The 56,891-nt window shown below is 64.4% G+C and carries 52 protein-coding genes (2 of these 52 cut by a window edge); 24 read left to right on the plus strand and 28 right to left on the minus strand.

Annotation, left to right across the window (positions count from 1 at the left end):
* The 3 genes from RBJ75_RS09255 to RBJ75_RS09265 form a co-directional block, all read right to left on the minus strand.
* Window positions 1-168 carry the 5' portion of a DMT family transporter gene (locus RBJ75_RS09255; RefSeq protein ID WP_044417532.1) on the minus strand. It extends 783 nt beyond the left edge of the window, so 168 of the gene's 951 nt are visible here — the first part of the coding sequence; its start codon is at window positions 166-168; the stop codon falls past the left edge of the window.
* Between the two features lie 170 nt (window positions 169-338).
* On the minus strand, window positions 339-1,202 hold the full coding sequence (locus RBJ75_RS09260; protein WP_044417530.1) for an aldo/keto reductase: 864 nt from the start codon (window positions 1,200-1,202) through the stop codon (window positions 339-341).
* Window positions 1,203-1,211: 9 nt separating this feature from the next.
* Window positions 1,212-2,123 (minus strand): intradiol ring-cleavage dioxygenase, encoded by a 912-nt coding sequence (locus tag RBJ75_RS09265; protein ID WP_044417528.1) that lies wholly within the window; start codon window positions 2,121-2,123, stop codon window positions 1,212-1,214.
* Between the two features lie 226 nt (window positions 2,124-2,349).
* Between RBJ75_RS09265 and RBJ75_RS09270 the strand changes: the two genes are divergently transcribed.
* Window positions 2,350-3,603, plus strand: a complete 1,254-nt coding sequence (locus tag RBJ75_RS09270; RefSeq protein ID WP_276156908.1) for a serine hydrolase domain-containing protein — start codon at window positions 2,350-2,352, stop codon at window positions 3,601-3,603.
* Between the two features lie 7 nt (window positions 3,604-3,610).
* Here RBJ75_RS09270 and RBJ75_RS09275 read toward each other — a convergent pair whose 3' ends face one another.
* The 11 genes from RBJ75_RS09275 to RBJ75_RS09325 form a co-directional block, all read right to left on the minus strand.
* Window positions 3,611-5,152 (minus strand): class I adenylate-forming enzyme family protein, encoded by a 1,542-nt coding sequence (locus RBJ75_RS09275; protein ID WP_044418893.1) that lies wholly within the window; start codon window positions 5,150-5,152, stop codon window positions 3,611-3,613.
* Window positions 5,153-5,374: 222 nt separating this feature from the next.
* Window positions 5,375-6,154: an enoyl-CoA hydratase/isomerase family protein gene (locus tag RBJ75_RS09280; RefSeq protein ID WP_044418636.1), complete on the minus strand. Its 780-nt coding sequence runs from the start codon at window positions 6,152-6,154 to the stop codon at window positions 5,375-5,377.
* Window positions 6,155-6,281: 127 nt separating this feature from the next.
* Window positions 6,282-8,261, minus strand: coding sequence for an acetyl/propionyl/methylcrotonyl-CoA carboxylase subunit alpha (locus RBJ75_RS09285; RefSeq protein WP_044418633.1), 1,980 nt, complete (start codon window positions 8,259-8,261; stop codon window positions 6,282-6,284).
* Window positions 8,258-9,880, minus strand: a complete 1,623-nt coding sequence (locus tag RBJ75_RS09290; protein ID WP_044418631.1) for an acyl-CoA carboxylase subunit beta — start codon at window positions 9,878-9,880, stop codon at window positions 8,258-8,260. The genes RBJ75_RS09285 and RBJ75_RS09290 overlap by 4 nt, the downstream gene beginning before the upstream one ends.
* A 228-nt stretch (window positions 9,881-10,108) precedes the next feature.
* Window positions 10,109-11,719 (minus strand): AMP-binding protein, encoded by a 1,611-nt coding sequence (locus RBJ75_RS09295; protein ID WP_044414944.1) that lies wholly within the window; start codon window positions 11,717-11,719, stop codon window positions 10,109-10,111.
* Window positions 11,720-11,910: 191 nt separating this feature from the next.
* Window positions 11,911-12,777, minus strand: coding sequence for a 3-keto-5-aminohexanoate cleavage protein (locus RBJ75_RS09300; protein WP_044414942.1), 867 nt, complete (start codon window positions 12,775-12,777; stop codon window positions 11,911-11,913).
* A gap of 180 nt (window positions 12,778-12,957) precedes the next feature.
* A complete protein-coding gene (locus tag RBJ75_RS09305) occupies window positions 12,958-13,782 on the minus strand; it encodes a helix-turn-helix domain-containing protein (protein WP_044414940.1) in 825 nt (274 codons plus the stop codon).
* 101 nt (window positions 13,783-13,883) lie between these two features.
* A complete protein-coding gene (locus RBJ75_RS09310; protein WP_044414938.1) occupies window positions 13,884-14,534 on the minus strand; it encodes a glutathione S-transferase family protein in 651 nt (216 codons plus the stop codon).
* Window positions 14,535-14,702: 168 nt separating this feature from the next.
* On the minus strand, window positions 14,703-15,863 hold the full coding sequence (locus tag RBJ75_RS09315; RefSeq protein ID WP_044414937.1) for an acyl-CoA dehydrogenase family protein: 1,161 nt from the start codon (window positions 15,861-15,863) through the stop codon (window positions 14,703-14,705).
* A 195-nt stretch (window positions 15,864-16,058) separates the two neighbouring features.
* Window positions 16,059-17,198: an acyl-CoA dehydrogenase family protein gene (locus RBJ75_RS09320; protein ID WP_044414935.1), complete on the minus strand. Its 1,140-nt coding sequence runs from the start codon at window positions 17,196-17,198 to the stop codon at window positions 16,059-16,061.
* Window positions 17,199-17,281: 83 nt separating this feature from the next.
* On the minus strand, window positions 17,282-17,596 hold the full coding sequence (locus tag RBJ75_RS09325; RefSeq protein ID WP_044414933.1) for a c-type cytochrome: 315 nt from the start codon (window positions 17,594-17,596) through the stop codon (window positions 17,282-17,284).
* 211 nt (window positions 17,597-17,807) lie between these two features.
* On the opposite strand from RBJ75_RS09325, the gene RBJ75_RS09330 reads away from it, so the two are divergent.
* Window positions 17,808-19,943 carry a hybrid sensor histidine kinase/response regulator gene (locus RBJ75_RS09330; RefSeq protein ID WP_044414931.1) on the plus strand — a complete coding sequence of 712 codons (2,136 nt, stop codon included), beginning with the start codon at window positions 17,808-17,810 and terminating at the stop codon, window positions 19,941-19,943.
* A 44-nt stretch (window positions 19,944-19,987) separates the two neighbouring features.
* Here the strand turns inward: RBJ75_RS09330 and RBJ75_RS09335 are convergent, their stop codons facing one another.
* Window positions 19,988-20,377 carry a hypothetical protein gene (locus tag RBJ75_RS09335; RefSeq protein ID WP_044414929.1) on the minus strand — a complete coding sequence of 130 codons (390 nt, stop codon included), beginning with the start codon at window positions 20,375-20,377 and terminating at the stop codon, window positions 19,988-19,990.
* Between the two features lie 228 nt (window positions 20,378-20,605).
* Window positions 20,606-21,859, minus strand: coding sequence for an Hsp70 family protein (locus RBJ75_RS09340; protein ID WP_044414927.1), 1,254 nt, complete (start codon window positions 21,857-21,859; stop codon window positions 20,606-20,608).
* Window positions 21,860-22,103: 244 nt separating this feature from the next.
* Here RBJ75_RS09340 and RBJ75_RS09345 point away from each other — a divergent pair, with 244 nt between their 5' ends.
* A complete protein-coding gene (locus RBJ75_RS09345) occupies window positions 22,104-24,452 on the plus strand; it encodes a Tex family protein (RefSeq protein ID WP_044414925.1) in 2,349 nt (782 codons plus the stop codon).
* 200 nt (window positions 24,453-24,652) lie between these two features.
* Here RBJ75_RS09345 and RBJ75_RS09350 read toward each other — a convergent pair whose 3' ends face one another.
* Together RBJ75_RS09350 and RBJ75_RS09355 are read right to left on the minus strand one after the other, a co-directional pair.
* Window positions 24,653-27,076 carry a TonB-dependent receptor gene (locus RBJ75_RS09350; protein ID WP_276156947.1) on the minus strand — a complete coding sequence of 808 codons (2,424 nt, stop codon included), beginning with the start codon at window positions 27,074-27,076 and terminating at the stop codon, window positions 24,653-24,655.
* Between the two features lie 140 nt (window positions 27,077-27,216).
* Window positions 27,217-28,587 carry a histidine kinase gene (locus RBJ75_RS09355; protein ID WP_276156946.1) on the minus strand — a complete coding sequence of 457 codons (1,371 nt, stop codon included), beginning with the start codon at window positions 28,585-28,587 and terminating at the stop codon, window positions 27,217-27,219.
* 202 nt (window positions 28,588-28,789) lie between these two features.
* Here RBJ75_RS09355 and RBJ75_RS09360 point away from each other — a divergent pair, with 202 nt between their 5' ends.
* Both RBJ75_RS09360 and fghA read left to right on the plus strand, forming a co-directional pair.
* Window positions 28,790-29,410, plus strand: a complete 621-nt coding sequence (locus tag RBJ75_RS09360; protein WP_044418876.1) for a response regulator transcription factor — start codon at window positions 28,790-28,792, stop codon at window positions 29,408-29,410.
* A 137-nt stretch (window positions 29,411-29,547) separates the two neighbouring features.
* Window positions 29,548-30,393 carry an S-formylglutathione hydrolase gene (fghA, locus tag RBJ75_RS09365; RefSeq protein ID WP_044417114.1) on the plus strand — a complete coding sequence of 282 codons (846 nt, stop codon included), beginning with the start codon at window positions 29,548-29,550 and terminating at the stop codon, window positions 30,391-30,393.
* A gap of 10 nt (window positions 30,394-30,403) precedes the next feature.
* On the opposite strand, the gene RBJ75_RS09370 is transcribed toward fghA, so the two are convergent.
* Window positions 30,404-30,916: a DUF3280 domain-containing protein gene (locus RBJ75_RS09370; RefSeq protein WP_044417121.1), complete on the minus strand. Its 513-nt coding sequence runs from the start codon at window positions 30,914-30,916 to the stop codon at window positions 30,404-30,406.
* A gap of 134 nt (window positions 30,917-31,050) precedes the next feature.
* Here RBJ75_RS09370 and RBJ75_RS09375 point away from each other — a divergent pair, with 134 nt between their 5' ends.
* The 5 genes from RBJ75_RS09375 to RBJ75_RS09395 all read left to right on the plus strand — a co-directional run bounded on the left by RBJ75_RS09375 (window position 31,051) and on the right by RBJ75_RS09395 (window position 35,707).
* Window positions 31,051-32,232 (plus strand): ABC transporter substrate-binding protein, encoded by a 1,182-nt coding sequence (locus tag RBJ75_RS09375; protein ID WP_044417112.1) that lies wholly within the window; start codon window positions 31,051-31,053, stop codon window positions 32,230-32,232.
* A 289-nt stretch (window positions 32,233-32,521) separates the two neighbouring features.
* Window positions 32,522-33,457: a YVTN family beta-propeller repeat protein gene (locus RBJ75_RS09380; protein WP_152647716.1), complete on the plus strand. Its 936-nt coding sequence runs from the start codon at window positions 32,522-32,524 to the stop codon at window positions 33,455-33,457.
* Entirely contained in the window at window positions 33,454-34,257 is an 804-nt protein-coding gene (locus RBJ75_RS09385; RefSeq protein ID WP_044411243.1) for an ATP-binding cassette domain-containing protein, read from the plus strand. The genes RBJ75_RS09380 and RBJ75_RS09385 overlap by 4 nt, the downstream gene beginning before the upstream one ends.
* Entirely contained in the window at window positions 34,254-35,099 is an 846-nt protein-coding gene (locus RBJ75_RS09390) for an ABC transporter permease (protein WP_044411240.1), read from the plus strand. Before RBJ75_RS09385 ends, RBJ75_RS09390 begins: the two co-directional genes overlap by 4 nt.
* On the plus strand, window positions 35,096-35,707 hold the full coding sequence (locus RBJ75_RS09395) for a hypothetical protein (protein WP_044411237.1): 612 nt from the start codon (window positions 35,096-35,098) through the stop codon (window positions 35,705-35,707). The genes RBJ75_RS09390 and RBJ75_RS09395 overlap by 4 nt, the downstream gene beginning before the upstream one ends.
* Window positions 35,708-35,727: 20 nt before the next feature.
* On the opposite strand, the gene RBJ75_RS09400 is transcribed toward RBJ75_RS09395, so the two are convergent.
* Both RBJ75_RS09400 and RBJ75_RS09405 read right to left on the minus strand, forming a co-directional pair.
* The gene (locus RBJ75_RS09400) at window positions 35,728-36,291 is read right to left on the minus strand and encodes a PQQ-dependent catabolism-associated CXXCW motif protein (RefSeq protein WP_276156945.1); all 564 of its coding nucleotides are present in this window, start codon (window positions 36,289-36,291) and stop codon (window positions 35,728-35,730) included.
* A complete protein-coding gene (locus tag RBJ75_RS09405; RefSeq protein ID WP_044405787.1) occupies window positions 36,288-37,172 on the minus strand; it encodes a substrate-binding domain-containing protein in 885 nt (294 codons plus the stop codon). The genes RBJ75_RS09400 and RBJ75_RS09405 overlap by 4 nt, the downstream gene beginning before the upstream one ends.
* 244 nt (window positions 37,173-37,416) lie before the next feature.
* Here RBJ75_RS09405 and RBJ75_RS09410 point away from each other — a divergent pair, with 244 nt between their 5' ends.
* Together RBJ75_RS09410 and RBJ75_RS09415 are read left to right on the plus strand one after the other, a co-directional pair.
* Window positions 37,417-38,340: a quinoprotein relay system zinc metallohydrolase 2 gene (locus RBJ75_RS09410; RefSeq protein WP_044405790.1), complete on the plus strand. Its 924-nt coding sequence runs from the start codon at window positions 37,417-37,419 to the stop codon at window positions 38,338-38,340.
* Window positions 38,341-38,395: 55 nt separating this feature from the next.
* Window positions 38,396-39,229: a quinoprotein dehydrogenase-associated SoxYZ-like carrier gene (locus tag RBJ75_RS09415; protein ID WP_080900867.1), complete on the plus strand. Its 834-nt coding sequence runs from the start codon at window positions 38,396-38,398 to the stop codon at window positions 39,227-39,229.
* 91 nt (window positions 39,230-39,320) lie between these two features.
* On the opposite strand, the gene RBJ75_RS09420 is transcribed toward RBJ75_RS09415, so the two are convergent.
* The gene (locus RBJ75_RS09420; protein ID WP_044405794.1) at window positions 39,321-39,656 is read right to left on the minus strand and encodes a hypothetical protein; all 336 of its coding nucleotides are present in this window, start codon (window positions 39,654-39,656) and stop codon (window positions 39,321-39,323) included.
* A gap of 137 nt (window positions 39,657-39,793) precedes the next feature.
* Here RBJ75_RS09420 and RBJ75_RS09425 point away from each other — a divergent pair, with 137 nt between their 5' ends.
* The 4 genes from RBJ75_RS09425 to RBJ75_RS09440 are packed head-to-tail and all read left to right on the plus strand — an operon-like array spanning window position 39,794 to window position 42,584.
* The gene (locus RBJ75_RS09425) at window positions 39,794-40,753 is read left to right on the plus strand and encodes an ABC transporter substrate-binding protein (RefSeq protein ID WP_276156589.1); all 960 of its coding nucleotides are present in this window, start codon (window positions 39,794-39,796) and stop codon (window positions 40,751-40,753) included.
* Between the two features lies 1 nt (window position 40,754).
* Complete coding sequence (locus RBJ75_RS09430; RefSeq protein ID WP_044409324.1) at window positions 40,755-41,492, plus strand: ABC transporter permease; 738 nt, start codon at window positions 40,755-40,757, stop codon at window positions 41,490-41,492.
* Window positions 41,482-42,192, plus strand: a complete 711-nt coding sequence (locus RBJ75_RS09435; protein WP_044409322.1) for an ABC transporter ATP-binding protein — start codon at window positions 41,482-41,484, stop codon at window positions 42,190-42,192. Before RBJ75_RS09430 ends, RBJ75_RS09435 begins: the two co-directional genes overlap by 11 nt.
* Window positions 42,193-42,230: 38 nt before the next feature.
* On the plus strand, window positions 42,231-42,584 hold the full coding sequence (locus tag RBJ75_RS09440) for a hypothetical protein (protein ID WP_044409319.1): 354 nt from the start codon (window positions 42,231-42,233) through the stop codon (window positions 42,582-42,584).
* A 16-nt stretch (window positions 42,585-42,600) separates the two neighbouring features.
* Here RBJ75_RS09440 and RBJ75_RS09445 read toward each other — a convergent pair whose 3' ends face one another.
* Window positions 42,601-42,831, minus strand: coding sequence for a hypothetical protein (locus RBJ75_RS09445; protein ID WP_044409310.1), 231 nt, complete (start codon window positions 42,829-42,831; stop codon window positions 42,601-42,603).
* A 108-nt stretch (window positions 42,832-42,939) separates the two neighbouring features.
* Window positions 42,940-43,341, minus strand: coding sequence for a hypothetical protein (locus RBJ75_RS09450; protein WP_234707379.1), 402 nt, complete (start codon window positions 43,339-43,341; stop codon window positions 42,940-42,942).
* Window positions 43,342-43,395: 54 nt separating this feature from the next.
* Between RBJ75_RS09450 and RBJ75_RS09455 the strand changes: the two genes are divergently transcribed.
* On the plus strand, window positions 43,396-43,794 hold the full coding sequence (locus tag RBJ75_RS09455) for a hypothetical protein (protein ID WP_234707378.1): 399 nt from the start codon (window positions 43,396-43,398) through the stop codon (window positions 43,792-43,794).
* Between the two features lie 191 nt (window positions 43,795-43,985).
* Here the strand turns inward: RBJ75_RS09455 and pqqA are convergent, their stop codons facing one another.
* Window positions 43,986-44,066: a pyrroloquinoline quinone precursor peptide PqqA gene (gene pqqA, locus RBJ75_RS09460; protein ID WP_080900978.1), complete on the minus strand. Its 81-nt coding sequence runs from the start codon at window positions 44,064-44,066 to the stop codon at window positions 43,986-43,988.
* A 269-nt stretch (window positions 44,067-44,335) separates the two neighbouring features.
* On the minus strand, window positions 44,336-45,304 hold the full coding sequence (locus tag RBJ75_RS09465) for a helix-turn-helix domain-containing protein (RefSeq protein WP_044409333.1): 969 nt from the start codon (window positions 45,302-45,304) through the stop codon (window positions 44,336-44,338).
* Window positions 45,305-45,715: 411 nt separating this feature from the next.
* On the opposite strand from RBJ75_RS09465, the gene xoxF5 reads away from it, so the two are divergent.
* The 7 genes from xoxF5 (at window position 45,716) to hypF (ending at window position 54,585) form a co-directional block, all read left to right on the plus strand.
* A complete protein-coding gene (gene xoxF5, locus RBJ75_RS09470; RefSeq protein ID WP_044409308.1) occupies window positions 45,716-47,521 on the plus strand; it encodes a lanthanide-dependent methanol dehydrogenase XoxF5 in 1,806 nt (601 codons plus the stop codon).
* Between the two features lie 124 nt (window positions 47,522-47,645).
* Window positions 47,646-48,125, plus strand: a complete 480-nt coding sequence (locus RBJ75_RS09475; RefSeq protein ID WP_152647675.1) for a c-type cytochrome, methanol metabolism-related — start codon at window positions 47,646-47,648, stop codon at window positions 48,123-48,125.
* A gap of 71 nt (window positions 48,126-48,196) precedes the next feature.
* Window positions 48,197-49,306, plus strand: coding sequence for an S-(hydroxymethyl)glutathione dehydrogenase/class III alcohol dehydrogenase (locus RBJ75_RS09480; RefSeq protein WP_044409307.1), 1,110 nt, complete (start codon window positions 48,197-48,199; stop codon window positions 49,304-49,306).
* 33 nt (window positions 49,307-49,339) lie between these two features.
* Entirely contained in the window at window positions 49,340-49,903 is a 564-nt protein-coding gene (gfa, locus tag RBJ75_RS09485) for an S-(hydroxymethyl)glutathione synthase (protein WP_044409306.1), read from the plus strand.
* A gap of 637 nt (window positions 49,904-50,540) precedes the next feature.
* The gene (locus tag RBJ75_RS09490; RefSeq protein WP_411194499.1) at window positions 50,541-51,632 is read left to right on the plus strand and encodes a HoxN/HupN/NixA family nickel/cobalt transporter; all 1,092 of its coding nucleotides are present in this window, start codon (window positions 50,541-50,543) and stop codon (window positions 51,630-51,632) included.
* Window positions 51,633-51,730: 98 nt separating this feature from the next.
* Window positions 51,731-52,249 carry a molybdopterin adenylyltransferase gene (gene mog / locus RBJ75_RS09495; RefSeq protein ID WP_044408143.1) on the plus strand — a complete coding sequence of 173 codons (519 nt, stop codon included), beginning with the start codon at window positions 51,731-51,733 and terminating at the stop codon, window positions 52,247-52,249.
* On the plus strand, window positions 52,246-54,585 hold the full coding sequence (hypF, locus tag RBJ75_RS09500; RefSeq protein WP_044408140.1) for a carbamoyltransferase HypF: 2,340 nt from the start codon (window positions 52,246-52,248) through the stop codon (window positions 54,583-54,585). Before mog ends, hypF begins: the two co-directional genes overlap by 4 nt.
* A 164-nt stretch (window positions 54,586-54,749) precedes the next feature.
* Here the strand turns inward: hypF and hypE are convergent, their stop codons facing one another.
* Together hypE and hypD are read right to left on the minus strand one after the other, a co-directional pair.
* Window positions 54,750-55,784, minus strand: a complete 1,035-nt coding sequence (gene hypE, locus RBJ75_RS09505) for a hydrogenase expression/formation protein HypE (protein ID WP_044410444.1) — start codon at window positions 55,782-55,784, stop codon at window positions 54,750-54,752.
* Window positions 55,781-56,891, minus strand: the 3' portion of a protein-coding gene (hypD, locus tag RBJ75_RS09510) for a hydrogenase formation protein HypD (protein ID WP_044410447.1). It continues 50 nt past the right edge of the window; only the last 1,111 of its 1,161 coding nucleotides appear in the window; the start codon falls outside the window, past its right edge; its stop codon occupies window positions 55,781-55,783. Before hypD ends, hypE begins: the two co-directional genes overlap by 4 nt.

Here is a 56,891-nt window from a genome sequence, read left to right on the forward strand (position 1 = left end):
GATTTCGAGCGCCGGCAGCGTCAGCGACAGATATTTCGCCAGCGTATCCGAACAGGCCAGGAACACGGTCGAACCTACGATCAGCGCGATGCCGCGCAGCGGGTGATCGGCATGGCGATGGGTCGGGCCGCGACCGGCGTCGGGCAGAGTTGGCGAAGTGGTGGTCAACGGTGTCTGCCGAAGCTGGGAATGAATGACATCGGCTCCCGAGAATCGGGAAAGCCAGCTCAAATACCCGCGGACCAAACGATGTTCACGACAGGGTCGCAAGTGCTGAATTCAGGATTGCGATATGCAGCATTGGCTGCGACCGCGTGACGCGCCAGACCGATGTTGCATCACAGCATCGGCAGGCTGTCCGGCTCCGGCCCCAGGGGAAAGGCCTGCGCGAGCGTCGCGATCTCGTCCAGGCCGAGGGACAAAGCGCCCGCCGCCGCATTGTCGGCGGCATGGTCCGGAGTCCCGGCTTTGGGGATCGCGAACAAGGACGGCTGCCGGGTCAGAAATGCCAGCGCCACCTGGCGCGGTGTGGCGCCATGCGCCTCCGCGATATTCTGCAACACCCGCCCATGCGCGCTGCGCGGACCCGGAAAATCGTCATGGCCGAACGGCGAATAGGCGGTGACCGCGACGCCATGGGCCTCGCACCACGGAATCACCGCGTGCTCGATGGCGCGTTCGCGCAAATGGTACAGCACCTGATTGCAGGCGATCCGGCCTGGCCCGGCGACCTTCAGCAATTCGGCGAGATCGGCGGCGTCGAAATTGCTGACGCCCCAGGACAGGATCTTGCCGACGCTGACCAACTCTTCGAACGCCGCCACGGTCTCGGCCAGCGGATATTGCCCGCGCCAATGCAGCAGATAGCAATCCAGACGGTCAGTGTTGAGCCGTTGCAGCGAGCGCTCGCAGGCGGCAAGCGTGCCGCGCCGCGAGGCGTTGCTGGGCAGCACCTTGGAGACCAGGAACACCTCGTCGCGGCGCCCGGCAATGGCCTGCGCCACTACTGGCTCGGCATCGCCATACATCTCAGCGGTGTCGATATGGCTGAGGCCGAGATCGAGCCCGCGGCGCAATGCAGCGATCGCGCTGGCGCGGTCGCCACGGTCGATATACCAGGTACCCTGCCCGATCGCGGCGATCTCCGAGCCGCCGGTGCCGAACGGCCGTTTAGCGCTCTGTGTCGCGTCGCGCTTTGTCACGGGCCTGTCCTACGCATCGACCGCATCCGCCAGCATCGGCTTCGGCGGGGCGCCCTGGCCCGGCTTCAGGCGGAAATCATAGCTCATCAAATGCCACGGCCCCGCGGCCGGCGCACCATCCGGCATGGTCGCGTCGTGACGCAGCTCGACGCGGGAAACCAATTCATCCTTGACCCCGAACACCACGTCGGAATCGAGATATTGGTCGCCCGCGATGAAGACATGGGTGATCAGCGGCTCATAGCCCGGGGCATCGACCAGAAAGTGAACATGCGCCGGCCGCATCGGATGTCGCCTGGTCTCCAGGATCAGCTCGCCGACCGGGCCATCGATCGGGATCGGATAGCTGCAGGGCAGAATGGTGCGGAAGAACAGCCGGCCGTCGGCATCGGTGACGAAGCGCGCCCGCAGCGACGGACCGTCCTGCTCGTAATCCGGCTTTTGCGAATCGTAAAAGCCGTCATCGTCGGCATGCCAGACATCGACCGTGACGCCGGCCAGCGGCCGGCCCTCCAGGTCGGTGACGCGGCTTTGCACGAACATCCGCTCGCCTTCGACATCCGCGGAGATGTCGGCGCCGTGCGGCATCAGCCTGTGTTCGCCGACATAGAACGGCCCCAGCACCGTGGTCTGCGTGGCGCCGTCCCGGGCGCGGTGGTTGACGGCATCGACCAGCATCGAGACCCCGAGCACATCCGACAGCAGGATGAATTCCTGCCGGCTCGGCGAGCATTTCTGCCCGGTGCGGGTCAGGAAATCGATCGCCTGCTGCCATTCCGCGAATCTCAGATCGGTGCGCTTCACATAATCGTGCAGCGACCGCACCAGTTCTTCCATCAGGAATTTCAGCCGTGGATTCTGGGTCTCCTTGAAACTGTTGATCACCGCGGCGGTGAGCTCGGCGTCGTCGAATTGTGGCATAGGTCGATCCCGTGTGTGATGGCGGCGGACGCTACACCAAGCCCTTTGCATTGATAACCACCCGCGCCCGCAGGGCTGGCCGTCGGCAATGGACCTGCTAAGCTGCCTAACCTATCAGAATGATGCGAAAAATTCCGCCAACAGAAATCAAAAACGCAGGCGCGGCGTCAGTGCCGTTCCGCACCGATCAACCAGCAATGCTTTGTCACGTCATGGAGTGTCCCGAATGCCGGCCCAAGCCCTGATCCCCACTTGTGCACCCGCCGCTGCCGCCGGCATGTCCGAGACCGCATTGCGCCGGATCGATGACCACCTCAAGCGGGTCTATCTCGAATCCGGCCGCTTCGCCGGCACCCAGACCTTGATCTACCGCCGCGGCAACATCGTCCACAACACGGTGCAGGGCTTTGCCGATCTCGAGCGCAAGGCACCGATGCGCGACGACACCATCTTCCGGATCTATTCGATGACCAAGCCGATCACCTCGGTCGCCTTGATGATGCTGTTCGAGGAAGGCCGCGTCGCGCTCGACGAGCCGGTGGCGAAATATATTCCCGAATGGGCCAAGCTCGGCGTGTTTCAGGCCGGCACCTCGGCCGGCTTCCTCACCAAGCCGCCGGCGCGGCCGATGCAGATCGTCGACCTGCTCCGCCACACCTCCGGACTCACTTACGGCTTCCAGACCCGCACCAATGTTGACGCCGCCTATCGCGAGAAGAAACTCGGCGAGCTCGTAACCTCCGGCACGCTGCAATCGATGATCGACGATCTTGCCGCGATTCCGCTGGAATTCTCGCCCGGCGAGGCCTGGAACTACTCCGTCTCCACCGACGTCGTCGGCTATCTGGTCGGCAAGATCAGCGGCATGCCGTTCGAGCAATTCGTCAAGCAGCGGATCCTCGATCCGCTCGTCATGGTCGACACCGGCTTCCATGTGCCCAAGGACAAGGCGCATCGGCTGGCGGCCTGCTACGCCGCCGACGGCAAGGGCGGCATGACATTGCAGGACGATCCCGCCACCAGTTCATATCTGACACCGCCCTCCTTCGTCTCCGGCGGCGGCGGGCTGGTCTCGACCGCGGCGGATTATCTGACGTTCTGCCGCGCGCTGCTGAACGGCGGCGAACTCGGCGGCGTCCGCCTGATCGGCCCGAAGACGCTCAAATTAATGACCACCAACCATCTGCCCGGCGGCCGCGACCTCACCGCGCTGTCGCGCTCTATGTTCAGCGAGGCAACCAATGCGGGGATCGGCTTCGGTCTTGGCTTTGCGGTGACGATGGACCCGGCCCAGGCGCTATTGCCCGGCAGCGCCGGCGACTATTACTGGGGCGGCGCCGCCTCGACGGCGTTCTGGATCGATCCCGCCGAGGAGCTGATCGCGATCTTCATGACACAATTGCTGCCGTCGAGCTCCTACCCGGTGCGGCGCGAATTGCGCACCATTGTCTATGGGGCGATCACCGAGAGCAATCTGTAGCAGCCGCTCAGATCCGCCGGTCGCGGCCGGCCCAAAACGGGTCGCGCACCGCGCGGCGGAGTAATTTTCCGACCGGGCTTTTCGGCACCTCGTCGATGAAGTGCACCTGTTTCGGCACCTTGTAGCCGGCGAGCCGCTCACGCGCGAAGGCGATCAGCTCGGCCTGCTCGGCGCTGGCGCCAGCGCGCAGCGCCACGAAGGCCGCGACCTGTTCGCCCCATTTGTCGTCGGGCAGCCCGACCACCACCACCTCGCGCACCGCCGGATGCGCGTTCAGCGTATCCTCGACCTCGCGCGGATAGACATTGTAGCCGCCGCTCACGATCATGTCGGAGGTGCGGTCGACCAGATAGAGATAGCCGTCGGCATCGAAGCGGCCGACGTCGCGGGTGCGCAGCCAGCCGTTCGGCAGAAACATCTGGGCGTTGAGCTCGGGCGCGTTGTAATAGCCCTTCATCGCGAACGGCGTGCGCAGCGCGATCTCCCCAGTTTCGCCAGGCGCCACGTCATCGCCCTCCTCATTCACCAGCCGGATCTCGCAATCGATGCTCGGCCGGCCGCAGGACGCCAGCCGCTGCTCCGCATCGGGGCCGACATGGTCCTGCTGGGTCAGGTGGGTGATGAAGATTGGCGCTTCGGACTGGCCGTAATATTGCGCAAAGCGCGGTCCCCACAGCTGCAGCGCGCGCTGGATCACCGGCCGCGGCATCGGCGAGGCGCCGTAGATGATGCTCCTGACCGAGCTGAAATCGACCTCGGCGATACCGGGCTGTTCCAGCAGCATGCCGATCATGGTCGGCACCAGATTGAGCGCGGTCGGCTTCCAGCGCTCGACCGCGTCGAGATAGCTCGCCGGCGTGAAACCGGGCAGCACCGCGGCAATTCCGCCGCGCAGCCAATACGGCACGATGAAACAGCCCGAGGCATGGATCATCGAGGCGGCGTGTAGCATGATGTCGCCCTCGGCGATCTCCATGTTGATCAGCACATTGGTCGCCATCGCGGCCCAGCTCGCCTGAGTGTGCTCGACCGCCTTCAGCTTGCCGGTTGTGCCCGAGGTGAAGATGGTGATGACGATATCGTCGGGCTCCGCCACCCGCGTTGGGTGGCTGTCCGGCTGCGCTTTGGCCAGATGCAGCAGATCATCGGGATTGTTGGCGTCGCCGACGCAGACCAGCTTGAGCCCCTGCATCGCCTGCGCCAGCTCGCCGGCCCGCGCGGTGAGATCGACACCGTGGATCAGCAGATCGACGCCGGCGCCTTCCAGCATCTGCTGCTGCTCGGCCGCCGACAGCCGTGAATTCAGCGGCACCCGCGACAACCGCGATTTGACGAAGCCGAAATCGATCGGGATCGTATGGACCGAATTGTTCAGTAACATCCCGACCCGGCTGCCGGGCACCAGGCCGAATTGGTCGATGAACACATTGGCGATCCGGTTCGATAACAGGTCGATCTCGGTGAAACTGAGCTTCTCGTCGCCGAACATCACCGCCGTCTTCGGCCCGTGCCAGATCGCGCCGCGCCGGATCATTTCAATTGCCAACATGGTCGTATCCTCGCGCTTTGGTTTTTTGTTGTCGGTCGTTTCGCGCGCCGCCATAGGCGCACGGCCTCTCAACTCGTCATTCCGGGATGCGCCCCTCTTGGGGCGCAGGCCCGGAATCCATAACCCTTGCAGGGGATATGGATTCCGGGCTCACGCGCAGCTGCGCTGCGCGTGAGCCCGGAATGACGAGGCAAATGCATGGCACGCCGCGCGCCATCGCATTCACTTCCCCGGCCATACCGGCTTGCGCTTCTCAGCGAATGCAGCGAGGCCTTCCTTGGCGTCCTCGGTCATTGCCAACAGCGCGATCTGGCTTTCGGTGTAGGCGATGCTCTCGTCGAACGACATCGCGGCGATCGCCCGCATGGCATATTTTCCGCGCCGGATCGCGGTCGGCGATTTGTCGGTGATCCGCTTGACCAGCCAATCGAGTTTGACGTCGAGCTCGTCCGCCGGCACCACGTGGTTCAGCAAGCCTGCAGCCTGCGCGGCGTTGGCGTCGAACGGCTCGCCGGTCAGCGCCCATTCGTTGATCAGCCGCCGCGGCGCGATGTCCTGCAGCAGGCTCATCACCTGCATCGGAAACACCCCGACCTTGACCTCGGGCAGCCCGAACAGCGCGTGATCGGCGGCCACCGCCATGTCGGTCATGCACAACAGCCCCATGCCGCCAGCCATGCAGGTGCCGTTGACCCGCGCGATCGCCGGTTTGGTGGCATTCTGCGCCAGCCGCAGCAGATCGGCGTAGTCGACATTGGGCTTGGAGAAGTCGAACGCGAAGGCGGCACCGGTGGATTGCAGATCGGCGCCGGCGCAGAATGCCTTATCGCCCGCCCCGGTCAGCACGATGACGCGGATTTGCGGATCGTCATGAGCCTCGCGATAGCCCCGCACGATGCCGTCGACCACGGCGGCATTGATGGCGTTGCGCTTGTCGGGGCGGTTGATGGTGATCCACAGCGCCTGCTCGCGCTTCTCGATGATCACGGCGTCATTGCTCATGGTCGATCTATCCTCGAGTTTCGTCATTGCGAGGAGGCTAAGTCGACGAAGCAATCCAGCTCAGTGCTCTGAGCTCCTGGATTGCTTCGCTGCGCTCGCAATGACGGGGCATGTCCGTACTCAACATTCACGTCGCGGCTTCGATCTCGGCGACGATCCGGCCGGTGGTGACCTGATCGCCCTCCGCGACGTCGATCGCGATGATGCCCGAAACCGCCGCGACGTGCACGTGTTCCATCTTCATCGCCTCCAGCGTCAGCACCGGCTGTCCGGCCGCGACGCTGTCGCCGGATTTCACCAGCACCGCGACGACGCGGCCGTTCAGCGCCGCGCGCAACTTGCCGTCGCCGCCGGCCGCCGCCGCGATCGCCGGCGCCGCACGGGTCAAATCGCGCACCGCATAAGTGATGCCGAGGCGTTGGATGAACAGACGATCGCCATCGCGGTGAAACACCGCGGATTCAGTCAAGCCATCGGCACGAAACCGGATCTGGTCGGCCGTCAGTTGCTCGATCTCGAACCTCGCCGCCTTGCCATCGGCGGTGGCCACATAGCCGCCATCGCGTTCGCGAAACACCTCGCAAGATTCGGCGCGGCCGTCGATGTCGAACTTCAACAGCGTCGGAAAGATCGCCGCCAGCGAGCGCCCCTTGCGCCACGGCCTGGCGTGGCGATCAGTGACATGCAGCAACAGGGCCGCCAGCGCGGCCGCCGGCACCGCATCGTCCGGCGGTGCCGCGACGAGGTCGTCGCGATGCTGGGCGATGAAGCCGGTGGTCGCCGCGCCGGCCGCGAACGCCGGATGGCGCAGGCAGGCGGCGAGAAGACCGCGATTGGTGGTGACGCCGAAGGCGATGGTGGCGTCGAGGCCGTGGATCAGCTTGCGCCGCGCCTCGTCGCGGCTGGCGCCATGGACGATGATCTTGGCGATCATCGAATCGTAAAACGGCGAAATCTCGCTGCCCGAACGCAGCGCGTGCTCGACCCGCAGATGTTCGGGAGCCCGCCACAGCGCCAGGGTGCCGGATTGCGGCATGAAATCGTGCCCGGCATCCTCCGAGCACAGCCGCACCTCGATGGCGTGGCCGGAAAACGTCACGTCTTCCTGTTGCAACGGCAGCGGTTGGCCGGCGGCGATGCGCAATTGCAACTCGACCAGATCGAGCCCGGTGATCGCCTCGGTGACCGGATGCTCGACCTGCAGCCTTGTGTTCATTTCCATGAAATAGAACGCGCCCTTGGCATCGAGCAGAAACTCGAGCGTGCCGGCGCCCTCATAGCCGATCGCCTTCACCGCCGCGACCGCGACGGCGCCCATCTGGTCGCGCAACGCCTGCGAGACCGCTGGCGACGGCGCCTCCTCGATCAGCTTCTGGTGCCGGCGCTGCACCGAGCAATCGCGCTCGCCAAGATGGATGGCGGCACCGTGGCGATCGCCGAACACCTGGATCTCGATATGGCGCGGTTCGACGATCGCGCGCTCCAGGATTACGGTCGGATCGCCGAACGCGCCCTGCGCCTCCGAGCGCGCGCCGCGCAGCGCGTCGGGAAACGCCGCGGCATCGCCGACCAGCCGCATGCCGCGGCCGCCGCCGCCAGCCACCGCCTTGATCATCACCGGAAAGCCGATCCTGCCGGCTTCGATCGCCATCGTGGCATCGCTCTGGTCGTCGCCCTGATAGCCGGGCACGCAGGGCACGCCGGCCTTCTGCATGATCGCCTTGGCGCCGGCCTTGTTGCCCATCGCGGCGATCGATTCCGCGCTTGGGCCGATGAACACCAGCCCGGCCTCGCGGCAGGCGGCCGCAAAGTCCGCGTTTTCGGCGAGGAAGCCATAACCGGGATGCACCGCGTCGGCGCCGCTCGATTTCGCCGCGGCGATGATCGCCTCGATCCGCAGATAGGATTGCGCCGGCAGCGCCTCGCCGATGCACACCGCCTCGTCGGCGTCGCGGACATGCGGCGCGTCGGCGTCGGCGCTGGAATGGACCGCGACCACGCCATAGCCGAGCCGGCGCGCGCTGCGCATGATCCGCAGCGCGATCTCGCCGCGATTGGCGATCAGGATTTTCGAGAACGGGGTCGGCTTCAACTCGGGCACGCTCATGGTCGCGCCACCGAAAACTGCATCCGCTGCGGCGTGCGCGCCTCGGATTCGCGGCAGATCGCCAGCACCTCGGCGAGCAGCGCACGGGTGTCGCGCGGGTCGATCACGCCGTCGTCGAGCATCCGCGCTGAGGTGGCGAACACGTCCATCTGGCCGTTGAACACCGCTGTGATCCCGGCCTTCATCTTGTCGAGCTTGTCCTGCTCGACCGGCACGCCGCGGCGGATCGCGGCGGCCTCAGTGACGATCGCCATGGTCTCGGCGGCCTGCTCGCCGCCCATCACTGCCGTCTTGGCATTCGGCCAGGAAAAGCAGAACCGCGGATGAAAGCCGCGCCCGCACATGCCGTAATTGCCGGCGCCGAACGAGGCGCCGCAATAGATCGTGATCTGCGGCACCGTGGCCGAGGTCACCGCCTGGATCATCTTCGACCCATGCTTGATCATGCCGGCTTCTTCGTAAGCGCGGCCCACCATGTAGCCGGTGGTGTTGTTGAGATAGAGGATCGGCGTGCGCGACTGGCAGCAGGCCTGGATGAAATGCGTCGCCTTGTTGGCCCCGGCCGGATCGAGCGGGCCATTATTGGTGATGATGCCGATAGCCTGGCCTGCGATCCTGGCGTGGCCGCACACCGTGGCCGGGCCGTAATTCGGGCTCATCTCGGTGAAATCCGAGTCATCGATGATGCGCGCGATCACCTGGCGCATATCGACCGGGCGCTTGTGATCCATCGGCACGATGCCGAGCAATTCTTCCGGATCGTGCCGCGGCGGATGATAGGAGGCCGGGTCCGGCCCACCGCCGGGCCGATCCCATTGCAGCCCCGCCATGATGTCGCGCGCAATCCGGATCGCGTCGCGGTCGTCCTCGGCCAGGTAATCGCCAAGCCCGGAAATCGAAGTGTGCATCTCGGCGCCGCCGAGTTCTTCCTCACTGGCAATCTCGCCGGTGGCGGCCTTCAGCAGCGGCGGGCCGGCAAGAAACGCCCGGGTGCGGCCGCGCACCATCACGATGTAGTCCGACAATCCCGTCTGGTAGGCACCCCCGGCGGTGGATGAGCCATGGGTCACCGTCACCACCGGCAGCCCGGCGGCCGACAGCAGCGCCAGATTCCGAAAGATGTTGCCGCCGCGGACGAAATCCTCGACCCGGTAGCGCAGCAGATTGGCGCCAGCGCTTTCCACCAGCTGCACGAAGGGCAGCCGGTTCTCCAGCGCCAGCTCCTGGATCCGCAGCGTCTTGTCCAGCCCATAGGGCTGCAACGCACCGGCGTCGATGCCGGAATCATTGGCGCTGATCATGCAACGCACGCCGGAGACGAAGCCGATGCCACCGATCACGCCGCCGCCGGGCACGCTGGCGTCCTCCTTCGGCGTGTCGAACATGTAGCCCGCCAGCGTCGACAATTCGATGAAGGGCGAGCCCGGATCGAGCACCAGCGCCACGCGCTCGCGCGGCAGCAATTGCCCGCGCTTATGAAAGCGCTCGCCGGATTTCGCCGAGGTCACGCGCGAGCGCGCTTCCAGCGCCCGCATCCGCTCGATCAACGCCAGCATGCCGGCGCGATTTGCCTTGAAGCTCTCGCTGCCCGGCGCCACGGTGGATTCAATGATGGCCATATGATTTCCTGGTGACGCGCATGGTCATCCCTTCCCCTTGCGGGGAGGGTCGGCCGAGCGACGACGATGCGCAGCATCGCCGGAAGTGGAGGCCGGGGTGAGGTGCCGCGGGCGCCGCGTAAGCGGCTCCCCCACCCGACCCGGCTTCGCTGCGCTTCGCCGGGCCACCCTCCCCACAAGGGGGAGGGATCAGAGTCCCGCGCGTCGACATCCTGTCGATCGTGAAAATCATGCCGAGCGGGCCTGATCCGACGCGAAGAAGTCGGCGAACTGATTGCGCAGTTCGACCTTGCGCAGCTTGCCGGTGGCGGTCATCGGCATTTCGGCGACAATACGGATCAGCTTCGGCACCTGGAAGCCGCCCAGATGCGCCTTGCAGTGCTCGAGAAGGCCGGCTTCGGTGGCCTCCGCGGCCGGCTTCAGCTTGACGAAAGCCGACACCGCCTCGCCCCATTGCGGATGCGGCAGGCCGACGACGGCGGCGTTCGCCACCGCCGGGTGGGCCAGCAGGGTCTCCTCGATCCGAACGGAGGCGACATTCTCGCCGCCGGATTTGATCATGTCCTTCTTGCGGTCGATGAACAGCACCTCGCCATGGGCGTCGATCAGCGCCAGGTCGCCGGTGTGGTGCCAGCCGAATTTGCGCGCCGCCTCGGTGGCGTCGGGGTCCTTGTAGTAGCCCATCATCACATTGGGGCCGCGATGCACCAGCTCGCCGATCTCGCCGGGCGGCAGCAGATGGCCGTCATCATCCATGATCGCCGTCTCGTTGACGATCATCGACTCGCCCCAGTAATTGCCGAAACGTTCGAGCTGGCGATCCGGCTGCGACATCGTGGTCGCCGGATACATCTCGGTCTGGCCGCTCGGCTGCATGAAGTTCGGGCACAATTCCTTGATGCATCGCTCCAGCAGCGGTCGCGGCATCGGCGCCATGGTGTAGACGCAGGCCCGCAGGCTCGACAGGTCGAACTCCTTGCGGCGCGGGTGGTCGAGGATCACCTGATACATCGCCGGCAGGCCGATGAAGATGCTGAGCCTGTCGCGCTCGATCGCCTGCATGCAGGCGACCGGATCGAAGCCGCGCAGGATCGACATCTTGCCGCCGACAGCCAGATAGCTCAGCAACAGCACATGCGCGGCGCAATGGAATAGCGGAAACTGCCCGGTGATGCCGTCATTGCGGTCGAGATGGATCTCGATGCAATTGCTCATCACCGCCATCACCACCGCGAGGTGACAATGCATCGCGCCCTTCGGCCGCGAGGTGGTGCCGGATGTGTAGATGATCATCGCCAGGTCGCGATCGTCGAAGGCGATCTCCGGCTCGCGATCGGACTGGCCCTCGATCAATTGGTAGAAGCTCTGCAGCCCGGCCGCCGCGGCGGTGCCGGTGAGATCGATCGCCACCATCGCGATGCCGCGCTGCTGCAAAGCGGCCCGGCGCTCGGTCTGGGCGTGCAGATTGTCGTCGATCAGCGCGAATTTGACCTCGGCGTGGTCGAGGATGTAGCTCATATCGTCGGGGCCGAGCATGGTGTTGATCGGCACCCAGACCAGGCCGGCGCGGTGAATCCCGAACAGCGCTTTGACGAATTCAACCGAGTTGTTGCAGATCGTCGAGATCTTGGCGCCAGGCTGCAGCCCGCGCGACACCAGATAATTGGCAAAGCGGTTGGCGTCGCGCTCCAGCTCGTCATAGCTGACACGGCGCTCGCCGTCGGTCAGCGCGACCCGCTCGGGAAAACGTCGCGCCGCCCTTTTCAACAAATCGCCGATCGCGACCCGGCCGATCCGGCCCGGTCCCGGCACGCCGCCGGTGGCTTGCAGATTGGTCATCCTGTTTCCCTCCGTGCTCGGTGCCAGCTCTTGCGGCTGGTTGATGTGTGCCACTTGCTCAGGTCATTCCGGGGCGCGCGCAGCGCCAGCTGCGCGCGAACTCGGAATCTAGCGTGACATCGCTCCGCTTTGCCTGTGGCGAAATTCCGGGTTCGCTCGGCCCGCGGCCTCAGGCCCCGGAATGACCATCCTCAATGCAGCAGTCCAAAAATCTGTCGCGCCTCGGCGGGGCTCGCAATTTCCCGCCCTGCCCGCCTGGCGCAGCCGGCGATCTCCTCGATCAATTGCCCGTTCGAGCTCACCTTCTCGCCGCTGGCGAGATAGAAAGTGTCTTCCAGGCCGCAGCGCAAATGGCCGCCGAGCTCGGCGCAGCGCTGATGCAGCGGCCAGATCTCGGCGCGGCCGATCGCCGTCACCTGCCAATGCGCGTCCGGCGCCTTCAGCTTCAGCAGGATCGGCAGCAATTCCGGATCGGCCGGCATGCCGGAGGCGACGCCCATCACGAAATTATATTCCAGCGGTCCCGCATACATCCCGGTCTGGCGATACATCCCGACGCAGCGCACGATGCCGACATCGAAACATTCGAATTCCGGAATCGTGCCGGCCTGTTTCATGACGTCGAGATAGTCCTGCACCTTCTCCACCGCATTATCGAACATCATCGGCGGCCACGCCCATGTATTGTCGGATTTGACCTTGAGATAGTTCAGCGAGCCGGCATTGCAGGCCGCCATTTCGGGCCTGGTCTCGCGCACGCAATTGAGCGCGCCCTCATAGTGCGGACCCGAGGTGCCGGTGGTGTGATTGATGATGACGCCGGGGCAGGCTTCGCGAATGGCCTGCTGAATCTCGCGCGACACCGCCACATCCCAGCTCGGCAGATGGCCCTTGTCCGGCTCCTGCTGGCGCAGATGGATATGCATCACGCTGGCGCCGGCGTCATAGGCCGCCTTGGCTTCGCGCGCCATCTGCTCCGGCGTCACCGGAACGTGGTGCTGCTTCGGATCGGTCAGCACGCCGTTCAGCGAGCAGGTAATCACGGCCTTGTCGCCCATGCTGTGTCAGCCTTTCGGATCGAATGAATGCGCGCTGCGCGGTACCGGCATGATGGGTGGCGGCCAATCCGCCTTCTTGCGTCCACGCGCTATCGCCCTCCGATCGATCTTTGCTGCGCCCGCGTTGATCCCACCTCTCCCATAGGGAGAGGTGAAGAAGCCCGCTTCGGCTCGGCGCGCCTATTGCCGGCCTTGGCGCAGATCGGCGCTCACGCCTGCCGCGGGATCGCTGCGATAGATCGCCAGATCGCGCGAGCCGGAAAAGATCGCGCGCGGCTGCAGGCCATAGAACCGCCGGATCGAATGGCTGAAATGGCTGGAGTCCGGATAGCCGATATCCTGCGCCAGATGCGCCAGGTTGATGTCCTCATTGACGAAGTGCAGCAGATGCCGCGCCCGCTTCCAGGCCCGCAGTGCCCGGAATGAAATTCCGGTCTCGTCCTTGAACAGATGCAGGAACCGCGACTGCGACAGATTGACCATGCCGGCGCAATCGTCGGCGGTCGCCGCACTGCCGGAAAAATCATTGAGCCGGACGATGGTGCGGGCAATCCGGCGGTCGATCGACCGCACCGGCAGCGCCTCGCCGAAAAACAGCGTATCGAATTCGGCGGTGGTGAAGCCGTTGCGCCGGCCGCTGGCGAGCAGCGCCAGATAGGCCCGGCGAATCCGGCCGGCCAACACGCCCTCGCCCGCGCCGCCAATGCGGGCGCCCAGCGCGGTCATCGCCGCGGGATCGACCGTCTCCGGTTCGATCATCAGACAGACCACCGAGCGGCAATCGGACTCGACGCTGTGTGCCCGATAGGGCGGCACGAAGGCCATCGCGCAGGCCCGGCTGGGGCCGCCCTCGACGCTGATGCGCAGCTTGCCCTCAAGCGAGGCATAGACGGAATAGCCGCCGCAGGAGCGTTGCCGCGGCCGGCCCAGCAGGCCGGCATAAAACACCCGCTCAGGACTGATCAGCATCAGATGCCCGCAATCCGGGCATTCGTCGTCGTTCATTTGGCCTCCCGATGGCGGTGTTGGCGCCTGTTGCCGCATCGCTGCGGAGCCCTCTGCGGGGCAAGCGGGAGAATACAGCAAAGCCCGGCGCTGTCACCGGGTCATGCGCGCCGGGGAACGTTCTGCTGCTCGCCGGCCAGGGTCTCAGCTGCCACCGCGCGGCGATAGCCATCGCGCTGCTGCAGCCGCTGCCAATAGGCCTGGACATTGGGGCCGAAATCCTTGGCCAGCCCGATATTCTCCGCCAGCCGCAGCCCATAGCCGATGACGATATCGGCGGCGGTGAAGCGCCCGGCGCAGAGCCATTCGGCCTGCCCGGCGGCGGCTTCCACCGCACGCAGCCGGCCCAGGAACCATTTGGTGTAATCGCCGGCGACCTGCGCGTTCCGCCGCTCTTCCGGCTCGAGCTGAGTGTAGCGCAGCACCAGGGTCTGCGGAAAGGTCAGCGTCGCGTCGGAAAAGAACATCCAGTTCAGATAGGCGCCATAGGCGGCCTCCTCGACGCCCACCACCAGCGGGGTCGGCCCATGCCGGGTGCCGAGATAATGGCAGATGCCGGACGACTCGGTCATTCGGGTGTCGCCGTCGATCATCAACGGGATCGTTCCCAGCGGATTGATCGCCAGATAGTCCTTGGCCAGCACCCGCGGCGGAAACGGCAGCATTTTCAGCTCATAAGCGAGCCCCTGCTCCTCCAGCATCCATAGCGGCCGAAACGAGCGCGCGGCGTGGCAGTGATACAGCGTGATCATGTCGGTTTCCGTCCCTTGGGTTTTTGTTGTTGGTGCGTATCATCGTAAACACCCTACGCCGTCATTGCGAGGAGCGCCGGATCGGCGACGAAGCAATCCAGGGCTCAGCATTCGGAGCCCCTGGATTGCTTCGCTGCGCTCGCAATGACGAGTAGTGAGGCATTCAACTCACTTCTGTCCCATGCCCGGCAGCGTGCCCATCATCTTGCACAACACGCTCAGCATCACCTCGTCGGCGCCGCCGCCGATCGAGGCCAGCCGCGTGTCGCGATAGGCCCGGCTCACCGGGGTCTCGTTCATGAAGCCCATGCCGCCCCAATATTGCAGGCAGGCATCGGTGAGTTCGCGGCCCAATCGCCCGGCCTTCAGCTTGGCCATAGTGGCGAGTTTGGTCACGTCCTCGCCGGCGATCAGCGCCTCGGCGGCGCGGTAGGTCAGCGCGCGCAGCAATTCGACCTCGGTCTGCAATTCGGCGAGCCGGAAATGCACCACCTGATTATCCAGGATGCTGGCGCCGAACGCCTTGCGATTGCGAGTGTAGTCGATCGTCTCGTTGATGGTGCCCTCATGCGCCTTCAGGCAGGCGGCGGCCGCCCACAGCCGCTCCTCCTGGAATTGCAGCATCTGGTAGGTGAAGCCATGGCCCTCCTCGCCGATCCGGTTGCGCTTCGGCACCCGCACCTCGTCGAAGAAGATCTGCGCGGTGTCGGACGAGCGCATGCCCATCTTGTCGAGGGTGCGGGCGACGGTGACGCCCTTGCTCTTCATCGGCACGATGATCAGCGATTTGTTGCGGTGCTTGGGGCCGTCGCCGGTATTGGTGAGCAGGCAGATCCAGTCGGCCTGGGCGCCATTGGTGATCCACATCTTGCCGCCATTGATGACGTAGTCGTCGCCATCGGAGTGCGCCGCAGTCTTGATCGCCGCGACGTCGGAGCCGGCGCCGGGTTCAGAGACGCCGATGCAGGCCACCGCGTCGCCGGCGATCGCGGGCGCCAAGAACTCGGCACGTAATTCGTCGGAGCCGAACCGCGCCAGTGCCGGCGTCGCCATGTCGGTCTGCACCCCGATCGCCATCGGCACCGCGCCGCAATTGATGGCGCCGAGCTCCTCCGCCATCATCAGCGCATAGGAATAGTCGAGCCCCTGCCCGCCGAATTCCACCGGCTTATTCAGACCGAGAAAGCCGAGCGAGCCGAGCTGCTTGAACAGCTCATGCGCTGGAAAGATGCCGGCCTTCTCCCAGTCGTCGACATGCGGGTTGATTTCAGCCGCGATGAATTTCTGCAGGATGCGGCGCGGCTCGTCATGGTCGGTGGTGAACAGCATTTCCTGGTACCTTCAAGAGTCAAACCGTCAGTGAGTTCATCGTGCCCCGGACGCAGTGCATCGCGCCGCCGTTGCGGCGTGATGCACTGCAGAGCCGGGGCCCCGGTTGCTTAGCGGCGCCAAGAATAAGCGGGGTCCCGGTTCTGCGGAGCAGCGCGAAGAGCGCTGCACCGCGCCCGGGACACGAACCACCACTCACAATCCCATCTGCCGGCTGGCGAGATCCTTCATGATCTCCTCGCTGCCGCCGCCGATGGCGTTGACCTTGACCTCGCGATAGATCCGCTCGACCTTGATGCCGCGCATATAGCCGGCGCCGCCGAAGATCTGCACCGCCTCGGAGGCGCAGAATGCCATGGTTTGCGTGGCCTGGTTCTTCAGCATGCAGATTTCGGCGACCGGGTTTTCGCCCTGGTCGAGCCGCCAGGCCAGCAGTTCCAGCATCGCCTGCGACGCCGCGACCTTCTGCGCCATGTCCACCAGCTTGTGGCGGATCACCTGATGCTGGCTCAGCGGCTTGCCGAAGGTGACGCGCTGCTTGGCGTAGTCCATCGCGTCGTCGAGACAGACCCGCGCCGCCGCGGTGCAGCCGGCCGCCATGGTCAGGCGCTCATGGTTGAAATTATGCATGATGATCTTGAAGCCGGAGCCTTCCTCGCCGAGCAGATTGCCGACCGGCACACGGCAGTCGTCGAAATGCAGCGTCGCGGTGTCGGAGGACCACCAGCCCATCTTCTTCAGCGCGGTGCGCGACAGGCCCGGCGAATCGCCCTCGATCACCAGCAGGCTGACGCCGCCCGGCCCCGGCCCGCCGGTGCGCACCGCGGTGGTGATGTAGTCGGCGCGCATCCCGGAGGTGATGAAGGTCTTCTCGCCGTTGACCACGTAGTGGTCGCCGTCGCGCCGCGCCGTTGTGCGCAGATTGGCGACGTCGGAGCCGCCGGAAGGCTCGGTGATGGCGAGCGCGGAAATCTTGTTGCCGGAAAGAATTTCCGGCAACACCCGCGCCTTGAAGGCCGCGGTGCCGGCGCGCGCGATCGGCGGCGCGCCGATCGAATTGCTTTTCAGGCTGGCGCTGACGCCGCCGGCGCCGGCCCGCGCCAGTTCCTGCACCGCGATGATCCACATGAAGCGGTCGACTTCGCTGCCGCCATATTCCTCGGGAAAGCCCAGCCCGAGCAGCCCGATCGCCGCCGCCTTTTGGTAAAGCTCGCGCGGGAACTCGCCGGCCTCGTCCCATTGATGCGCGAATGGCGCGATTTCCCGGTCGACGAAGCGGCGCACCATGTCGCGGAAGGCGTCATGCTCGGCCGTATAGAACGGGCTCTTGGTCAATGCGACACCTGCCAGCTGCGATCGCCTCAGGATGCCGGCAAAACCCACGGCCAACTTGCGTTGACTGGCTGATTCGGAACCGGCTACGGCTTCTTCTGCAGCGCGATATAGGACGCCAAATCCTTGGTATCCTCGACGCTCAGCGCCATGTTGGCCATCTTGGGATGCGGCTCAAGCAGGAAAGTGCCGAGCTTGTGTTCGTCGAAGCCCGGCCGCTCGGCGATCGATGCGAAAGACGGCGCCAGATCGGTGCCTTTGCGCTGCTCCTCGGAGACCACATGGCAGCTGGTGCACCAGCGCTTCGCCAGCGTTTCACCCTTGTCCGGATCGGCGGCAAACAATGAGCCGCTCGAGCCGGCAAGCATCAGCAGCGACAGTCCCAATTTCACATGGCGCATGGCGTTTCCTATCTCCGCGGGCGCAAGGCGGCACAGCCACCGCTCGCGCCGGTTGATCGGTTGCAGATGTACTGCAACCGGCCGGCAGGCGATAGACGGTCACCCCAAATTTGGGTTCCACGGGCCGGCGAAGCGGCTGCGCTGGATTTCCACCCATCGAAAAAATGCTCTATAGCCAAGTCATGGATAGCGATCCGGCCCTCCCCCAGCGATGCTGACCGCTCAGCGTGACTCGATTCGGCTGCTGCGCGCCATCTTGGTGGCCTCGGTGGTATTGCCGGCCGCGTTGTTCGGCTACGCCTCATGGCTGGCCTATGACAACAGCCAGGCCACCGCCGACCGGCAGATCGAGCAGACCCGGGATATCATCACCGAGCACGCGCTCAAGGTGTTTGAATCGGTCGAACGCAGCCTGGCGGAGATCAACGAGATCGTCCGCGACCTGTCCGACAGCGAGATCGCCGCGAGGGAGGCCGCGCTGCACCAGCGGTTGAGACGGCTGGCGCGGAGCTCGCGTCAGATCAAATCGCTGTGGGTGTTCGACCGCCACGGCAAGGCCCTGGTCAACAGCCTCAGTTTTCCCTCGGGCAGCCTCGATTACTCCGACCGCGATTACTTCAAAGCCCATGTCGCCGGCAACATCGGCACATTTGTCGGCGCGATCCTGCAGCCGCGGCAACCCTATGACGGAGCCGCATTCTTCGGCGTCAGCCGGCGACGTCCATCGTCCGACGGCAGCTTCGCCGGGGTCACCCAGGCCTCGCTGCTACCGGGCTATTTCGTCGGCTTCTACGCCAAGCTCGGCGGCGAAGCCGGCGGCTACGCCGCGCTGATCCGCGCGAACGGCCAGATCCTGGCGCGGGTCCCGGCGATCGGCGAAAACATCGCGCTCGATCCTCACGGCACCCTGTTCAAGACCATCGCGGCGCATCCCGACGAAGGTGTCGTCACCAGCACGTCGCGGGTCGACGGCGTCGAGCGCAAAGTGGCCTATCGCAGGCTGCCGGGGTTTTCGGTCTATGTGATGTCAGGCCTGGAGACCCGCGTGATCCGGGACCGTTGGCTGGCGCAGGTCGGCAGCTATCTGATCTTCGGCCTGCCGGCGACAGCGGCCCTGATCGCGATCGTGCTGCTGGCGTTGGCCCGGACCCGCAAGCTGTACGAAGAGGCCGGCCGCCGTCAGGTCGCCGAGGACGCGCTGAAACAATCGCAACGGCTGGAAGCGCTCGGCCGGCTTACCGGCGGCGTGGCGCATGATTTCAACAATCTGCTGATGGTGGTCGGTGGCTCGGCGCAGAAATTGCGCAGACGCCACAGCGATCCGCAGGATCAGCGCAGCCTCGACATGATCGATTCCGCCGTCGCGAAGGGCGCCGGCCTGACCCGCCAGTTACTGTCGTTCTCGCGGCGCCACAGCATCGCGGCCAAAGTGGTCGATCTCGGCCGCAGCATCGCCAAGTTCAGCGACGTGTTGCGGCAATCGGTGCGCAGCGACATCGCCATCGAGATCGCCCAGCCGGCGCAGCCGGTCGCGGCGCGGATCGACCCGAACGAATTCGAGATCGCGCTGCTCAACCTCACTTTGAATGCCCGCGACGCGATGCCCGAGGGCGGTCGGATCAGCATCTCGCTGCGGACCGAGGCGCTCAACAATCACGGTCCGAACCGGCTGACCGGCGACTACGCCGTCGTCAGTTTCACCGACACCGGAACCGGAATTCCCGATGACATCCGCGAACAGATCTTCGAGCCGTTCTTCACCACCAAGACGGTCGACCGCGGCACCGGCCTCGGTCTGAGCCAGATCTACGGATTTGTTCAGCAGTCGCATGGCGCGATTACGGTCGATAGCACCGTCGGCCGTGGCACCACATTCAAGATGTATCTGCCGCGATCGGCCGAACAGCCTTTGCCCGAGCCCGCCGAGAGCAACGCGTCGCCGGCGGCGCAAGTGACCAGGCAGACCACATTGCTTCTGGTGGAGGATCATCCGGATGTCGCGGCGGTGGCGTCAGACTATGCCGAGCAATGTGGTTACCACGTTCTGCACGCCAGCTCGGCCGAGGCGGCGATCGAGCTGCTCAATACGCGGCACGATATCGAACTGGTATTTTCCGACATCGTGATGCCGGGCATGAGCGGACTCGAACTCGCCCGGCTGATCCGCGATCATCACCCGGAAATCCCCGTGGTTCTGGCATCGGGCTATAGTGAGCGCACCGCGACAGCCGTGCGCGAAGGATTCCCCCTGCTGCACAAGCCCTATACGATGGACGCGTTGCGGCAGAAATTAGTTCAGGCGATCAACAGCCGGCCGGTGAACCACCCGGATTCACCAGCGCGTTGACGCCGCGTCGCGCCACAACGGCGCGGCGTCGCGTTCGGGACGGCCTACCAGCGGCGCCAATGCCGACCGTAGTAGCCATGGTGACGCCAGCCGCCATAATATCGAGGACCACCGAACGACGCGACGATCGGACCGCCATAGCCGTAATACGGCCGATAGGCCGGCCGGTAGCGATAATAGGGCCGCGGCGCGTAGTACACATAGGCCGGCTCATAATCATAATAGCGGGGCGCGTAATATCCCGGCCCGTAGGCGTAGCGTGGTCCGTAATAGGGGCCATAGGCATAGGCATTCGACGCCAACCCGGCGAACAGCATGCCGGCTGCGAGTCCTCCGACCAGTCCGGGACCGAAGCCGCCGCGAGCCTGCGCAGGCGCAGCCGAGCCCGCCGCCAGCGCCGCAACGGTAGCCAGAACGATAGCTATCCTTTTCATTTTGATGTCCTTTCGACGTTGCAACGGCCGAATAACGGCAACCGATCAGAAAAGTTGCAAGGACCCGGCGCGCCGATCAACTGCCCCAGATTTTGACGACCGAACACGGCAAAAATCGGGAAACCGGCACCGCCTGGAGGGCGGGCTTGGCTGGGTTGCCTGGGTCGCTTGGCTTGATCGGACCGACGTCCGCCCCGGCAGCTTGCAGCGTCGGCGCCGCCTGGGGCGTTAGCCCGGCCCGTAGCGACGCGATGCCTCGATGGTCAGCCCCTTGCCGACCGCGCCGAAACTGTCGCCATCGACGATTCGCGCCGCGGGCAGCGCCGCGGTGATCGCCTTGCGCACATGCGCCAGCCGCACCGAACCGCCGGTCAGGAACACGGCGTCGACGCCGTCCGCCGCAAGCTGCGCCTGCGCCAGGCACAGCTCGATGCGCGCGCCGATCCGCTTGGCGAGCTGCCGCGTATGACCGACCAGATCGGGCCGCGCGATCGAAACGTTCAATCCCGGCTCGATCCATTCCAGCGGAATCGCCGCGGTCTTGGCATCCGCCAGCGCGATCTTGGCGGCCTCGACTTCCATCGCCAGCGTATGTCCGCGCTGCTCGTCGATCACCCGCACCAGCCGATCCAGCAGCTCCGGCTGCTTCGCCTCGAAGCGCACCTGGCGCAGCTCGGTCAAAACCTTCTGGTCGTACATCCGGTTGATATTGGCCCAGGTCGCCAGATCGTGGAAGTAACCGGACGGCACGTCGAGGCCGGCGCGCTTCATCGGGCTGCGAAAGCCGAACAGCGGCATCACCGTTCCGAGGCTGAGCTGGCGATCGAAATCGGTGCCGCCGATCCGCACGCCGTCATTGGCCAGAATATCCGCCTTGCGATCGGCCTTGAGGTGCCGCTCCGGGCTCAGCCGCACGATCGAAAAATCCGAAGTGCCGCCGCCGATGTCGGCGATCAGCGCGATTTCCTCGCGCCTCACCTCGCGCTCATAGTCCAACGCCGCCGCGATCGGTTCGAACTGAAAGGTGACGTCGTCGAATCCGATCCCGCGCGCGATCTCGCGCAGGGTTTCCTCCGCCTTGCGGTCGGCGGCCGGATCATTGTCGACGAAATGCACCGGCCGACCATGTACCAGCTGGCGCAACGGCCGTTCGCTGGTCTGCTCGGCCCGTCGCTTCACGGCGCCGAGATAATAAGCGATGATCGCGCGAAACGCGGTGCGCTGGCGCCCGACCATCGTGGTCTCATCGATCAGCGAGGTGCCGAGCACCGATTTCAGGCTGCGCAGCAGCCGGCCGGGCACGCCCTCGACATAGGCGTCCATCGCCCGGCGCCCGATCAGCACGGCGCCGGCGACCTCGTAGAAGATCGCGCTGGGAATCGTGCTGTGGCCGGGTTCCAGCGCGCACAACACCGGCGCGCCACCAATGATGGTCCCGAGCGTCGTGTTCGACGTTCCAAAATCAAGTCCACACGACGACATCAGCGATCCCAAAAGGAACGTTCGTCTACACACATCGCGCGCGCCGGGCCAGAACTATATTTTTGCCTCAATTGCAGTCGCCGATGGTCGCCAACAGCGCGTCTTTTCAGCATGAAATGCCGCCATCCACAGCTTGTGCGGACACCTCGCAACGGGCTTGATGATGGGGCCGGCTTTGGTCCATAAGCCGTCTCCCCGGCGGCCGGCGGTTCTCCGGCTCCCTCTCTCGACGAAAGATTCGCGCGTGGCAAACATCATTCGACAGATCGCCGACGAACTCGGAGTCCGCGAACAGCAGGTTGAGGCCACCGTGGCGCTGCTCGACGGCGGCGCCACCGTTCCGTTCGTGGCGCGCTATCGCAAGGAAATCACCGGCGCGCTCGACGACGCGCAGCTGCGCACGCTGGAAGAGCGCCTCACCTATCTGCGCGAGCTCGAAGAGCGACGCACCGCGATTCTGAATTCGGTGCGCGAACAGGGCAAGCTCGACGCCACGCTGGAAGCGGCGATTCTCGCCGCCGACAGCAAGGGCCGGCTCGAGGACATTTATCTGCCCTACAAGCCGAAGCGCCGCACCAAGGCGGAGATCGCACGCGAAGCCGGCCTCGAGCCGCTGGCCGAATTGCTGCTGACCGCGCCGGACGGCGATCCGCAGCTCGCCGCCGCCGCCTTCGTCGATGCTGACAAGAACGTCGCCGATGTCGCCGCCGCGCTCGACGGCGCCCGCGCGATTCTGGTGGAGCGCTTCGCCGAGGACGCCGATCTGATCGGCAGCCTGCGCGAGCAGATGTGGTCGGCCGGGTTGATGACGTCGAAAGTGCGCGACGGCAAGAACGATGCCGGCGCGAAATTCTCCGACTATTTCGATTTCAGCGAACCGCTGCACAAGCTGCCGTCGCATCGCATTCTGGCGATGTTCCGGGGCGAAAAGGAAGAGATCCTCGATCTGCACGTGCTGCCCGAGCCGGTCTCGGCGACGCCGGCGCCGGTTAGTCCCTTCGAATTGCGGATCATGAACCGCTTTGCGATTTCCGATCGCGGCCGCCCCGGCGACCGCTGGCTGCTCGACACCGTGCGCTGGGCCTGGCGCACCAAGATCCAGGTCCATCTCAACATCGATCTGCGGATGCGGCTATGGACCGCGGCCGAGCAGGAAGCGGTGCGGGTGTTCGCCTCCAATCTCCGCGACCTGCTGCTCGCTGCACCGGCCGGCGCGCGGGCGACGATGGGGCTCGATCCGGGCTTTCGCACCGGCGTCAAGGTCGCAGTGGTCGACGCCACCGGCAAGGTGGTCGCCACCACCGCGGTGTTCCCGCATGAGCCGCAAAAGCGCTGGGACGAGGCGCTGGCGATCCTCGGCAAACTCGCGCGCGAACATCGCGTCGAGCTGATCTCGATCGGCAATGGCACCGCCTCGCGCGAGACCGACAAGCTCGCCACCGAATTGGTGAAACTGCTGCCGGAATTGAAGATGGCCAAGATCGTGGTGTCGGAAGCTGGCGCCTCGATCTATTCGGCCTCCGCCTTCGCCTCTGAAGAACTCCCCGACCTCGACGTCACCTTGCGCGGCGCGGTGTCGATCGCCCGGCGGCTGCAGGATCCCTTGGCCGAACTGGTCAAGATCGATCCGAAATCGATCGGCGTCGGCCAGTATCAGCACGATCTCGGCGAGGCGAAATTGTCGCGCTCGCTCGACGCCGTGGTGGAAGACTGCGTCAACGCCGTCGGCGTCGACGCCAACACCGCTTCCGCGCCGCTGCTGGCCCGCGTCTCCGGCATCGGCGCCGGCCTGGCGCAGAGCATCGTGCAGCATCGCGACGCCAACGGCCCGTTCGATTCGCGCAGCGCGCTGAAGAAGGTGCCGCGGCTCGGGCCGAAGGCATTCGAGCAATGCGCTGGCTTTTTGCGGATCGCCGGCGGCAAGGACCCGCTGGACAATTCCGGCGTGCATCCGGAGGCCTATCCGGTGGTGCGGAAAATTCTCGCCGCCACCAAGAGCGACATCAAGGCGCTGATCGGCAATGGCGAGATGCTGCGCCAGATACGGCCGCAGAATTTCGTCGACGACAATTTCGGCCTGCCGACCGTCACCGACATTCTGCGCGAATTGGAAAAGCCCGGCCGCGATCCGCGTCCGGCCTTCAAGGCCGCAGTGTTCATGGACGGCGTCGAGACGCTGAAGGATTTGAAGCCCGGCATGATCCTGGAAGGCGCCGTCACCAATGTCGCGGCGTTCGGCGCTTTCGTCGATATCGGCGTGCATCAGGACGGGCTGGTGCATATTTCGGCGATGTCCAAAACCTTCATCAAGGATCCGCGCGAAGTGGTGAAGCCCGGCGACATCATCAAGGTGAAGGTGCTGGAGGTCGACGTCGCGCGCAAGCGGATCGCGTTGACGCTGCGGCTCGACGACGAACTCGGCGCCCGGCCCGATCGCCAGGCCGATCGCGCCGCACAGATGCCGCGCGGCAACAACGCCCGCACGTCCTCATCCGCGCCGTCGCGCGGCAAGGCGGCAGAGGCGCCCAGCAGCAACCCGTTCGCGGACGCGTTCAAGAAGGCCGCCGAGGCGAGCAAGAACGGCAAGCACTAGACCAATTCCGGTTCTGATAGAATCAGAACCGGAGCTCTGGATTCTTGTTTTGACGCGTTTTCTTCACGCGAACCGGTACCCACTTCGCTCGAAAACGCTCTAACGGCAGAACGAGAACCGCCAGCGCCGTTCGCATCAACGGCGCTCGCCAAAGATCGCCGGCGCGGGTCCGAGCGATCCGCGCCGAGCCACAAACCGGGTCAGAACGTGGCCTTCAGGCCGGCATAGACCGCGCGCGGTCGGGCCGGATTGACTGAACGCGCGTCGGTGAATTCGGCGCCGCCATTGGCGAAATTCGGCACCGCGTCGGTCTCGAAGAACGTTCCAAAGGTGGAGTAGTGATGGTCCAGGAGATTATCCACGCGCGCATAGATCTGAAATGTCTTGTTGATCTGATACGACGCGTGAACATTGAAGACCGTATAGGATGGCAACAATTGCGCCTGATTGGATTCATCGCCGACGAAATATTGACGGCCGACGAACAGCGCATCGCCACCAACCTTGAGCGCATCGGTGACAGCCACATCGACGCCCAGCTTGACGCGATGGCGCGGGATCGCCGGGATCCGGTTGCCCGGCACGATCTGGACGTTGCCGTCTTCGTCGGCGAACGGGCTATTGGAGCCGACCTGCAGGGCATCGAGAAATCGCGCATCGACCAGCGCATAGCTGGCGTAGAGTTGTAGCGTCTTCGAGGTCAGATTGACCTGCGCTTCGATCCCCTGGCGGCGGGTCGAGCCGACGTTCTGGAAATAGCCGAACCCCTGCAAGGCGGGACTGGGAATCGCCAGAATGTCGTCGCTATTCTTGGTGCGGAATCCGCCGAGCTTCCAGCCCAGCGTGCCGATCTCCAGTTCTCTGCTGCCGCGCAGGCCGGCTTCCAAAGTGCGGGAGACGACCTGTTTCAGCGGCGGGTCGGAGACCAGGAACGCGGCGATGATACAGGGATTGGCCGGATCGGCGCAGCCCAGTTCCAGCGGGGTCGGCGCGCGGTTGGCTTCCGAATAGCCCGCATAGGCGGTCAGACCCGGGGTGATCTTGTAGGTGCCGCCGATGATCGGGTTGAAACGGTCGTAGCTCTGATTGCCGTTCAGCGCGCTGCCGATCTGATCCTCCAGCGTGATCCGCGCATGATTGAAGCGGCCGCCGCCATTGATCGAGAACGTGTCGGTGACGTCGAACGTATCGAGCGCGTAAACGCCGGTATATTGATTGATCGCCCGCAACGACACCGGGCCGATCGACACCGGGTCACCGGATTGCCCGAGAAAAACTCCGTTGCCGCTGACGACATAGTCGGTGCCGAGCGTGCCAAGCTCAGCGCTGGCGGAAAAATGCGTGACGCTGCGGTCGAAACTGGCGCCGACCACGAATTGATTGTCGTGTCCGACGATCTGGTCGGAATTGGTCGCCTGCAGCGACACACCGGCCGTGGTCGAGCGGGTCGTGGTGCGGTCGATCTGCCCCAGCACGGCATCGGGATCGAACGGATTCGCCAGCTGGGTGCCGCCGAGGCCATTGGCCGGCGTGTCGTCATCGTTGAAGCAAAGCTGGGTCGGATCGGCGGCGCAGGGCCTGGTCGCGGTCGGATTGCCATCCACCGATTTCTGATTGAACACCCGCAGATGCGCCGATCCTTCGAGCGTCCAGCTCGGCGTCGCCTCGGCCTTCCCCGTCAGATTGAGATAGCCGACGCGGTTGGTCGAGGTCTGCGGCGTGGTGTAGGTCGCGCCGTAATAACGATCCAGCAATTCGGTCGGCACCGTGGCGGCGGCGCCGAACTTGTTGTCGGCGACGCCCATATTGAGGTGGAATTCGCTGTCCGCGCTGCGGTAGCCGACGTCGCCGTAGAAGCGACGAACATCCGACGCGGAGAAATTGCGGTAGCCGCCATCGTGCAGGCCTTCGAGCGCGCCATAGATTGCGAATTGGTCGACCTGCTTGCCCCATTGCGCCGAACCTTGCACCCGCCCGTAGGAGCCACCCATGACGTCGAGTTCGGCGCCTTGATAGTTGAACCCGTCCTTCATCTGCACATTGACGGCGCCGCCCAGCGCGTTGAGTCCGAAGGCGGGATTGTTGGTAACCACCGTCACCGAACGGATCGCAGCGGTGGGGATCAGGTCCCAATTGACGGTGTCGCCGAACGCCTCGTTGACGCGGACGCCGTTCTGATAGACCGCAAGACCCTGCGGGGTGCCGGCAACCGGCGATGCCACGAAGCCGCGAAACTGAACGTCCGGCTGAAAGGGATTGCCGGTGACGTCGCTGAGCACGACGCCCGGCACCCGTTGCTGCAAGGCATCCGCGATGTTCAGCGAGCCGGTGCGCTGGATCTGCGCGGCGCCGACCGCGTTGATGCTCGACGCCACCTTGTCGACGTCGATCCCGGCGCCCGGGGTCGGGGTGGGGCCGGTCGGGTAGACGTAGACCCGTCGCGTTGGTCGTGCAGCCCGCCGCGCCGTCCTGTTGCGAGCGGGCTGGGCCTCGGTCGCCGGTGCCGTCACCACGATCGCCGGCAAGGCCTCGTCGGCATCATTGGCACTTTGGGCCTGCGCATGACCACTCGCGGATATCAGACAAATCGAAACCTTTCCGAGAAAAACAAAACGCGCGCCCATTGCCCCATTCCCATCCGTGCCGGCTGTGTCTGCGCCGGTTAGCTGCAGGCGATAGTAATGCGCCTCCCAGGTTGCGCATCTTCAAAAAATCCAGCTGCGACAGGGCATTATTCCCGAGAACGTCGGGAAGATTTCCCGATTCAATTGCGTGCATCGGCCGGAATCACGGCTTCCACGGTGACGCCATCCGCGCCGGAGGCGACCGTCAGCGTACCGCCCAGTGCCAGGATGCGCTCACGCATCCCCGTCAAACCGAAGCCGAGGCTGTGATCCGGCTTCAAGCCGATTCCATTGTCGCGGACCCTTACCAGAACCGCACCCCTGCCCGCGCGCGCCGAGATCAGCTCGGTCGGATCAATGGCGATGCTGATAGCGGTCGCGCCGGCATGCCGAAACACATTGGTCAGCGCTTCCTGAACGGTGCGGTAGATCGTCAGATCGGCGGTCTCGCCGGCCTCGCCGAGCGCCGGCGAGAACGTCATGTCGACCACGACGCCCGGATGAGATTGATCCCATAACCGCAACAGCGAACCAAGCGCCTCGCGCAGCCCAAGCTCGGTAAGCCCCACCGGACGCAGTTTTTCCAGCACCCGCCGATTGGATCGCTGCAGGGCGTTGACTTGCTCCAGGATGGCGCTGCCGCATTGACGCGCGGCCTCCGTGTTCGGCTCGCCGGCATCTGCCATCCGCGTCAGCGAGCCGGCATGGGCGCGCAGGGCAAACAGATAGGGACCGAATTCGTCGTGCAGCTCGCGCGCGATCTCCTTGCGTTCAACATCTTGCAGCGACACGACGCGCTCGGCCAGGCGCCGCTTGTCATCGACCGCGGCTTCGAGCGCCGCCGCCAGCTGATTGAGCTTGTCGCAAATCGCCGCCAGCTCCGGCGGACCGCTTGGCCGAACCCGCGTCGCATAGTCGCCGCCTGCAATTCTGGTCATCGCTTCCGATAGTTTCTCGATGGGAGACAGCGCACGGCCGACGACCGTGGTGGTAATAAGGAATAGAACCAGCGCAACGGCCGACCCGACCGCGAGCTGGGTGAGGATGCCTTGCCATATCTCGGCCATCTCGTCGTTCGGATGCGAGGCAATCAGCAGCGCGCCGGGTTGGCCCTTGACCGCAATCGGAACAGTCACCGTGGTGGTTTGCGGATGAACCAGGGTGACAAACCACGCCGGCACCACTTGCGCCGCAGTATCATCGCCGGGCGGGTCAGTCGTGACCGGCTCCGCTCCGCCAGCATCGGTCTGCCATTGGACGCTGACATGACGCAGGCGATGCAGATCCCGCACCATCCGAGCCAGCCTGGCCTCCGGGTCGGGGGCCTCGTTCAGACCGACGACCAGCGTGGCGATGAATTCGCGCGCCAACCGGATCACGCTTTGATCTTCCGCCTGCACCCGAGGCGCCGCCTCCAGTACCAGCCGCGCGATATTGACGGCCAGACCCAGCGTGAGAACCAGCGCCAGCAGCAGGTTGATCCGGGCGCGCAGCGACAAGTTCCGCCACATCGAGTTTGTCCGCGAGCGATGCCGCCTCGGTTATCGACCATCAGCGGCGTTGACAGAAAATTCAAGCACCTATCTAAATACAGCCTAAAGTAGTCTCACGCGCGATGCATGAGCGGGCGAAGTAAGCGCTGTGTCGGTTACCGTGCCGCGGCAATTTAATGCGATGCAGCATGGGACCGGAACGGTATTCGGGGCCTGTACCATGCGTGTCCTGATCGTTGACGATCATCCCATTGTCGCATCGGGCTGCCGTGCGCTATTTGCCGATCACCCAGAGACCTTGCTGCTGGAAGCCGCCGATGCCGAAAGCGGCGAGCAGATCTTTCTGGCGCAACGCCCCGATGTCTGCGTCCTCGACATCAATTTGCCGACCGTGTCCGGCTTCGAACTGACCCGCCGCCTTCTCGCCCACGATGCCGAGGCCCGGATCATCATCTTCAGCATGAACGACGATCCGGCTTTCGCCGCACGCGCGATCGAGGTCGGCGCCAGGGGCTATGTTTCGAAAACCGGCGATCCCCGCGACCTGGTCGAAGCCATCCGCGAGGTTGGTAATGGCGGGGTCTATCTATCGCCGGCGATCGCGCGCAGCATTGCGTTTGCCCGCCCCGGCATCGCCCAAAGCCCGTTGTCGAAGCTCAATTCGCGCGAAATCGAGATCTTGCGGCTGCTCAGCACCGGAAAAAGCCTTGCCGAGATCGCCTGGCTGATCCAATCGTCATACAAGACGGTCGCCAACACCTCGTCGCTGATGCGCCAGAAGCTCGGCGTGCGCACCTCCGCCGAATTGGTGCGGCTGGCGATTGCGAGCGGCGTCGCTTAAGAGCGTTTTCGAGCGAAGTGGCAACCGGTTCGCGTGAAGAAAACGCGTCAAAACAAGAATCTAGAGCTCCGGTTCTGATTCTATCAGAACCGGAATTGCTCTAGGATCGCGCCGCTCACGCCGGAGTTCAGCCAATCATGACATTGCAAACCGTTTCTTTCATCCGCTCGCATGGCGGCACCCAGGGCGTCTACAAGCACGCCAGTCGCGAGACCGGAACCGACATGACCTTTTCGATCTTCGTGCCGCCTCACCCGGAGAGCGCAAGGCTGCCGGTGGTATGGTATCTGTCCGGCCTGACCTGCACCCATGCCAATGTCACCGAGAAGGGCGAATTCCGCGCCGCCTGTGCCGAATTGGGATTGATCCTTGTGGCCCCGGATACCAGCCCGCGCGGCGACCAGGTGCCGGGCGATCCCGCCAACGCCTATGATTTCGGCCTCGGCGCCGGCTTCTATGTCGATGCGACGCAGCCGCCCTTTGCCAAGAATTACCGGATGTGGAGCTATGTGACGGAGGAATTGCCGGAACTGATCGCCGGCCACTTCCCGGTCGATGCCGCCCGGCAGTCGATCCTCGGTCACTCGATGGGCGGCCATGGCGCGCTAACTGTTGCTCTGCGCCATCCCGCGCGCTACCGCGCCGCCAGCGCGTTTTCGCCGATCGTCGCGCCCTCGCAGGTGCCATGGGGCACCAAGGCCCTGGGCGGATATCTGGGCGACGACAAGACGGCTTGGCGCCGGCATGACGCGGTGGCGCTGATCGAGGATGGCGCCCGATTTCCGGAACTGCTGGTCGATGTTGGCGATGCCGATCCGTTCCTGACCGAACAGCTTCGCCCGGAACTGCTGCAGGCGGCCTGCGACCAGGCCGGCATCGCGCTGACGCTGCGCCGCCAGCCCGGCTATGACCACAGCTACTACTTCATCTCCACCTTCATGGCCGACCACCTGCGCTGGCACGCCGCACGGTTGGCCAAATAGAGCCAGCCTATTATGGCTGCGGCGCACCGTAATTCGGCGCCAGCAACCGATTGCGGACCAGATAGCTGATCGCGCGCGACCAGGACTCGTCGGTATTGCCACGCATATCGGCGCTTGCGGCGGTGACGAGGCGCCCGGTATGGGCATTGCGCAGGTAGATATTGACGTTGAGAATGAGGTTGGAGACCTTCTGGACCACGCCGGTCATCGCCAGATCGGCGCCGAGCTGCTGGGCATATTGCACGTCGCAGCCGCCGCAGGCCTGGAGATTGCGCCCGTGCGCCGCAGCATTGATCGGCGCGATATCGACCAGATGGTATTTTCCGGATTGCACCAGTTCCCGGCGCAGCTGATCGCCGATCCGCGATAGCCGATCCTGCTCCTCGCTGCGCGGACCATCGACCTCGCCCTGCAGGCTGGTATCGATCATTTCAAAGTCGAACACCGCAAGTCTGGACGGATCCGCGCGCGCCGGCACGGCACCGCTCAGCATCAGCGCGAGGCACAGCAGCAGCGCTCTCATCACGGTGATCACCACGCGAGGAAAATCAGGGTTGCAAGCTAGGACAATTCAGTCATGTTTCAAGTCAACAATCCTTGCAGGCCAGGCCGGGCGCCGCGACTGGTTCAGTCGAGGAGAAATTTCAGGGAGGCACCATGATCCGATGGTTGATCGGTGCAATCGGCCTATCCGTCATGGTCAGCCACGCGCTGGCGGCCGAGCCCGTCGAGATCGGCATTGGTTATCTCGGCCGCGCCGGCGTCGCGCAGACATTGTCGCTGGTGCAACAGCCGGCCGCGGATAACGGCATCGCGGGCGCCCGATTGGCGATCGCCGATAACAACACCACCGGCAAATTCCTCAATCAGCACTTCACGCTCGACGAGGTCCGGCTCGGCGACAGCGACGATTCCGCAGCGGCCGCGACCGCGCTGGCCAGCCGCAACGGCTTCATCATCGCGGATCTTCCCGCCGACGCGCTGCTGAAGGCCGCCGATGCGCTGCGCGATCGCGGCACCGTCCTGTTCAATATCGGGGCGATCGACGATTCACTGCGCGAAGAACAATGCCGCCCCAATGTCATCCATGTCGCGCCCACCCGATCGATGCTCGCGGATGCGCTGGCGCAATATTTGGTGTGGAAGAAGTGGAATCGCTGGTTGCTGGTGCTGGGATCGCACGAGGACGACAAGAGCTACGCGGCCGCATTGCGCCGCGCCGCGGCGCGCTTCGGCGCCAAGATCGTCGAGGAACGGGTGTTCGAGGATAAGGGCGGCGCCCGCCGCACCGACAGCGGCGTCACCTTGATCCAGCGGCAAATCCCGGTATTCACCCAGCAGGCGCCGGCCTATGACGTGCTGGTGGCGGCGGACGAGAGCGAAGTCTTCGCATCCTATCTGCCGTACCGGATCTGGGATCCGCGCCCCGTCGCCGGCTCGGCCGGGCTGGTGCCGACCAGTTGGGATGCGGCGCAGGATCAATGGGGCGCGACCCAATTGCAGAGCCGTTTCGTCGAGCAGAATTCCCGACACATGACCGCGCTCGACATGCAAGCCTGGACCGCGGCGCGGATGATCGGCGAAGCCAGCTCCCGCCTGGGGTCCGGCGATCCGCGGCGCTCCCTCGCCTTCATGACAAGTCCGGAGTTTTCGCTCGCCGCCTTCAAGGGTCAGCGATTGACCCTGCGCGACTGGAATTTGCAGCTGCGCCAACCGATCCTGCTGGTCGACGGCCGCATGGTGGTGTCGGTGTCGCCGCAAGAGGGATTTCTGCATCAGTTTTCCGAACTCGATACGCTGGGCGTCGATCGCCCCGAAACCAAATGCAAGTTGAAGTGAGAGTCTGGCTCTAAAAGGGATTAATAGAATGAGGCCTTCAAGGTCGTCATTGCGAGGAGCTCTTGCGACGAAGCAATCCAGTCTGTGCTTGTCGCCCCTGGATTGCTTCGCGTTCGGACGGCGCGATGCGCCGTCCTCGGCTCGCAATGACGAAGTCAAGGTTGATTTTATCGGCTTCTATTTCGGTCAGGCTCCGAGGGCGCCGATGAGCGAACAGCACGATAAGCCTCGTGTGCCGGGCACGGTGCGTGTCGGCCGCGTGGCGACGCTGGTCGCCATCATTCTGGCGATGCTGTCTGTCGCCTCCCCCGCCTCTGCCTTCATCGCCTATGTGTCGAACGAGAAGAGCAACACCGTGTCGGTGATCGATACCGACGGCTGGCGCGTCACCGACACCATCAAGGTCGGGCAAAGGCCGCGCGGCATCGAATTCAGCAAGGACGGCAAGTTCGTGATGGTCGCGGTTGGCGATGACGACACCATCGAGGTGATCGATACCACCACCCACCAGATCGTCGACAAGCTGCCGTCGGGTCCCGATCCGGAACTGTTCACCCAGGATGATTCCGGCAAGACGCTGTATGTCGCCAATGAGAACGACAACACGGTGACGGTGATCGATCTCGTCAAGCGGGTCCGCGTCGGCGACATCCAGGTCGGCGTCGAGCCGGAGGGCATGGCGCTGAGCCCGGACGGCAAGACCCTGATCAACACCTCCGAAACCACCAATATGGCGCATTTCATCGACACCGCGACGCGAAAGAACGTCGCCAATGTGCTGGTCGATGCTCGGCCGCGCTTCGCCGCCTTCAAGCGCGACGGCTCGGAATTATGGGTCTCGTCGGAAATCGGCGGCACCGTGTCGGTGATCGATCCGGCCAAAGCCGCCGTGGTCGACAAGATCACTTTCGAGATTCCGGGCCTACGCCGCGAGGCGATCCAGCCGGTCGGCATCGGCATGACCAAGGATGGCAAGACCGCGTTCATCGCGCTGGGACCGGCCAACCGGGTCGCGGTGGTGGATGCCGCAACTCATAAGGTGAGTAAATATCTGCTGGTCGGACAGCGGGTCTGGCATATGGCCTTTACGCCTGACGAAAAATATCTGCTGGTGACCAATGGCGTCTCCAACGACGTCTCGGTGATCGACGTCGCCGCGCGCAAGGTCATCAAGACCATCCAGGTCGGCGAACTGCCCTGGGGCATCACCATGGCGCCGCAATGATCACAGCCGACGTCAATCATGTTGTTCGCACCGCGCCGGACGCGACGACGGGGCCTGATCCCGCGGCGATCCCGGCGCTATCGATCGCCGGACTCAGCCATAGCTACGGCGCGCGGCGCGCGCTGATCGACATCAGCTTCGCCGTCGCCCCGGCCAGTTTCACCGCTTTGCTCGGCCTCAACGGCGCCGGCAAGAGCACGCTGTTCACGCTGATCACCCGGCTGTTCGGCATTCAGGCCGGACGCATCGGCATCTTCGGCCATGACGTCGGCTCGGCACCCGGAGAAGCGCTGCGGCTGCTGGGCGTCGTATTCCAACCGCGCACCCTCGATCTCGATCTGTCGGTGACGCAGAACCTGCTCTATCACGCCGCGCTGCACGGCATCGATCGCCGCGAGGCCCGGCTGCGCAGCGGCGAGGTGCTGGCGCAGATCGATCTTGCCGACCGCGCCGCCAGCAAGGTCCGCGACTTGTCGGGCGGCCAGATGCGGCGGCTGGAAATCGCCCGCGCTTTGCTGCATCGCCCGCGCCTGTTGTTGCTCGACGAGGCCACCGTCGGGCTCGACGTCAAGGCCCGCGCCGCAATTCTGGGCCATGTCCGCCAGCTGGTCAGCGACCACGGCATCGGCGTGCTGTGGGCCACCCATCTGTTCGACGAGATCGCACCCGGCGACGATCTTGTGGTGCTGCACCAGGGTCGGGTGCTGGCGCATCGCGAGGTCACGGGCGTCGTCGCCGAAGCCGGTGCGCCGGACCTCAACGCCGCCTTCATGCGGCTGACCGGGAGCGCGGCGCCATGAGCACTACCACCGTCTCGCCGGCCCGAACCGGCTTCTCCGTCGCGCAATACCTCACCTGCCTGAACGGCATCGTCTGGCGCGAAGCGCTGCGCTTCCTGCATCAGCGCGAACGCTTCGTCTCGGCGCTGGTGCGGCCGCTGGTGTGGCTGTTCATTTTTGCCGCGGGCTTTCGTCAGGTGCTCGGCATCTCGATCATCCCGCCTTATGAAACCTACATCCTCTACGAGGTCTATATCGCGCCAGGTCTGATCGCGATGATCCAGCTGTTCAACGGCATGCAGTCGTCGCTGTCGATGGTCTATGACCGCGAGATGGGCAATATGCGCACATTGCTGGTCAGCCCGCTGCCGCGCGGCTATCTGCTGTTCTGCAAATTGCTCGCCGGCACCGCGGTATCGCTGCTGCAGGTCTATGCCTTCCTGCTGATCGCCTGGTTCTGGGATATCGCGCCGCCGCCGCTCGGCTATCTGACGGTGCTGCCGGCCTTGATGCTGTCGGGGCTGATGCTCGGCGCGCTGGGGATGCTGATCTCGTCCGGCGTCAAGCAGCTGGAGAATTTCGCCGGCGTGATGAACTTCGTGATCTTTCCGATGTTTTTCGCCTCATCCGCGCTGTATCCGCTGTGGCGCGTGCGCGAGGGCAGCCCGATCTTGTATTATGTCTGCCAGTTCAATCCGTTCACCCATGCGGTCGAGCTGATCCGCTTCGCGCTCTACGGACAGCTCAACTGGATATCGCTCGCCGTGGTCGGCGGCTGTACCGCCGTCTTCATCGTCGCGGCTATTTATGCCTATGATCCCTCGCGCGGCCTGATCCGCCGCGGCCCCGGAGGTGAGACATGAAATACCCGGTCGCAATCGCCGCCCTGTTGCTGGCGATGTCGAGCGGCGCCGGCTTCGCCGCTGACCCGCGCTACCCGGACTGGCCGTGCGCGCAGGCCAAGGTCCCGGAAATTTCGCTGGCAGCGGTGTGGGCCGGCCCGCCGCTCGACGAAATCGGCAGCAAATGGCAGGACGATCCCAAGGTCGACGCGCTGGTGCCGCTGCTGGCGGCGCGCAAGATCCCGCTCGACCAGGCCGAGCAGAAGATCACCGATTTTCTCGCCAGCCCGGCAACCGACAAGACCCATGCGGGCAAGCTATTGTTTGCCGGCCTGTTCGATACGCTCAACGCCGAGCGCTCCTCGGTGCTGAATGGCCTGGAAAGGATCACCCGTAAACAACGCGACGCCGCCGACAAGATCCGATCGGATGCCGATGGATTACGGGCGCTGCAGGATGCGACGCCACCCGATCAGGCCAAGATCGACGAACTCAACAATCAATTGACCTGGGAGACGCGGATATTCGAGGACCGGCGCCGGGTGATCAAATTCGTCTGCGAGGTCCCCACCGCGATCGACCAGCGTCTGTTCGGCCTTGGACGCGTGATCCAGCAGGAGATGGAATAGCGGACCGCCAACTGCCCGGATCAGTTCTCGGCGTCGTCGCGCGGCTTCGGCTGCGCCGGCGTCAAGGGCAGCAGCGCCTGCTCCCAGCCATCGGTGCCGTCCGGATACCAGGCGACATTCTTGTAGCCATAGGACAGCACGCGCTTGGCCGCGTTCCACGACATCCAGCAATCGGCCTGGCAATAGATCACCAGCAATCTGGACTTGTCGCCGCCGGAGGCGTCGGCCACGCCGCGCTTGAGATAGTGCTCGGTCGCCGATGACAGCGCGCCATAGCCGGTGTCGGGAAGCCAGATGCTGCCTGGAATGTCGAGTCGCGGCCGATCGCGCCAGATGGTGCCGGCTGGCAGATTTGGTGGCTTCGGCGCGCGCGGCAGCACGTCGATGAAGGCCGCCTGCCCGGCGCTCCAGATCGCCTCGGCCTGCTCGGTCGACACCACGCGGGCGCCTTTCAGCGTGGCCGGGACTGGCGCCCGATAATGCTCCCACCGATAATCGTCCGGCTCCGGCGCGATGTCGCGCGCCAGCAGCGGGGCCGTGCCCACCACCAGCGCAAGAACTGCACCGGCCGCCCTCCAGTTCATGGCGACTTGGTGGTGGCGGCCGCGGCGATCGGTCGGTCGTTCTCATCCAGCAGCGGAACGCCGAAATCGAGCAAGATCTTGTTGATGGCCGGCTGGTTCTCCTCGATCAGCCGGTTGAGCTGGCGTTTCCAGTTCTGCTCTGCCGGCCGCACACCCATGCCGATACGGTAGACCAGTTTGGGTCCGGCGGTCTCCTTAAGCAGCGGCGTGACATGCAGCGCCGGATTTTCCTGTTTGGCGTAGTAGCCCGCCATCGGTCCCCACAGGATCGCCACGTCAATCTCACCCGCCATCAGATCCTTGATCATCGCGACCGCCGAGGATTCCTTGCGAGTGTCGATCACCAGCGGATAGGGCTTGGCATTTGTCATCAGCCCATTGGCGGCCATGTTGGTGGCGGGCGGCGTGCCCGCGACGATGCCGATATGCTTGGTCTTCAGCCGCGGATCTTCCAGCGTGGTGATATCCTCGAGCCCGCTGCCCGGCTTGACCACCACCGCATAGGCCGTTCGATAATAGGGATTGGTGCCCTGCACCAATTCGTCGCCCTGGGGAAACCCCATGATGACATCGCAGCGATGCGCGCCCAGCGTCATCCGAACGAAACCGGTGGCCTGCGGGAAATACATGTAGTCCAGTTTCTTGTGCATCTTTTCGGCGAATAATTCGGCAATCTTGTTCTCGATGCCCTCGCCCTTGTCGTTGGAAAACGGCAGATTGTGCGGATCAGCGCAAACCCGCAGCACCTTGGGATCGACCAGTTCGATCGACAGATCGGTCGCATCACCGGACTGCGCCCAGCATGCCACAGGGCCGCTGAGCGCGCCGGCAAGCCCGAGAAGCACAATCAGCGGCCAGCGATTCCGGGTGGGAGATCTCATCGAACCATGCACGGTTTGCCTGCCAATCTTCGCAAAATTTCACAGAGATCGGCCATCGCAAGCAACCGACGCTCATCGGGATGGTAGCGCAAACAAGTTAAGCCCCTCGCCCGCGGCCCGCAACCGGAATATCCTTACTACGCGCTTGACTACGCGCTTGCTACATTCATGTTGCGTCGCAGCGGACATCGATGACGCAGCGCGTCGTGAGTTTCTCGCGTCGTCCCACAGGGAGATCGGCAGAATGGTTGCTCTCGCGGCTCTGATCGTTGCATTCATCATGCTTGGATCGCCCTCTTCATGGGCACAACAACCGCAATTGCCGGTCACCGAGATCGCCCCCGGCGTCTTCGTTCATATCGGCGTCCATCAATTGATGACGCAGCAGAACGCGGGCGCGATCGCCAATCTCGGCTTTGTGATCGGTCGCGATGCGGTGGCGGTGATCGACACCGGCGGCAGCGTTGTCGAAGGCAATCAGTTGCGCGCGGCGATCCGCAGCCACACCGACAAGCCGATCCGCTACGTCATCAATACCCATGGCCATCCCGATCACGTGTTCGGCAACGCGGCCTTCGTAAAGGACGGCGTCACCTTTGTCGGCCACCACAACCTGCCGAAGGCGCTGGCCACCCGCGGGCCGTTCTATCTCCAGGCGTTCCGCCGAACCATGGGCGACGCGCTGATCGATCAGGTCGCGCTGATTCCACCGACATTGCTTGTCGACGGTGCGCTCAACCTCGATCTCGGCGACCGGGTTCTGGCGCTACGGGCCTGGCCGGCCGCGCACAGCGACAGCGATCTCACCGTGCTCGATACGCAAAGCGGAACGTTGTTCGCTGGCGATCTCGTGTTCCTCGGCCATACGCCGGTGCTGGACGGCAATCTGCGCGGCTGGCTTGGCGTGATCGACGAACTCCGTCAGCTTCCCGCCAAGCGCGTGGTTCCGGGCCACGGCGCCGTGAGCCCATGGCCGGCCGCCCTCGCCGACGAAAGCCGCTATCTCAACACGCTCACAACCGATATTCGTGCGGCGGTCGCCCGCGGTCAGTCGATCCGGGCCGCCGCCGACACCGCAGCGGCCTCCGAACGGTCGCGATGGCAATTGTTCGATGACTTCAATGCGCGCAACGCAACTGCAGCATTTTCGCAAATTGAATGGGAATAGCAGACGTATCAGCGTATAGTACCATCGCAACTCCGCCTTTCGAGAGGGGGTCATCATGTTCGGACGCCACCTAGGCTTACTCTGCGTCGCCGGCTTGTTGAGTGCTTTGCCCATTGGGACTGTCGCTGCCGCGGCGGAGGCCGAGGCCGAGGCCTATGATCCTTGGCCGGATCTCGCCCAGGAGATTTTCCAACGTCGGCCGATCAATGACGGCGCCAAGGTGATCGCCATCGACATGCCCTATCGCGCCGAAGATGCGGCGATCGTTCCGGTGACAATGCGGGTACTGCTGTCGCCGGCCGACGCCCGCCAGGTCCGGAAGCTGACCTTGGTGATCGATCAAAACCCCGCGCCGATGGCCGCAAAGTTCGATTTCGGGCCGGACGCCAAGATTTCTGAAATCTCGACCCGGGTCCGCGTCAACAACTATACCAACGTCCATGCGGTGGCCGAGTTGAGCGATGGCAAGCTGTATATGGCGAAGACCTACGTCAAGGCGTCCGGCGGATGTTCGGCGCCGGCCGCCAAGACCGCCGACGCGCGGGACCAGCTGGGCCAGATGCGATACCGGCAATTCGCCAAGGCGGGTGCGGGCGCCGCCAGCGGCGCCCGCGAGGTCCAGATCATGATCGGACACCCCAATAATTCCGGCCTGCAGATGGATCAGCTGACCCAGCTCTATACGCCGGCCTTCTTCATCAATGAGTTGCGGCTGTGGCAGGACGACAGCCTGGTGCTGGCGATGGAGGGCGGCATTTCGATCTCGGAAAACCCCAATCTGCGTTTCACCTACGTGTCGAACGGAGCCAAGCAGTTCCGCGCCGAGGCCAAGGACACCGAAGGCCACGTGTTCGAGCATCAATGGAAAATCCAGGACCCCGGCACCTGATGCCCGCAGGGCGGCAACGTTGCTGCGGCACGGTCCGGTAGCCCACCCGGTCTGGGTCGCAATCCAAGTGACGTGGTTTGATCCGCGGTCGTTAGAAGCAACGCACCTCCGCTTCGGCCTGCGCGCGCCGCAGCTCGTTGAGGGCATTGGCCGCCTGTTCGGAGGTGCGGAACTGGCTGCCGAGATTGCCCCGGACCTGCGACAGGCTCAGAACGGTTTCCGCAGTGACATACCGCTCATAGGGCACTAGTGACGCAATGATGTCTACCGAGCAGGAACATTGTTCGATCGCCTGACGGGTCTCGCCATTGGCCTTCATGCAGCCGAAGACATATTCGGCCCGCGCCGAGGTCGGATAGTCATTGACCTGCTGCGCGCGCGCACCGCTCACTGCCGCCGACAATGTCAGCGGCAGCGTCGCCAGCATGGTGACAAGAAGTCGTCTCGCTCCATCAAAAGTCATGTCGTACTCCACCGCACGGCGTGAAACTTATGCTATGACTATCATGCTGGAAGAAGTCGTATGAGGAAACCGTTCGAGGGACAATGCGATTCCTTGTTAGTATGCTTGTCGCCGCGTGGCTGACGATCGCCTGGGCAGGAGCATGTTGCGCTGCGCAGACCGTCCGGGTTGCGGTGCAAAAGACCGGCACCCTGGCCTGGGAGATGTCGGTCATCCGCAGCCACGGCCTCGACAAGGAGGCCGGCCTGTCGATCCAAACGCTCGAACTTGCCAGTCCGGAGGCCGGCAAGATTGCGCTCCGCGCCCGCAATGCCGATATCATCGTGTCGGACTGGCTATGGGTCTCGCGCGAGCGCAGCCTCGGCGCCAAGCTGACCTTCTATCCCTATTCCAGCGCGCTCGGCGCAGTGATGGTGGCGGGCTCCTCGCCGATCCGGAGCCTGGCCGATCTCAAGGGCCGCACCCTTGCCGTCGCGGGCGGGCCGCTCGACAAGAGCTGGCTGCTGCTGCAAGCCCGGCTGAAACAACACGACATCGACCTGAAGTCGGAGGCGACCATCGTCTATGGCGCGCCGCCATTGCTGGCGGCAAAGATGCGCGGCGGGGAAATGGATGCGGTGCTCAATTATTGGAATTTCTCCGCAGGGTTGGAGTCCGATGGCTTCCGCCGCCTCGCCGGAATCGAGACCCTGCTGCCCGAGCTGGGCGCCAAAGGCCGTATCGCGATGCTCGGCTACGTCTTTCGTGAGTCATGGGCCAACGCCAATCCCGAGCTGGTCGCGCGCTTCATCGCCGTCGGCCGCAAGGCCAAGGAGACCTTGGCGACGTCGGATCCGGCGTGGGATAGCATCGCACCATTGACGGGTGTGACCGACGCCGCGACCCTGCGCGTGTATCGCGAACGCTATCGCGAGGGCATTCCGCGCCGTCCGATCGCCGACGAAGAGGCCGATGCCCGCGTGCTCTATCGCGTGCTGGCCGGCATCGGCGGCCGCCAATTGGTCGGGCCGGCGTCGGATCTCGAGCCCGGCACTTTCTATCACCCGATTCCGGGAGACTGAGGTGCTGCGCCTGCTGTCCTTTGCCCTGCTACTGGCCAGCTGGTGGATCGCCTCGCTGCTGATCGGCGATGCCAAGCTGCCGGCGCCACCCGCGGTTCTGGCGGCGATGTTGGCTGAGGCCAGATCCGGCGCGTTGTTTCTCAACCTTGGCATCACCTTGGTGCGCGTGGCCCTCGCCTTCACCCTGGCGATGAGTTTGGGCTCCGCGATCGGCTATCTGATGGGACGGGTGCGGCTGGCCGACCGGCTCGGCGATCCCTGGCTGATCCTACTGCTCAACCTGCCTGCCCTCGTCGTGATCGTGCTGGCCTATATCTGGGCCGGGCTGACCGAGGCCGCGGCGATCATGGCGATCGCCATCAACAAGCTTCCGACCGCCGTCGTCACGCTGCGGGAGGGAACGCGGGCGCTCGATCCCGCGCTCGAAGAGATGGCGACCGTGTTCGCGATCCCCCGTGGCACAACGTTTCGTCACGTCATCCTGCCGCAACTGGCACCCTATATCGCCGCCAGCGCCCGCTCCGGCCTGGCGCTGGTCTGGAAGATCGTGCTGGTCGCCGAATTGCTCGGACGCCCCGATGGCGTCGGTTTCGAAATCGGGGTGGCATTCCAACTGTTCGACATCCCGTTGCTGCTTGCCTATTCGCTGACCTTCGCGGCCGTGGTCCTCATCATCGAAACCTTGCTGGTGCAGCCGCTCGAAACCCGTTTGTTTCGGTGGCGCCCCCGTGCGGCTTGAGGTGAACATCACGCGCAAGTGCTATCAGAACGCCGCCGGCGAATGCACCGAGGTGCTGTCAAATCTGAATTTCGCGCTGGCCAGCGGCGAAGTCGGCGGCGTCATCGGCCCGTCGGGCTGCGGCAAGAGCACGATGCTGCGGATCTTGACCGGACTCGACCACGATTATCAGGGAACGGTGAACCGACCCGCCGACGCACGGATCGGCATCGTGTTCCAGGAGCCGCGCTTGCTGCCATGGCGCTCGGTCGAGGACAATGTCCGGCTGGCGGCGCCGCGGGCCGACGAGCCCGGGCTTGCGCGGCTGTTTGCGCAGCTCGAATTGACCGCCCACCGCAATCATTTTCCGCATGAATTGTCACTCGGCCTCGCCCGTCGCGTCGCGCTGGCCCGGGCCTTTGCAGTCGAGCCCGACATCCTCATTCTCGACGAACCGCTGGCGTCGCTCGACGCCGCCCTCGCCGCGACGCTACGCGACCAGATCGCCGCGCTGGTCGACAGCCGCGCGGTGACGACCGTGCTGGTGACCCACGACATCGACGACGCCGTCCGTCTCTGCGACCAATTGTTCTTCCTCTCGCCGCGGCCGGGTCGCGTGGTCGCCACCGTGCCCATTGGCATAGCCCGTGCCGCCCGCGGCGGCGCCGAACTGACCCGCATCAAGGCCGATCTCGCGGGACTGGATCTTGCAAACCTGTGACTGTCCGATCGCGGACACACAAACGTTGGGAGAAGACTATGTCGCGCATCGCATTGCCGCTCATCGCCACCCTGCTCGTCGCGCCGATTCCGCTGATCGCGCATGCCAAAGGCAAAGGCATCCGGCTGTGGAACCTGACCACCGCGACAATCTCGGGCTTTCAGCTGTCTGCCGCCGGCAACAGCGACTGGGGACCGAACCAGACCCTGAACGACAAGGACAAGGAGGTTGACCACGACGAACGGCTGCGCATCACCGGCGTCGGCCCCGGGCGCTACGACGCCAAGGTCGGCTTCCCGGACGGGCGGCAATGTCAGGTGCGTAATATCGAGATCAAGGCCGACGCGGTGTTTCTGATCGAAGACAAGGATCTCACCGACTGCAATAAATAGCCAGCGCCAGCCCCAATCAGCCAGCCGATGCCGGAGCGCCGGCCCGGTCATTGCTGTGCGGATATTCGCAACGCCATTTCACCGCGTGCCACTTCGGATGTTCGCCGACCCATTTGGCAATGTAGGGCTGCGCCCCCATCACACATTGCCGCAGCGGACCGTTATAGTTGAACACCATGTGGGTCTCTTCGCAGGCCGCCGGCGACAACACCGTACAGACCGTCACGATCAGTTCTACCGGATTCATGGCTGTTGATCCCTGGCTGATACTTGATTTGCTTAGCACGAAACGGCGGCGATACCGCCGACCCGTTTTCAATCCTGCGTGACGGACCCGGGCGCTTCCGGTTCCAGCCTAGAAATTGACGCCGAACACCAGCCGGGCCTGGTGCCGTTGGAAATCAACCAGATCGAGCCCGGCATGGGCCCCGGCTGGGCGGCCCCAGGCCTGACTGCTCCAACTGGCCGTCAGCCACGATACTTTCGACAGCTGGACATAGACGGTCGGGCCGACAAACAGCGCCTGACCCGAAAGATCATCCAAACCGATTGCCTGATAGCGCCGCAGATAGCGCGCCTCGCCACCGAGAAGGATGCCGGGAGAAACCCGCGCCATCATGCCCAAGGCCACGCCTGCCGTGGACTCCCGCTCGGTCCGGCCGCTGCCGACGACGCGGGTCCATTCCGGCTGATAGATCAGATTGACCGCGGCAATGACGGCGTTGGCCACCAATTCCCGGTCGACCGCCAGCGTCAACTCCGTGCCATAGCTGCGGACCGCCTCGGCGGTCGCATCATCGACACGGTCGGCATGGCTCTGCAGCCCGACCGTCAAGCCAAACGGCGCCGCCTGCCGATCGAGAAATCTGTAACGAAAATCAATCGACGCACCCTGCAAGGCCAATTGGCGGCGATTCTCCAGGTCGGGCACGCCAGCGATATTATGCGCAGCGAATGCCGCCCCCGCCTCGATTCGGAAATTTCGGGCGGGCACGAATTCCAGCTCGAACTCCTGCTCGATTGCGCGATATCTTCCTTGGCTCGCGCCCAACCGCCCCGTCGTCTGGCTCTGGAATTCCCGCTCGCCGGGATTGCCGACGTCGGCCCCGATCATGAATCCGAACAGATGCTCGGTATCGATATCCTCGCCATGCACCACACAAGGAAGCAGTGCTACGAGCCATGCTATTGCCAAGCCGAATATTCGTGAGCTGATCGTCATCCTGGTTTGCGCGCCATTCGGCCGAGCACAGCATCACTCATCGCAACGCTTGATCCCCGGCATCGGATTGGCTGCATACCCGATCAGCACTCCGGCCAAGCGCTGATTGCCAGGCCGAGAACTCTGACCAGCTCCAGGCGCTGATGCCACGAAGCCGGTCAGATCGGATCCGCCGCAACTTACTTGCGCGCGGCGCAGGCGTACATGTTGATTTCCATGCCCACCGCAACTTCAACAATCTTCGGGGTTTTCCAGGTCATGCGGGTCTCCCATGGGGTTATGCGCGAGCTCGCGCGTTATCAAAGCTAGGGCCGCCCCGCTCTCAATGCAAGAGCCTGCTACCTGTTGTGCACTGCACACGCGCTCGACATCGCATTCCGACAAACACGACGTATCAGACTAACACGATGCCAAACGCCCGCCCCGCATGCGCCTTCTGCCCACGTTCATCGCCTAACCACCGCATCGATAGGCGCGCGCAATGACAACGTTGTTATCACCCGCAAGGCGCCGCTCACTAGCGAGGTCTCTACGAGGCCTTCGATGCTTGATTGTGGTGCTGGATCTTGTGAATGGAGGACGGAACAACGCCGAAATATTTTCGGAACAGGCGGCTGAAATGCGAGGAACTCGAAAATCCCCACGAAAAGGCGACATCAGTCACCGACTTGCCCGGCTGGGTCTCCAACTCCTGGCGACAATTGTGAAGCCGAGCCTGCCAGATGAAGTCGCTGACGGTCATTCCCCGATCGCTGAACAGCATGTGCAGATAGCGCTTGGTACAGCCCAGCGCCATGGAGATCTGATCGATGCAGAGCTCCGGGTCACGCAAATGTTCCCGAATGAAACCCTGGGCGCGCAGATACATCGCCTCGGGACCGACGCGATCGGCCATGATGTCGGCGTCGCGAAGCGGCAACAGCAACAGATCGATCAAGGAATCAGCGACGCCAAGCGCATTGCGCGGCGACAGCTTGGTTGCCTCGTCGAGCGTGACCCGGACGAAATCATGCGCGATCCGCCCGGCGCCGGCCCGCGCGGACAGTTTGCAAGCCGGCATCCTTGCTGAACGGAAGCCGCGCTCGCGCAGCAGCTCCTTGGGTACGATCACCACATCGTGCCGCGTCAACGCCGGGCTGACGATCGTATGCGGCGACTGCACGTCGTAGGCCAGACCATCTCCCGGCATCAGCTCGATGTGACGCCCGTCCTGCTCGAAATAGGACACGCCGTGAGTCTGGAATAGGATCTTGACATAGGGATGGTCGCTGGCCGTCGCGCGCGACAGCGGATGCACGACGCGATGCTGGCTCACTTCGATCCGGCACAGTTTCAGGCGGGAAACGGTCGCGTAGCTGATCCGCGCTTCGAGCGACGCCGCTTGCAGCGGGTCGATCTCGAAGCGCCCGCACAGATCAAACAGCGCATCAGTCCAACACTGAATCTGTTTCCTTGGCGTCAATCCGAACGTACTAAGCGCGCCGACCATATCAGCCATCATCATACCGCCACCCATTCGCCTCCCTCACGCCACCGTTTCAACGTGGATGCTTGAACATGACTGCAACATGACTGCGCCGACGTGCTCCTGATGCGTCTTCTCCCGCATGATCCCGCCAGCTCCGCGCACGAACGCGTGCGCGAGATCGCGAACTAATCCTCTGATTTCGTTCTCGCTCCGTCAAGCAGAACCTCAACCTATACTTGCTTGTCGCGCGCTGCACTGCAGCGTGAAACGACCAGCCAGGCGCGGAACGTTGCATTTTTGATCCAGCTTCGCTTTAGAGCAAATATCGTTCTCTCTTGGGCAAGATCGGCTTGGTCGGATGCCCTATGTTCGGGCACGCAGCCAACGAAGAATTTGGCAGATTCAGCGACACCAAAACTCGATAACTGGGAGGAGACCATTATGAGGAAGGTGCTATTTGCAACCAGTGTTGCGGCTCTGGCGACATTCGCCTCTGGCGCTTGCTACGCCAATGACGAACTCATCAAAATGTCGCAAAATCCGAAGGATTGGGTGATTCCCGCCGGCAACTACGCCAGCACGCGCTACTCGCCGCTGAACCAGATCACCGCCTCCAATGTCGGCAAGCTGCAGGTGGCCTGGACATTCTCGACCGGCGTGCTGCGCGGCCATGAAGGCGGGCCGCTCATCATCGGGAACATGATGTATGTCCACACCCCGTTCCCCAACAAGGTCTATGCCCTTGACCTGTCCAACGAGAACAAGATCGTCTGGAAATACGAGCCCAAGCAGGATCCGAACGTCATTCCGGTGATGTGCTGCGACACGGTGAATCGCGGCGTTGCCTATGGCGACGGCAAGATCTTCCTGCATCAGGCCGACACTACGCTGGTCGCGCTCGATGCCAAGACCGGCAAGGTGGAATGGACGGTGAAGAACGGCGATCCCGGCAAGGGCGCCACCGGCACCTCGGCCCCGCTGGTGATCAAGGACAAGGTGTTGATCGGCATTTCCGGCGGCGAGTTCGGCGTCCAGGCCCATATGACCGCCTATGACATCAAGACCGGCAAGATGGTCTGGCGCGGCTATTCGGAAGGGCCGGACGATCAACTCCTGGTCGATCCCGAAAAGACCACTGTGCTCGGCAAGCCGATCGGCAAGGATTCCAGCCTGAAGACCTGGCAAGGCGATCAATGGAAAATCGGCGGCGGCGCGACCTGGGGCTGGATCTCGTATGATCCTGAGCTGAACCTGGTCTATTACGGCTCGGGCAATCCTTCGACCTGGAACCCGAAGCAGCGTCCGGGCGACAACAAATGGTCGATGACCATCTGGGCCCGTAACCCCGACACCGGAATCGCCAAATGGGTCTATCAGATGACTCCCCACGACGAATGGGACTATGACGGCGTCAACGAGATGATCCTGACCGACCAGAAGATCGACGGCAAAGACCGCAAGCTGCTGACCCATTTCGATCGCAACGGAATCGGCTACACGCTCGACCGGGAGACCGGCGAACTGCTGGTCGCGGATAAATACGACCCGAAGGTGAACTGGACCAGCGGCGTCGATATGGACAAGAGCTCGCCGACCTATGGCCGCCCGAAGGTCGTCGACAAATACTCGACCGACAAGGCCGGCGAGGACACCAACGTCAAGGGCATCTGCCCGGCCGCACTCGGCACCAAGGACGAACAGCCGGCGGCCTATTCGCCGGACACGCAACTGTTCTATGTGCCGACCAACCACGTCTGCATGGACTACGAGCCGTTCAAGGTGAGCTACACCGCCGGCCAGCCCTATGTCGGGGCGACGCTGTCGATGTATCCGCCTCCAGGCGATGACCACATGGGCAATTTCATTGCCTGGGACAACAAGACCGGCAAGATCGCCTGGTCCAACAAGGAACAGTTCTCGGTGTGGTCGGGCGCGCTCGCTACCGCCGGGGGTGTCGTATTCTACGGAACGCTGGAAGGCTATCTCAAGGCGGTCGACGCCAAGACCGGCAAGGAGCTGTACAAGTTCAAGACTCCGTCGGGAATTATCGGCAACGTCACCACCTATGAGCACGGCGGACGGCAGTACATCGCGGTGTTGTCCGGCGTCGGCGGCTGGGCCGGCATCGGCCTTGCGGCCGGGTTGACCGATCCGACCGCCGGTCTCGGAGCCGTGGGCGGTTACGCCGCGTTGAGCAACTACACCTCGCTCGGCGGCAGCCTCACCGTCTTCGCACTTCCGCAATGACCTGACCTGTCCCGGCGCATGGACCGAAATCCCATGCGCCGGTCAACCGGCCAAAGGCCGGACAAAATAACACGAGGAAACGCACTTGCAGAAATTCTGGACTGTCGCGGCTGCGATTTTGATCGTGGCATCAGCAGAACTTGCCTTCGCCGAACCCGCCGTCGACCCGACCGCGGTCAAGTTCAAGGACGGCGAGGCCTTCGACGTCGAAGGAAACCCCACCTACAACATCACCGCCGACGGCACCGTGGATTGGTACACCTATTCCGGCTTCCGTCGTTATCACTCCGAATGCCATGTCTGCCACGGACCGGACGGGATGGGATCGACCTACGCCCCGGCGCTCAAGAATTCGTTGAAGACGCTCAGTTACGGCGACTTCCTGACCATCGTGGCGAACGGTCGCACCAATGTCAGCTCGTCGCAGGAGAATGTCATGCCGTCGTTCGGCAACAACCGCAACGTCGTCTGCTATCTCAACGATATCTACGTCTATCTTCGGGCCCGCGCCAATGACGCCGTGCCGCGCGGGCGTCCAGCCAAGCACGCCGGCAAGCCTCTCGAATATGCCTTGGCGGAAGACAGTTGCATGAGCTCGAAGTAGCCATTTCCGCGCGACGAAGCCGACTTGCGGACCAACTGATTGCAGAACTGAGACCCGAAAGGACACTATTCATGAAGACGCGCGCCGCCGTCGCCTTCGAAGCAAAAAAGCCGCTCGAAATCGTCGAGGTTGATCTCGACGGGCCGAAGGCTGGCGAAGTCCTGGTCGAGATCAAGGCCACCGGGATCTGCCACACCGACGCCTATACGCTCGACGGGTTCGACAGCGAAGGCATCTTCCCCTCGATTCTCGGCCATGAAGGCGCCGGCATCGTGCGCGAGGTCGGCGCGGGCGTCACCTCGGTCAAGCCCGGCGATCACGTCATCCCGCTCTACACCCCGGAATGTCGGCAGTGCAAAAGCTGCCTGAGCCAGAAGACCAATCTGTGCACCGCGATCCGCGCCACCCAGGGCAAGGGGGTGATGCCAGACGGCACCAGCCGCTTCAGCCTCAAGGGCAAGCCGATCTATCACTATATGGGCTGCTCGACATTCTCGAATTTCACCGTGCTGCCGGAGATCGCGGTGGCGAAGATCCGCGACGACGCGCCGTTCGACAAGAGTTGCTATATCGGCTGCGGCGTCACGACCGGCGTCGGCGCCGTGGTCAATACCGCCAAGGTGACGCCCGGCGCCAATGTCGTGGTGTTCGGGCTCGGCGGCATCGGCCTCAATGTGATCCAGGGCGCGCGGATGGTCGGCGCCGACAAGATTATCGGTGTCGACGTCAACGACTCCAAGGAGGAATGGGGCCGCCGTTTCGGCATGACCCATTTCGTCAATCCCAAGAAGATCGACGGCGACATCGTCCAGCATCTGGTCGGGCTGACCGACGGCGGCGCCGATTTCACCTTCGATTGCACCGGCAATACCACGGTGATGCGTCAGGCGCTGGAGGCCTGCCATCGCGGCTGGGGCGTCTCGGTGGTGATCGGGGTTGCCGAATCCGGCAAGGAGATTTCCACCCGCCCGTTCCAACTGGTCACCGGGCGGGTCTGGAAAGGCACTGCGTTCGGCGGCGCGCGCGGCCGAACCGACGTGCCGAAGATCGTCGACTGGTACATGAATGGAAAGATCGACATCGACCCGATGATCACCCACGTGCTCAAGCTCGAGGACATCAACAAGGGCTTCGATCTGATGCATCAAGGCCAGTCGATCCGATCGGTCGTCGTGTTTTGACATCCACAATGTCGCAAACCCGGAGGATAGCCCATGACTGTTCATATCCACCCATCGGTTGATGATGGCGTCAAGCAGGGGTCCGGCAATTTTGCCGGCGGCACCCTGGTCTGCAAATGCAAGGACAAGCCGGTCAAGGTCGCCATCAAGGGCGACGTCGCCCACAACCACGCCTGCGGCTGCACCAAATGCTGGAAGCCCGACGGCGCGATCTTCTCCGTCGTCGCCGTGGTGCCGCGCGAGAATCTGTCGGTGATCGAGAACGGCGACAAGCTGAAGATCGTCGATCCATCGGCGGCGATCCAGCGCCACGCCTGCACCGTCTGCGGCACCCATATGTATGGCCGCATCGAGAACAAGGCCCATCCGTTCTACGGACTCGACTTCATCCATCCCGAACTGTTTCAGGAATCCGGCTCGGCCGCTCCGGGCTTCGCGGCCTTCGTCTCGTCGGTGATCGAGTCCGGGGTCAAGCCGGCCGAGATGCCCGGCATCCGATCACGGCTGAAGGAGCTCGGCCTCGAGCCCTATGATTGCCTGTCGCCAGCCTTGATGGATGCGATCGCCACCCATGTGGCCCAACCCAAGGCGGCCTGATCCGCGTCGCCAGAGCTGGCGGTGACCCGCACCGCCGGCCCCGCGCCCGCGCCTTGATGCCGGGCAGCGTTTCTCATGCCGATTGCACGCCGCCGTGTCAGGGCGATCAATGACGGCGATCCGATGCCCCGCGCGGCGCAAGACGTGCGTCGCGATGCGGCGCGCGTTGCATGTTCCCAAGGGTACTGAGTCCTCATCCTGAGGAGCCCGGCAAAGCCGGGCGTCTCGAAGGATGAGGAGCCGGATGTCTGCGGCGCATGGTTCGAGACGGCGCTTCGCGCCTCCTCACCATGAGGCAGTGCCTGTTGTGAGCGCACCGAAGCGCAGTTCTGATTCCATCAAAACCAGAATTTCGCTAACGGTTCGCCGCCCCACAGATCCCGATGAAACCCGGCGATGCTCATCGTGTGATATTCCAGTTGAAACGTCATACAGCGTGTGGTTACGTTGGGTCGAACCGTTGCGTCCTACGCGGGCCGCGGCGGTTGCCAAGAGGCCATTCAATCCAACTATCACCGCATTTGCTTTGGTTATGACTGGGCGATCGAGCAGGGCCTGAAGATGCCGCCGCGACGGTGGCCGAGCGCTGTTCGATCTCGCAAACCGGCACCGCGGCTGAGCATCGCGCAGGCTGAACATGAGCGAAATCACCGTCAATGCTGTTGCGTCCCGCCGCGGCCGGCTCGGTCGGCTGTTTGACGATGAACCGGAAGGGTATCGCTTCAAGGTGATGGCGGTCTACGCCATGCTGGCCGTCTTCAATATCGGCGCGTGGGCGGCGGCGGTGATCGCCTTTCGCGACTATCCGCTTTTGCTCGGCACCGCCTTGCTGGCCTACACGTTCGGCCTGCGCCATGCGGTCGATGCCGATCACATCGCGGCGATCGACAATGTCACCCGAAAATTGATACAGAGCGGCAAGCGGCCGCTGTCGGTCGGGCTGTTCTTCTCCTTGGGCCACTCCACCGTGGTCATCGTGGCCTCGATCTTCGTGGCGCTACTGGTCAGCGCGATCCAATCGAAATTCGAGGGCTTCAAGCAGATCGGCGGCGTCATCGGCACCGGGGTTTCGGCACTGTTCCTGCTGATGGTGGCGGCCGCCAATATCGTGATCCTGGTGTCGGTGTTCCGGATGTTCAACGCGGCGCGGCGCGGCGAGGACGTGATCGAGGAAGACCTCAACATTCTGCTGTCGCAGCGCGGGCTGCTCGGCCGATTGCTGCGATCGCTGTTCCGGATGATCTCCAAGAGCTGGCACATGTATCCGCTCGGCCTGCTGTTCGGCCTGGGCTTCGACACCGCCACCGAGATCGGACTGCTGGGCATTTCCGCCGCGCAAGGCTCGCAGGGACTGCCGCTGTGGTCGATCCTGATCTTTCCGGCGCTGTTCACCGCCGGCATGTCCCTGGTCGACACCACCGACGGCATCCTGATGATCGGCGCCTATGGCTGGGCCTTCGTCAAGCCGATCCGCAAGCTCTATTACAATATGACGATCACCTTCGTCTCGGTGGTGGTTGCGCTGCTGATCGGCGGCGTCGAGGGTCTCGGGCTGATCGGCAACAAGTTGGCGCTGGACGGCGCGGTGTGGTCGTGGATCTACGCTCTCAACGAGAATTTCGGCATGCTGGGCTATCTCATCATCGCCATCTTCGCGGCCTGCTGGCTGTTGTCGGCGATCGTCTACCGGCTGAAGCGCTACGACGAGATCGAAGTCAATATTCGCTGACCTTGTCGCTTTGCGGTGCAATAGAAACGGGCCGAACGCCATGCTAGCTTGGCGGCACTGCCAACTGCGGCAGATTCGATTTTGGAAACTCCCTGATGGTGCGTATCGGCATTCTGACCGTCTCCGACCGCGCCTCGCGCGGCGAATATGAAGATCTCGGCGGCCCGGCGATCGCCGACTGGCTCGGCCGCGCCATCGTTACACCGTGGGAGCCGGTCCGCCGGGTGATCCCGGACGGCGTCGACAGCGTCCGCGATGCGCTGATCCAGATGTGCGACGTCGACAAGGTCGACCTGCTGCTCACCACCGGCGGCACCGGCCCTTCGCCGCGCGACTGCACACCCGAGGCCACCGAATCGGTGATCGAACGGGTAATGCCGGGCTTCGGCGAAGCGATGCGGCTGGCCAGCCTGGAGCATGTCCCGACCGCGATCCTGTCGCGTCAGATGGCGGGCCTGCGCGGCAAATGCCTGATCGTCAACCTGCCCGGCAAGCCGGCTTCGATCGCCGTCTGCCTGCAGGCGGTGTTCGCCGCCGTGCCGTTTTGCCTCGACCTGATCGGCGCCGGACGGATCGAGACCGACGCCACGGTGATTGCCGCCTTCCGACCGAAATGACAGATCGGCCGATCAGCGCCGCCGCCGAAGCGATCCGCGTGCGCGGCGTGGTGCAGGGTGTCGGCTTTCGTCCCTTCATCTATGCGCTGGCGCATCGCCTCGGTCTGGTCGGTGAGGTGCATAATGACGACGAAGGCGTGCTGATCCATGTCGCCGGCTCACGCCACGCCATCGACGCGCTCGCCGCCGCCATTACCGAGGAGTGCCCGCCGCTGGCGCAGGTGAGCGCGGTCGAGCGCGCGCCATGGTCCCCCCCCGCCGGCCTGACGCTGTTCTCGATCGCGGCTTCGCCCGCATCGCGCGGCCAGCACACCGCCGGCGTGGTGCCGGATGCCCGGATCTGCGCCGCCTGCGCGGCCGAGATCGACAGCGCAGGCGAGCGCCGCCATCGCTACGCCTTCGCCAGCTGCACGACGTGCGGACCGCGCTTCTCGATTCTCGAGGCCATTCCCTATGACCGCGCCACCACCACGATGAGCGGCTTTGCGATGTGCCCCGACTGCCGCCGCGAATATGACTCTCCCGCCGACCGCCGCTTCCATGCCCAACCGATCGCCTGCCCGGTCTGCGGCCCGAGGCTGTGGCTGCAGCGCGCGGCGGACGAATTATTGCCCGCCGCCGATCCGCTCGCCGCCGCCGTCGCGGCGTTGCGCCAAGGCCAGATCGTCGGCCTGAAAGGGCTCGGCGGCTTTCATCTGGCCTGCGACGCCGGCAATGAAATCGCCGTCGCGGCGCTGCGCCAGCGCAAGCGGCGCCCGGCCAAACCCTTCGCCTTGATGGCGCCGGACCTCAATGCCATCCGACGGTTCTGCTTTGTCGACGCCACCGAAGCCGCGCTGCTGGCGAGCCCGGCGGCGCCGATCGTGCTGCTGCTGCGCCAGCCTGCCGCCGGCCTCGCGCCGGCGGTCGCGCCGAACCAGAACCTGCTCGGCTTCATGCTGCCGACCACGCCGCTGCACCATTTGCTGCTCAGAGAGTTCGGCGGCGCGCTGGTGATGACCAGCGGAAATGTCTCGGGCGAGCCGCAGGTCATCAGCAACGATGAAGCGCAGGCCAAGCTCGGCGGCTTCGCCGATCTGTTCGTGATGCATGATCGCCCGATCGCGCGACGGCTCGACGATTCCGTCGCCCGTGTGGTCCGCGGCGAGGCCCGGCTGCTGCGCCATGCCCGCGGCTACGCGCCGGCGCCGCGCAGCCTGCCGCCCGGCTTTGCCGACGCGCCGGCGGTGCTGGCGCTGGGCGGCGAGATGAAAGCTGCGATCTGCCTGCTACGCGGCAATGAGGCGCTGTTGTCGCATCACCTCGGCGACCTCGAGGAACCCCTCACCTATGGCGAATTCGTCCGCGCCATTGGCGACTATGCGCAGCTGTTCGACCATCGCCCGGCTGCGCTCGCCGCCGATCTGCATCCCGCCTATCGCAGCACGCATTGGGCCGAGGCCGCAGCCGCCGCCCACAACCTGCCTTTGATCCAGGTCCAGCATCATCACGCCCATATCGCCGCGGCGATGGCCGAGCGGCACTGGCCGCGCGACGGCGGCCGCGTCGTCGGCATCGCCCTCGATGGCGTCGGCTTTGGGGCCGACGGCACGGTGTGGGGCGGCGAGATCCTATTGTGCGACTACACCAATTTCACCCGGATGGCGTGTCTGCAACCGGTGCCGCTGCCCGGCGGCGCCCGCGCGGTGACCGAACCATGGCGCAATCTGTTGGCGCAGCTCGACGGGGCGTTTGGCGTCGACGGCACCATGGCCCGCCTGCCGCATTTGCCGGGCGGCGCGATCCTCGCCGCGCAGCCGCTTGGCGTGCTGCGCCAGGCGATGGCGCAGGGCCTGAACGCGCCGTTGTCGTCGTCCTGCGGCCGGCTGTTCGACGCCGTCGCGGCGGCGCTCGATCTCGCGCCCGTACGGCTGAGTTTCGAGGGCGAAGCCGCGATGGCACTGGAGGCGCTGGCCGGCCCCAGCGACGACACCCAATGCTATCCGTTCAAGCTTGCGACCGCGACCGATCCCTGGATCATCGATCCGGCGCCGATGTGGACCGCGCTACTGGCGGATCTGGCGGATGGCGTGCCAACCGCGACGATCGCGGCGCGGTTTCATCACGGCCTTGCCGCCGCCTTTTGCGACACGGCGCTGCGGATCGCCCGCGATCATGACGCCAAGGCGATCGCGCTCGGCGGCGGCGTGTTCCAAAACGGAATGCTGCTGCAGGCCTGCCTGACCCGGCTCGGCCAGGCCGCGCTGCCGGTGCTGGCGCCGGCGCAGATCCCCGCCAATGACGGCGGGCTGGCCTTCGGCCAGGCCATCATCGCCGCCGCGCGCGTGACGAATTGAATGTGTCATTCCGGGGCGCGAGGCCGTAGGCCGAGCGAACCCGGAATCTCGCAACACGCAAAGCCTCCGCAGCGAGATTCCGGGTTCGCGCGCAGCTTGCGCTGCTCGCGCCCCGGAGTGACCGCTGCTTTGGTAACGCGAGGCGGGTCAATAACAAAACTCGCTCAGCAGATCCGCGGCAATTGATCGCCGATCATCAGATCGACCAACCGTTCGCTGCCGAGCCTGGTGCGCATCACCACGTCGCCGGCCGGACCGGCGGTGATCTCGCCGATCGCGCAAGCCTGCGCCCCCTCGACCCGGGCGCGCATCGCCGCCAGTGCGGCGTCGGCCTGCTCGGGCGGCACCACCGCGACCAGCGTGCCTTCATTGGCCAGGTACAGCGGATCGAGCCCGAGGATTTCGCACAAGCCGTCGACCTCGGGCCGCACCGGAATTTTCGCCTCGTCGATGGCGACGCCGAATTTGGCGGCCGCGGCGATTTCGTTGAGTACGGCGGCAACGCCGCCGCGCGTCGCATCGCGGGCGCAGCGGGTGCCGGGAGCGGCGGCGAGCAGCGCCGCCATCAAACCGTTGAGCGGACGGCAATCGCTGATCAGCGAGGTCTCCAGCGCCAGATCGCCGCGCGCCGCCATCACCGCGGCGCCATGATCGCCGAGCGGACCGTTGACCAGCACCACATCGCCCGGCCGCGCATGGATCGCGGCCAGATCGCGGCCCGGCGGAAATACGCCGACGCCCGCGGTGGTGATGAACAGACCATCGGCGGCGCCACGCTCCACCACCTTGGTATCGCCGGTGACGATGGTCACGCCGGCTTCAGACGCGGTGATGCGCATCGTATCGACGATGCGGCGCAGCCGTTCGAATTCAAACCCCTCCTCGATGACCACCGCGCAAGACAGCCACAGCGGCACGGCGCCACCGACCGCGAGATCGTTGACGGTGCCGCACACCGCCAGCTTGCCGATATCGCCGCCGGGAAATTCCAGCGGCTGCACCACGAAGCCATCGGTCGTAAACGCCAAGCGCGCGCCAGGCTGCGCCAGCGCGCCGAGGTCGAGCCGCGCCTGATCCTCCAGCATGCCGAGGGTCGGATTGTCGAAGGCCGGCAGAAAGATTTCCGCGACGAGGTCGCGCATCGCGCGTCCGCCGCCGCCATGGGCCAGCGTCACCACCGAACCGATCAGTCTGCTCATGCGAGCGCCTCCGCGACGCGGCGGCCGGCATATTGCCAATAGGCCGCGCAAGATCCCTCGGTCGACACCATCAAGGCGCCGACCGGCGTTTCCGGCCGGCACACCGTGCCGAACATCGGACAGTCCGGCGGCTTCATCGCGCCCTTGACCACCTCGCCGCAGCGGCAATCGGCTAGTTCGGGCGCGGTCTCAGCCCGGGTGCCGCCATAGCCGACGCCGAATTTCTGCTCGGCGTCGAACGCCGCATAGCGCGGGCGAATCTTCATGCCGGACCATTCGATCTCGCCGAGCCCGCGCCATTCGAAACTGGCGCGCGGCTCAAACACCGTCTCGATCGCCTTGAGCGCCTGCGGATTGCCGGCGGCCCGCACCACGCGGCCATATTGGTTCTCGATCGCGGCGCGGCCCTCGACCAGTTGCGTCAGCACCATCGCCACCGATTGCAGCAGATCGACCGGCTCGAAGCCAGCTATCACCACCGGGCGCTTGTATTGCTCGGCGATGAATTGATAGGGCTCAAGCCCGATCACCATGCTGACGTGGCCGGGACCGACAAAGCCGTGGATCTGCATCGCCGGATCTTCCAGCAACACCCGCAGCGGCTGCGGCACCGTGATGTGATTGCAGAACAGCGAAAAATTCATGATGCCCTCGCGGTCGGCCTGCAGCAGCGTCAGCGCCGTCGCCGGCATCGTGGTCTCGAAGCCGAGCGCGAAGAACACCACCTCGCGCTCCGGCATCTTGCGCGCCAGCGCCAGCGCGTCGAGCGGCGAATAGACGATGCGCACATCGGCGCCATTGGCCTTCGCCACCAGCAGCGAGCCGTTGCTGCCAGGCACTCTGACGGCGTCACCAAATGTCGCCAACACCACGCCGGGCCGGTTGGCGATCTCGATACATTCGTCGATCCGCGCCTGCGGCAGCACGCAGACCGGGCAACCCGGCCCGTGCACAAATTCGATGCCGTCGTCGATCAGCCGGTCAAGGCCGTGGCGAAAGATGGTGTGGGTGTGGCCGCCGCAGATCTCCATGATCGAGACCGGCTTGTCGCGGGTGGCGCCGAGCGCAGCGGCGAGTCTCGCGATCCGCGCCAGTTCCGATTTGGCA

The organism is Rhodopseudomonas sp. BAL398, from assembly GCF_033001325.1.
GTDB lineage: Bacteria > Pseudomonadota > Alphaproteobacteria > Rhizobiales > Xanthobacteraceae > JARJEH01.

What these genes read in the sequence shown, in the direction of transcription:
- hypE (WP_044410444.1), bottom strand. Translation starts at nt 55,784, where the DNA reads ATGAGCAGACTGATCGGTTCGGTGGTGACGCTGGCCCATGGCGGCGGC.
- RBJ75_RS09325 (WP_044414933.1), bottom strand. Translation starts at nt 17,596, where the DNA reads ATGCGCCATGTGAAATTGGGACTGTCGCTGCTGATGCTTGCCGGCTCG.
- RBJ75_RS09385 (WP_044411243.1), top strand. Translation starts at nt 33,454, where the DNA reads ATGATCACAGCCGACGTCAATCATGTTGTTCGCACCGCGCCGGACGCG.
- RBJ75_RS09400 (WP_276156945.1), bottom strand. Translation starts at nt 36,291, where the DNA reads ATGAACTGGAGGGCGGCCGGTGCAGTTCTTGCGCTGGTGGTGGGCACG.
- RBJ75_RS09390 (WP_044411240.1), top strand. Translation starts at nt 34,254, where the DNA reads ATGAGCACTACCACCGTCTCGCCGGCCCGAACCGGCTTCTCCGTCGCG.
- RBJ75_RS09295 (WP_044414944.1), bottom strand. Translation starts at nt 11,719, where the DNA reads ATGACCAATCTGCAAGCCACCGGCGGCGTGCCGGGACCGGGCCGGATC.
- RBJ75_RS09480 (WP_044409307.1), top strand. Translation starts at nt 48,197, where the DNA reads ATGAAGACGCGCGCCGCCGTCGCCTTCGAAGCAAAAAAGCCGCTCGAA.
- RBJ75_RS09340 (WP_044414927.1), bottom strand. Translation starts at nt 21,859, where the DNA reads ATGTCGTCGTGTGGACTTGATTTTGGAACGTCGAACACGACGCTCGGG.
- RBJ75_RS09270 (WP_276156908.1), top strand. Translation starts at nt 2,350, where the DNA reads ATGCCGGCCCAAGCCCTGATCCCCACTTGTGCACCCGCCGCTGCCGCC.
- RBJ75_RS09290 (WP_044418631.1), bottom strand. Translation starts at nt 9,880, where the DNA reads ATGGCCATCATTGAATCCACCGTGGCGCCGGGCAGCGAGAGCTTCAAG.
- RBJ75_RS09455 (WP_234707378.1), top strand. Translation starts at nt 43,396, where the DNA reads ATGGCTCTGCAGCCCGACCGTCAAGCCAAACGGCGCCGCCTGCCGATC.
- pqqA (WP_080900978.1), bottom strand. Translation starts at nt 44,066, where the DNA reads ATGACCTGGAAAACCCCGAAGATTGTTGAAGTTGCGGTGGGCATGGAA.
- fghA (WP_044417114.1), top strand. Translation starts at nt 29,548, where the DNA reads ATGACATTGCAAACCGTTTCTTTCATCCGCTCGCATGGCGGCACCCAG.
- RBJ75_RS09350 (WP_276156947.1), bottom strand. Translation starts at nt 27,076, where the DNA reads ATGGGCGCGCGTTTTGTTTTTCTCGGAAAGGTTTCGATTTGTCTGATA.
- RBJ75_RS09330 (WP_044414931.1), top strand. Translation starts at nt 17,808, where the DNA reads ATGCTGACCGCTCAGCGTGACTCGATTCGGCTGCTGCGCGCCATCTTG.
- RBJ75_RS09335 (WP_044414929.1), bottom strand. Translation starts at nt 20,377, where the DNA reads ATGAAAAGGATAGCTATCGTTCTGGCTACCGTTGCGGCGCTGGCGGCG.
- RBJ75_RS09425 (WP_276156589.1), top strand. Translation starts at nt 39,794, where the DNA reads ATGCTTGTCGCCGCGTGGCTGACGATCGCCTGGGCAGGAGCATGTTGC.
- RBJ75_RS09265 (WP_044417528.1), bottom strand. Translation starts at nt 2,123, where the DNA reads ATGCCACAATTCGACGACGCCGAGCTCACCGCCGCGGTGATCAACAGT.
- gfa (WP_044409306.1), top strand. Translation starts at nt 49,340, where the DNA reads ATGACTGTTCATATCCACCCATCGGTTGATGATGGCGTCAAGCAGGGG.
- RBJ75_RS09300 (WP_044414942.1), bottom strand. Translation starts at nt 12,777, where the DNA reads ATGGGCGACAAGGCCGTGATTACCTGCTCGCTGAACGGCGTGCTGACC.
- RBJ75_RS09410 (WP_044405790.1), top strand. Translation starts at nt 37,417, where the DNA reads ATGGTTGCTCTCGCGGCTCTGATCGTTGCATTCATCATGCTTGGATCG.
- hypF (WP_044408140.1), top strand. Translation starts at nt 52,246, where the DNA reads ATGACAGATCGGCCGATCAGCGCCGCCGCCGAAGCGATCCGCGTGCGC.
- RBJ75_RS09285 (WP_044418633.1), bottom strand. Translation starts at nt 8,261, where the DNA reads ATGAGCGTGCCCGAGTTGAAGCCGACCCCGTTCTCGAAAATCCTGATC.
- RBJ75_RS09305 (WP_044414940.1), bottom strand. Translation starts at nt 13,782, where the DNA reads ATGAACGACGACGAATGCCCGGATTGCGGGCATCTGATGCTGATCAGT.
- RBJ75_RS09360 (WP_044418876.1), top strand. Translation starts at nt 28,790, where the DNA reads ATGCGTGTCCTGATCGTTGACGATCATCCCATTGTCGCATCGGGCTGC.
- xoxF5 (WP_044409308.1), top strand. Translation starts at nt 45,716, where the DNA reads ATGAGGAAGGTGCTATTTGCAACCAGTGTTGCGGCTCTGGCGACATTC.
- RBJ75_RS09415 (WP_080900867.1), top strand. Translation starts at nt 38,396, where the DNA reads ATGTTCGGACGCCACCTAGGCTTACTCTGCGTCGCCGGCTTGTTGAGT.
- RBJ75_RS09275 (WP_044418893.1), bottom strand. Translation starts at nt 5,152, where the DNA reads ATGTTGGCAATTGAAATGATCCGGCGCGGCGCGATCTGGCACGGGCCG.
- RBJ75_RS09420 (WP_044405794.1), bottom strand. Translation starts at nt 39,656, where the DNA reads ATGCTGGCGACGCTGCCGCTGACATTGTCGGCGGCAGTGAGCGGTGCG.
- RBJ75_RS09405 (WP_044405787.1), bottom strand. Translation starts at nt 37,172, where the DNA reads ATGAGATCTCCCACCCGGAATCGCTGGCCGCTGATTGTGCTTCTCGGG.
- RBJ75_RS09445 (WP_044409310.1), bottom strand. Translation starts at nt 42,831, where the DNA reads ATGAATCCGGTAGAACTGATCGTGACGGTCTGTACGGTGTTGTCGCCG.
- RBJ75_RS09280 (WP_044418636.1), bottom strand. Translation starts at nt 6,154, where the DNA reads ATGAGCAATGACGCCGTGATCATCGAGAAGCGCGAGCAGGCGCTGTGG.
- RBJ75_RS09355 (WP_276156946.1), bottom strand. Translation starts at nt 28,587, where the DNA reads ATGTGGCGGAACTTGTCGCTGCGCGCCCGGATCAACCTGCTGCTGGCG.
- RBJ75_RS09465 (WP_044409333.1), bottom strand. Translation starts at nt 45,304, where the DNA reads ATGGCTGATATGGTCGGCGCGCTTAGTACGTTCGGATTGACGCCAAGG.
- RBJ75_RS09310 (WP_044414938.1), bottom strand. Translation starts at nt 14,534, where the DNA reads ATGATCACGCTGTATCACTGCCACGCCGCGCGCTCGTTTCGGCCGCTA.
- RBJ75_RS09315 (WP_044414937.1), bottom strand. Translation starts at nt 15,863, where the DNA reads ATGCTGTTCACCACCGACCATGACGAGCCGCGCCGCATCCTGCAGAAA.
- RBJ75_RS09440 (WP_044409319.1), top strand. Translation starts at nt 42,231, where the DNA reads ATGTCGCGCATCGCATTGCCGCTCATCGCCACCCTGCTCGTCGCGCCG.
- RBJ75_RS09380 (WP_152647716.1), top strand. Translation starts at nt 32,522, where the DNA reads ATGCTGTCTGTCGCCTCCCCCGCCTCTGCCTTCATCGCCTATGTGTCG.
- RBJ75_RS09395 (WP_044411237.1), top strand. Translation starts at nt 35,096, where the DNA reads ATGAAATACCCGGTCGCAATCGCCGCCCTGTTGCTGGCGATGTCGAGC.
- RBJ75_RS09375 (WP_044417112.1), top strand. Translation starts at nt 31,051, where the DNA reads ATGATCCGATGGTTGATCGGTGCAATCGGCCTATCCGTCATGGTCAGC.
- RBJ75_RS09490 (WP_411194499.1), top strand. Translation starts at nt 50,541, where the DNA reads ATGAGCGAAATCACCGTCAATGCTGTTGCGTCCCGCCGCGGCCGGCTC.
- RBJ75_RS09370 (WP_044417121.1), bottom strand. Translation starts at nt 30,916, where the DNA reads ATGAGAGCGCTGCTGCTGTGCCTCGCGCTGATGCTGAGCGGTGCCGTG.